This window comes from Pseudoduganella rivuli (genome assembly GCF_009674485.1).
Taxonomy (GTDB): domain Bacteria; phylum Pseudomonadota; class Gammaproteobacteria; order Burkholderiales; family Burkholderiaceae_D; genus Rugamonas; species Rugamonas rivuli_B.
This window is the reverse complement of sequence record NZ_WKJJ01000014.1, coordinates 55,945-113,615: the sequence shown is the minus strand read 5'-3', so window position 1 is coordinate 113,615 and position 57,671 is coordinate 55,945. Positions and strand designations below refer to the sequence as shown.

Here is a 57,671-nt window from a genome sequence, read left to right as displayed (position 1 = left end):
CAGTATCGGGGTGCGTTAATCCGACCAGCATGCGTAACGTGGTGGTTTTCCCGGCACCATTCGGGCCGAGTAGAACGTAAAGACAGCCTTGTGGAATATCCAGTGAAAGATCTTCAACGACCGGGATTCCGGCGAAGATCTTCGTCACATTTCTAATCCTGACGGCATCAGTTGAGGGATCGATCAATGTTGACAAGTGAATTCGTTTCGAACGGTTAACAATGCCCCTCGCTTGTTTGGAGCGAGGGGAAAGCGCTAAAGCGCGGTCAAATCTATTACTGGTAGTAGCCAACCACCAGCATTGCGCCACCTACGAGCAGGCCGAAGGCCGCAGTTGCAGGACCGCCAGCAAAGCCGATGCTGATAACAGCGATACCACCGGTCGTAAAGTCACTCATGGCACCACTTACCTGTTCAACTTCGGATGGGCTCAACACTTCCATATGTTTCCTCTTGTTTAAGTTATGGATTTTATTGGCGGAAAATCCGTTCCGCATCTGTCAACTCCGGCGCAAAGCGTGCCGGGTTTCCGGATTCAGTTCAGCCAAATTGCGCGTAAATGGCTTCGCATCTCTCAAGGCTCGTGGACAGCGCTTAAAGGAGCCTCTTTAGCCCAATTAACAGTAACTGTCGACTTCAGTAAAAGCACGCCACCAAGTATTGCCTAATTTAATAGTTGTAGCGAGCAGCCGGAACAAAAAATATTTATTAAGTGATATTGAATATGTTGCCAAATTTTAATCGGATTTTCTGCACGGTTATACTTTTTATTGATGAATTTTTTTTCATATTTGATATCGTTTTGGTTATCGCAAAGCTCAAACATAAATAAGTCGTCGCAGGAACCGGTCGAGGAGTGCAAACCACATCTGGCGCCCGTTCTTACAGTGGGTGATCGCCGGCACAAGGTCCGTCCTGCAATGGACGCCTTGCTCGCCGCCTTTTTCCTGGCGGGCGTGGGTATTGGGGGGAGGGCAGCAGGCATGGTGGCTGACGCCGTTTGCTGCCGGGGGGAGCGAGGATGTGGTTTTCTATGGCACGGCGACCATGGTGGCCGGCGCGGTCACGGGGGCGGGTTGACTGTCATCGCCAATGTGCCCAACCCGGCGGGCAGGCCGGGTATCAAGGCAGCGTAATGGTCAGCGTTGCCGTGCGCGGCGCCATCTTGACCACGTCGTGGTACGCCTGCAATCGCTGTTCCGTATGGCGTCCCAGCGACGTGCGCAGGCCGATGTAACCCAGCACGCATACCAGCGCAAACACGGACGCCAGCACCCACGGCGGCAAGTCGCTGCGCAGCTTGTGCGCGATCTGGTCGGGCCGTTCCGCGTGCGGCGCAAAGCCGCCGCGGCGGCCCTTCATGTGGGCGATGTCTTCGCCCAGGCGGCCCGTCAGGTACGCCAGTTTTTCCGATCCCTCCAGCAGGTAGCGGCCCTGGAATCCCAGCAGCAGGCACATATGGAACACTTCCAGCGCCTGCAGGTGCGCAGCGCCCCGCGTGCGCAGCGCTTCCAGCCGCACGAAGAAGTTTTCGCCGGCCAGCTGGTCGCCGAACAGTTGCAGCTGTAGCGGCCGCACTTCCCACGCTTCGCGGATGGCGAATGGCGAACGCAGGATGATTTCATCGACGGTGGCGCAAAACGCATATTTCGCCGCGTCGATGTCGTCGCTGGACGCGCCCTGTTTGCGGGCGTTGCGGCCGAATTCATCGAGGAATTGCGTCATGCGGGCGGCAAAGGCCGCGTCATCCTGCGGACTGCTGCCGTTTTTCAGCATGAACAGCGCATAAAAGCCGTCATACATCAAATCCTGCAGCGATTGCGGGCGGTTCGCACCGGGCGCCGGCGCCGGGCCGGCCATCAGCGACGGGGCGGGTGCGGGCGCCAGCGATGGCGCCAGGGCGGGAGTAGCCATGTCATTCATTGGTCAGTCTCAGTCTAAGGTGGATGGTCAGGCCGCAATGGCCAGCAATTCCAGCTTCAGGCCGCGCAGGCCGGACGGCGCGTAAATACACGCCGATTGCGCCTGCAGCATGCGTTCATACATTTGCCCCTTGCCGTCGACCAGGAAATAGCTGGCGTCCGGCCGCACGGGGATGGCCGCCGGCACTTGCGGCGCATGCTGCAGCCGCACGCCCGGCATGGCCGACAACACGAATTTCTCCACGTCGTCCGGCGCCCCGACCTTCAACCGCAGCGGCACCACGTCCACCAGTTCCACGGCCGGCATGTCGGCGGAAACGGCCAGGTAAAACACGGTCTTGTCGTCGATTTTTCCCGAGTCGAGCATGCCGTGGTGGTACGACGGCTTCACTTCGCGCAGCGCGATGGCGAAATATTTCGACGAAATCACGGTGTCCAGCAATTCGCGGATGATCTGGTGCAGCTTCGCAAACGCGGGGCCGGGGTCGTTGTGCTGGTAAGGCGGCAAATCCGCCAGCGTCCAGCTGGTGGAAAACGTCATCAGGCCGCCGGCCAGCGACAGCAATTGTTCATACAGCCGTTCCGGGTGCAGCGCCGGGTGGTGGAAGTAATGCGTCAGGGCGGCCAGCGCGGTATTGGCCGTGTGCAGCAGCCAGAACGACGACATGTCGCCGGAACGGAATTCAATCACGTGGCGGCTCGGTTCGCGGTGGTGCCCTTGCAGCGCGGCGGCCTTGGCTTGCAGCGCATCGACCAGGCGGCGCAATTGCAGGAACAGTTGCGGCGCGCTGCGCACCGTCAGGCTGGGCGCCATGAACGCGGGATCCATTTCGAAGCCGCCGCCGGCCGCGCGGCGCAGCCGCAGCAACGGGAAGTGCGTGGTCGAATCGCGCGGTTCGTGTTCGGCCACCAGCCGCACGGTTTTTTTCAGGTAGCTGAGGCGGGCCGGCGCCGCCTGCGTGTACAGGTCGGGCGTATCGTCGTCGGCTTGCGTATAGCGCACGCCGTTGCCCGGCTGGCCCGGCATCGCGAAATTCGCGCCAAACGGCTTGAGCGCGGGCAGGGCGGCGTAATACGTGACGGTTTGCTGGCCCTGCGGCAGCTGGCTCAAGTCCACCGCGTCCGGCAGCGCATCCTGGCCGGGCGCGTCCAGCAATTCGCCGTCGGGGAAGCGCAGCGACAGGTCCAGCACGCGCAGCGCATGGTTGGCCAGGGCTTCCTGGTCGATGTCGAGGCGGACCACGCCCCACGCATACGGGTGCAGCGCTTTCACGCTCTCGTGCAGGCGGTGCTCGTGGTACCGGTCTTGCTGCTGGAAGTGCTGGGGACGGAGGAACAAGCCCTCTCCCCACAGGATTTTGCTGGCCATCTTATCAAAATAGAAATTTTCGAACGGGCGAACACTAACATTTCCCCGGGAAATTTGTCGCAGCCATGGATGCCTATCGTGCGCTATGCGTTGCATCAAGAAAGTTGCCTGACGGATTTCAATTGAACGCAGTAAAAAATAAATTTCTGATAACGTTGCGTTCCGTTGAAAGTTATCAATAAATTATTATCAAATGAGCATTGCCGAGGGTTCCATGAAATCAATTCAGCATATTGGCCGCCTGGTTGCCGCCGCTTCTGTCACCGCCATCCTGAGTGCGTGCAGTACGCCGCCGAAGATTGCCGACATCCCCAAACCATCGATGAGCGACTTGATGGCGCAAGCCACGTCGGCCGCATCGTCCGGCCAGAAAGAGCAGGCCGTCACCTTGTGGAAACAGACGGCCGCCGCGTTCCCCGCTGAAAAAACACCGTGGGTCAGCATTGCCCAGGCCCGCTATGACGCGGGCCAGTATGGCGAAGCCATCGTCAGCGCCCAGGAAGCGCTGGTGCGCGACCCGAACGACCAGGTGGCCAACAGCATCATCGCGGTGGCGGGCCTGCGCCTGTCGACCCGCGCGCTGTCGGACCTGAGCCGCCAGAACAATCTGACCGGCCCGCTGCGCACCGAGTCGCAAGACCTGGCCAAGCTGCTGCGTGAAAGCCTGGGCGAAACGGTCCTGGTGCCGCCACCGGCCCAGCCGGCCGCCGCGCCGCAGCGCGCGCCCGCGCGCACGGCAAAAAAAGCGCCCGCCAAGCGGGAAACGTCCAGCGCCGATCCATTCAGCGCCCTGAAGTAACCCAACCAGCAGAGGAATGCCATGTCCAGGAATGAAAGTGTCCAGAAACGCCTGCAAAAAGTGCGCGCGCCGCGCGTGCAGATGAGCTATGACGTCGAGATCGGCGATGCCGTCGAAAGCAAGGAATTGCCGTTCGTGATGGGCGTGGTCGGCGACTTCGCCGGCGCATCGCAGGTCGAACAAAAGAAACTCAAGGAACGCAAATTCGTCGGCGTCGACCGCGACAGCTTCGACGACGTCATGCAGGCGATGGCGCCGCGCGCGGCCTTCCGCGTGGCCAACGAACTGACGCCGGAAGGCGGCGAATTCGCCGTCGACCTGACGTTCCAGGCGATGGACGACTTCCGCCCGGAATCCGTGGTGGAACAGGTGGAGCCGCTGCGCAAGCTGCTGGAAGCGCGCACCCGCCTGGCCGACTTGCGCAACAAGCTGGCCGGCAACGACAAGCTGGAAGACATCCTCAGCGATGTGCTGACCAACACTGAAAAGCTGGCGGAGCTGAGCCGCGCCAGCCAGCCTTTATCCGACAAGGAGTAACCATGTCCGCCGTACTGACCCCGGAAGCCCAAGCCACCCCGCTGCAAGCGGACCACCAGCCGGCGTTGCTGGACCAGATCGTCGAGGAAAGCCGCGTCGCGCGTTCCAGCACGGAACACGCCCGCGCCAAGGATTTGATTTCCGAACTGGTGCGCGAAGTCATGGAAGGCACCGTTGTCGTCTCCGACAACCTGGGCGCCACCATCGATGCCCGCGTGGCGGAACTGGACCGCCTGATTTCCAGCCAGTTGTCGGCCATCATGCATGCGCCGGAATTCCAGAAGTTAGAGAGCAGCTGGACCGGCTTGCATTACCTGGTGAAGAACAGCGCCACCGGCCAGCACCTGAAAATCAAGATGCTGAACGCCACCAAGCGCGAACTGGTCAAGGATTTCCAGGGTGCGCTGGAATTCGACCAGAGCACCATGTTCCGCAAGGTGTACGAAGAGGAATTCGGCACCTTTGGCGGCGCGCCGTTCGGTGCGCTCTTGGGCGACTTCGATATCACGCGCCAGCCGGAAGACATGTACTTCATCGAGCAGATGTCGCACGTGGCCGCCGCCGCCCACGCGCCGTTCATCAGCGCCGCGTCGCCTGAACTGTTTGGGCTGGAATGCTACGGCGACCTGGGCAAACCGCGCGACCTGGCCAAGGTGTTCGACACGGTGGAATACGCGAAGTGGAAGTCGTTCCGCGAATCGGAAGATGCGCGCTACGTGGGCCTGACCCTGCCGCGTTTCCTGGGCCGTCTGCCATACAACCCGGCCGACGGCGCCACCACGGAAACCTTCAACTTCGTGGAAGACGTGGACGGTACCGACCACCACAAATACCTGTGGTGCAACGCGGCCTATGCGTTCGGCGCCAAGCTGACGTCGGCCTTCGACGACTTCGGCTGGTGCGCCGCGATCCGCGGTGTGGAAGGCGGCGGCCTGGTGGAAAACCTGCCGACCCACACGTTCAAGACGGATGAGGGCGAAGTGGCGCTGAAGTGCCCGACCGAGATCGCCATCACGGACCGCCGTGAAAAGGAATTGAGCGACCTCGGATTCATCTCGCTGGTGCACTGCAAGAACACGGATTACGCGGCGTTCTTTGGCGCGCAATCCGTGCAAAAGGCGAAGAAATACAACAGCGAGGCGGCCAACGCCAACGCGGTGCTGTCGTCGCAGCTGCAATACATCTTTGCCGTGTCCCGTATCGCGCATTACATGAAAGCCATGATGCGCGACAAGATCGGCAGCTTTGCCGCCGCCTCCGGCGTCGAAGATTACCTGAACCGCTGGCTGACCCAGTACGTGCTGCTGGACGATAACGCCAGCCAGGAACAGAAAGCGCAATTCCCGTTGCGCGAAGCTTCGGTGCAAGTAGCCGAAGTGCCAGGGCGTCCCGGCGTCTATCGCGCCGTGTCGTTCCTGCGCCCGCATTTCCAGCTCGATGAGCTGTCCGTATCGCTCCGATTGGTCGCGGAGCTTCCTGCATCGACCAAGAACTAACTTCAAAGTCCATAACCCACTGAAAGGAATCACATGGCAATCGACGTATATCTGCAAATCGACGGTATCAAAGGCGAGTCCACCGACACCACCCACAAAGACTGGATCGAAGTGAAATCGGTCGACTTCGGCGTCTTGCAGCCGAAATCGGCGACCGCTTCCACCGGCGGCGGCCACACGGCGGAACGCACGGAACACAAGGACGTGCTGATTTCCAAACTGGCCGACCTGTCGACGCCGATCCTGCTGCAAACCTGCTCGCAAGGCAAAACCATCCCGAAGGCCAAGCTGGAATTCCTGCGCGCTGACGGCCAGGGCGAGCGCGTCAAGTACTTCGAGATCGAACTGGAAAACGTGCTGATCTCCAGCGTGGCGCCATCCGTGCGTCCGGGCGACATCCTGTCGGAAGACGTGTCGCTGAAATATTCGCGCGTGAAGTGGAAGTACACGCAGCAGAAAGTCACCGGCGGCACCGGCGGTAACACGTCCGGCGGCTGGGACCTGTCGTCGAACCGTATCGTGTAATTGACGTTGGGCGGGTTCGCTTGCGCGAATCCGCCCTACAGGTTTTACGTCCATGGAGACATCATGCCGATCAAAGGCTATACCCCGGGTCTGTTCGACCGCCTGTTGTTTGAACAGGGTAATGACACCGGCGCCATCACGCGCCTGTCCGTGGAAGAAATGAAAGACGCCGTCGCCCGTGACCTGGAAGCGCTGCTCAATACGCGCACGGTGGTGCGCGAAGACTTGCTCAAGCGGTTTCCCGAATGCGGCCGTTCGATCGCCAGTTATGGCCTGGCCGACTTTGCCGGCCTGTCGCTGTCCAGCACCGACGACCGCACCGCGATCTGCCGCGCGCTGGAGCGCGCCATCGTGCGCCATGAGCCGCGCCTGCGCAACGTGCAGGCCTCGCTGGAAGTGCGCGAAGGGGCGATCAACCGCCTCGGCTTCAATATCTCCGCATTGCTGGTCGCCAGCGCCACGCAGGAACCCGTGAATTTCGACGCCGTGCTGCAGCCGTCGAGCCAGCATTACACCATCAGCAAGGGCCGCCGCCAGGCGCTTGCGGGAGCCTGAACTTGGAACAGCTGTTACCGTATTACGAAAGGGAGCTCGGCTTCCTGCGCCGCTATTCGCGCGAATTCGCCGAGCGCTACCCGAAAATCGCCGGCCGCCTGCAAGTGGGCGGCGAAGTGTGCGAAGACCCGCACATCGAACGCATGATCGAATCGTTCGCGCTGATGAATTCCCGCATCGCCAAGCGCCTCGACGACGATTACCCCGAATTCACCGAAGCCATGTTCGAGGCGATGTACCCGCATTACCTGCGGCCATTCCCGTCATGCTCGATTGCCCGCATGGATACCGGCGCCGCCGCCGCGCAACTGTCCGGTGCATCGCAGATTCCCCGCGGCACGCAGCTGACTTCGCGGCCCGTGCGGGGCGCCACGTGCACGTTCCGCACCGCGTATGCCGTTACTGTGGCGCCGGTGGCGGTCACGCAAGCCCGGTTTTCCCCCGTGTTGACGATGCCCGAAGCGCTGCGCGCGCCGGCCGGCGCCACGTCCGCCGTCAGCATCACGCTGTCCGCCACCGCCGCGCAGGCGGGGCCGCTGCAACTGGGGCTGAATAAACTGCGCCTGTTCATCGATGGCGAACCGTCGTTCTGCGCGGCGCTGCGCGACGCGCTGTTCATGCGCACAGTGGCGGCGTATGCGGAAAGCGATGGCGATGGCCGCTGGCGCGCGCTGCCGGTCTCGCCGCTGGCGCAAGCCGGGTTCGACGAAGACGATGCGCTGATCGACTTTTCCGCCCGCTCCCACGCAGCCTACCGGCTGCTGACGGAATACTTCTGTTTCCCCGAGAAGTTCAATTTCTTCGACATCGACGTGGCAGCGCTGGCCGCCGTGCTGCCCGCCGGCGGCCGCCACGTGACGATCCACCTGGCCTTGTCCGGCCTGCGCACGGATTCCAACGTGGCGCGCATCCTGGCGCCGCTGTCGGTCAACCACGTGCTGACCGGATGCACGCCCGTGGTCAACCTGTTCCGCCAGCGGGGAGAGCCGATCCGCATGACGCACCAGACGGCCAGCTACCCGGTGCTGGCCGATGCGCGCCGCGCCTTCGCTTATGAAGTGCAGGCGATCGAATCGGTCAAGCTGGTGCGGCAAACGCCGCAAGGCGAATCCGTCACGGCATTCCGCCCGTTTTATTCGCTGCGGCACGGCCAGGCGCCGGAAAAGCATGGCCACTACTGGGTGGCGCGCCGCAATGAGTCGGTGGCGGAAAGCAGCCCTGGCTATGAAACGGAAATTTCCATCGTCGACATCGATTTCGACCCGGCCGAAGTGGAAACCGACACACTGAGCCTGGAGCTGAGCTGCACCAACCGCGACTTGCCGCTGCTGCTGTCGTACGGCGCGCACGGGGGCGACCTGTTCATGGAAGGTGGTTCGGCCGTGCGCGCCATCAGCCTGCTGCGCAAGCCCACGCCGTCCTACCGTTTCGAGCGGGGCGGCGGCGCGCAGTGGCGCCTGATTTCGCACCTGTCGCTGAATCACCTGTCACTGGACGAAGACGGCCTCGATGCGTTCCGCGAAATGCTGGCGCTGTATGACCTGCCCCGTTCGCCTTCCACGCAGCGCCTGATCGGCGGGGTGCGCGGCATAGCGCACAAAGCCGCCAACGCGTGGCTGCCGGGTAACCCGTTCGCGTGCCTGGTGCGCGGTGTCGAAGTGCGGCTGGCCATCGACGAGGAAGCGTTTGTCGGCAGCGGCATCCACGCGTTCGCCCACCTGGTCGAGCGCTTCCTGGGCCTGTACGTCCACGCCAACAGCTTCGCGCAGCTGGTCGTGGTATCCCATCAAACCGGAGAGGAATTGCTGCGATGCCAGCCCCGAAGCGGCGATTTGAGCCTGCTGTAATCGAGCGCCTGTTCGCCGAACCGTACCGCTTCGAGTACTTCCAGGCGATGCGCATGCTGGAATTGTGGCTGCGCCGCCATGGCAGTGCCGGGGACGACGTGCTGGCGAACTATGTGCGCTTTCACAATTCCACGTCGCTGTCGTTCCCCGCCAGTGAAATCGAAGCGTTGCAGCCGGAACCCGCCGCGACGCCGCGCGATGCGCGCGGCCTGGGCGCGGCGCTCCAAGGCGCGCAACTGAAATATGTGCGCGTCACGCCCACGTTCATGGGATTGCTCGGCGCGAACGGCGCCTTGCCCGCCCATTACACGGAGCGTGTCGCGTCGCATGCGCTGTACCAGCGCGACGATGGTCCCCGCGCGTTTCTCGACGCTTTTTCCGGCCGCTCGCTGGCGCTGTTTTATGAAGCGTGGCGCAAGTACCGGCTGGAGCTGAAATACCGGGGCGGCGGCAAGGACGCGAAGGATGGGTTCATGCCGCTGCTGCTGTCGCTGGGCGGCCTGGGGCAGGGCGCGTTGCGGCGTCGCCTGGGCGGCGACGGCCATGGCGTGCGCGACGAATCGCTGGCGTATTTCGCCGCCATGGTGCGCCAGAAGCCCGCGTCCGCGACGCAGGTCGCGCGCGTGCTGTCCGAATACTTTGGCCAGCCGGTGGCGATCGAACAATTCATCGGCTGCTGGTACGACGTGCCGGCAGCGCAGCAGACCGCGCTGGGCGGCGCCAACGCCGTGCTGGGCGCCAGCGCGCTGGCCGGCGCCCGCGTCTGGCAGCGCGACTTGCGCCTGCGCCTCGTGATCGGCCCGCTGGACCATGCCAGCTACGTGTCGTTCCTGCCCGGCGGCGCCGCGGCCGGCGCGCTGCGGCAATTGCTGGCCATGTTTACCGGCGTGACCCTGGAATACGAAGTGCAGCTGGTGCTGCGCCGAGACGACGTGCGTGGCGCATGCCTGGACGGCGGCGGCGCGCGCCTGGGCTGGGACAGCTTTTTGCCGCACGCCGGCGCGCCGCGCGACCGCGCCGACGTGCGCTATGAACTCCACACCATTTAAGGAACCAACGCATCATGAGCATCAACCTGAAAACGCTGATCGGCAAACTGAACGCCACGTGCCGCGATGCCGCCACCCGCGCTGCCGGCATCTGTGTGTCACTGGGCCAGTACCAGGTCGACATCGAACACCTGTTGCTGGCGCTGCTGGAACAGCCGGCCAGCGACGTCTCCGCGATTGCGCGCCGCTGCGGCATCGCGGCCGGGGCGCTGGAAGCGGACTTGCAGGCGGAAATCGATGGTTTCAAGGCCGGCAATACCCGCACGCCCGTGTTTTCGGAGCGGTTGCCGAAATTGCTGGAACATGCGTGGCTGATCGCCTCGCTGGACATCACGCCGGAACATACGGCATCCATCCGCAGCGCACACATCCTTCAGGCGCTGCTGACGGATGCGGAACTGTCGCAACTGGCGCAGCGCACGTCGAAACAGTTTGCCCGCTTCGACGTGGAACAGATCCGCCACAAGCTGGACGCGATTGCGGCCGGTTCGCAGGAAGCCGTGGCGCCGGTGCAAGCGGTTGGCGGTACGCCGCCAGCGGAAGGCGATACCGTGGCGCCGCCGCAGAAAACGCCGGCGCTGGACCAGTACACCAGCAACCTGACGCAGCGCGCGCTGGACGGCAAGCTCGATCCCGTCATCGGCCGCGACGATGAAATCCGCCAGGCTATCGATATCCTGATGCGCCGCCGCCAGAACAATCCCATCCTGACGGGCGAAGCCGGGGTCGGCAAGACCGCCGTGGTGGAAGGGCTGGCGCTGCGCATCGCACAAGGCGACGTGCCGGACGTGCTGCAAGGCGTGCAATTGCACGTGCTGGACATGGGCTTGCTGCAGGCGGGCGCCAGCGTGAAAGGCGAATTTGAAAACCGCCTGAAAAACGTCATCGATGAAGTGCGCAAGAGCCCAAGGCCGATCGTGCTGTTCATCGACGAAGCCCACACGATGATCGGCGCGGGCGGCCAGGCGGGCCAGAATGACGCGGCCAATCTGCTGAAGCCCGCGCTGGCCCGGGGCGAGTTGCGCACGATCGCCGCGACCACGTGGGCCGAATATAAAAAGTATTTTGAAAAGGATGCTGCGCTGGCGCGTCGCTTCCAGGTGGTCAAGGTGGAAGAGCCCAGCGAAGAACTCGCGTGCGCGATGTTGCGCGGCATGGCGCCGCTGATGGAAAAGCATTTCAACGTGCGCATCGCCGACGAAGCCATCACCGAGGCGGTACGGCTGTCGCACCGCTACATCACGGGTCGGCAATTGCCGGACAAGGCCATCGGCGTGCTCGATACGGCATGCGCCCGCGTGGCGCTGGGGCAGAACGCGACGCCGGCGCAACTGGAACGGCTGGCGCGCAAGATCGAGCGCAATGGCGTGGAAGCGGCCGCGCTGGAGCGCGAAGTGCAGTCGGGCGGGGCCGACCATGGCGCGCGGCTGGCGCAACTGAAGGCGGAACGCGAAGCGGCCGCCAACGAGCACGAAGCGCTGGCGGCGCGGTGGGAACAGGAAAAGCAGCTGGCCACGCAAATCACGGCGGCGCGCGTGGTGCTGGAAGCGGGCGGGCCGGCGGACGCCAGCCAGGGCAGGGACGTGAAGGCGCTGCAAGACCAGTTGCACGCATTGCAGGGCGAAGCGCCGCTGGTGCCGGTGCAGGTCGATGGCGCGGTGGTGGCGGGCATCGTGTCCGGCTGGACCGGTATCCCGCTGGGCAAGATGGTCAAGGATGAAATCAAGACCGTGTTGAACCTGCACGGCTTGCTGGGTGAACGCGTGCTGGGCCAGCCGCACGCGCTGGCCGCCATTGCACAGCGGGTGCGCACGGCGCGCGCGGCGCTGGACGATCCGAACAAGCCGAAGGGCGTGTTCCTGTTCGTCGGTCCATCCGGCGTGGGCAAGACGGAAACCGCGCTGGCGCTGGCCGACGTTCTGTATGGCGGTGAACGCAAGCTCATTACAATCAACATGAGCGAGTACCAGGAAGCGCACAGCGTGTCCGGCCTGAAAGGCTCGCCGCCCGGTTACGTGGGCTATGGCGAAGGCGGCGTGCTGACGGAAGCCGTGCGGCGCAACCCGTACAGCGTGGTGCTGCTCGATGAAGTGGAAAAAGCCCATCCGGACGTGCTGGAAATGTTTTACCAGGTGTTCGACAAGGGCGTCATGGACGATGCGGAAGGGCGGGAAATCGACTTCCGCAACACCATCATCATCCTGACGTCGAACGTGGCGTCCGCCACCGTGATGCAGGCTTGCCTGAACAAGGGCGCGGACGAATTGCCGACGGTGGACGAACTGGAAGCGCTGCTGCGCCCGCACCTGATGAAGCAATTCAAGCCGGCCTTCCTGGGCCGCCTGAAAACCGTGCCGTTCTATCCGATCCCGGACGACGTGCTGGCCGAGATCATTGCGTTGAAACTGGGCCGCATCGGCCGCCGCATCGCGGCCAACCACCAGGCGGAATTCAGCTGGGACAAGGCGCTGGTGGAGGCGGTGCTGGCGCGCTGCACGGAAATCGATTCGGGGGCGCGCAATGTCGACCATATCCTCAATGGCACGTTGTTGCCGGAGATCGGCGAGGCGGTGCTGGCGCGGATGGCGGAAGGGGCGGCGATTGCCAGGGTCAAGGTGGGGGCGGACCGGCAGGGGCGGTTCAAGTACACGATCCGGTGATTCCGTTATTTTGTTCTGGCGCGGCCTGCACGCATCAGCTCTATGTAGCGCCGCGCGCCCAAGCCCAGCGGGCGCTCGCGCGACCACACCACGTCGACCCACAGCCGCAATTTGTTGCTGATATTGTCGAAATCGATTTCCACCAGGGTGCCCGCCGCCGTCAGCGGCTGCACCAGCGCGCGGGGCAGGTAAGCCCAGCCCAGGCCCGCCTGCACCATGCTGAGGGTGGCGTGCTGGCTGTCGGTGCGCCAGACCTGGCGTGAAATCACGTAGCGGGGATCGCGGCTGCCGTCGCGGCTGGCCACGACGATTTGCCGCATGTCGAGCAAATCCTCCAGCCGCAAACGGCGCGCGCCATCAGCGGCCAGTGGATGGTGCGCGGCCAGCGCCGCCACCAGCAATTCGCTGTCGACTTCCTCGAATGCTTCGCGCTCGTCGACCCGTTCCCGCTCGTAGACCAGCGCCAGGTGCACGTCGCCTTCATGCAGCATGCGCAGCGCGTCGGCTTGTGGCGCGGACAGCACGTCCACTTCCAGCGCCGGGTATTCCGCCGCCAGCACCGCCAGCGGCGCGCTCCATGGCGCCGCCATCAAGTCCGGTGCGATGGCGATGGTCAGCCGCCGTTCCAGCCCCGCGTGCAAGGCCAGCGCATGCGCATCCAGTTGCCGCAACTGGTTGGCCAGCTGGCGTGCGCGCGGCTCCAGTGCGCGCGCCGCATCCGTGGGGCGGGGTTCGCGGCCGACGCGGTCGAACAACGGTAAATCCAGTTCCGCTTCCAGCTGGGCGATGGCCATGCTGACGGCGGACGGCACCTTGCCCAGTGCGCGCGCGGCGGCTGAAAACGAACCGTGATCGAGCACGGCGAGGAAGATTCGAACGGTATCGCTGGTGAATGCCATGGTCTATCAAATATTTTGAAAGAATCTGACTTTTTATATCAGGAATTCACACATATAGTCCAGTCATTCCATTCGCTCCAGGAGGTTGGCCATGCAAGGACCACTGCGTAAAGTCGTCTACGTCACGTTTTTTGAATTGATCGCCATCGGCTGCACGACGGCCGGCCTGACCATGTTTTCCAATCACGACGCGGGCCATGCCGGCGTGGCGGCCGTGGCGTCGTCGACGATTGCCGTGCTGTGGAACCTGGCGTACAACTCGCTGTTCGAAGCGTGGGAAGCGCGCCAGGCGAAGCGGGGCCGCAGCGTGGCGCGGCGGGTGGCGCATGCGGTGGGGTTCGAAACGGGGATGCTGGCCATGCTGGTGCCGCTGTTCGCGTGGTGGCTGGACATCTCGCTGTGGCACGCCTTCCTGCTGGATTTCGGGCTGGTGCTGTTCTTCCTCGCCTATACATTCCTGTTCAGCTGGGCGTTTGATGCGGTGTTTGGCTTGCCGGCGTCGGCACAGGCATGAACAATCGATGCCCAATGTGCTGGGCAATTCGTCGTGGGGAAACCGAAGTAAGCGTTAATCGCCGGGGGAACTCCGCACCCCCAGCAATTCTTCAATATGCGCCATCGAAGCGGGATCCTTGATCACGGAGCGCAGCCACGTGTGCAGGTCCTGCTCGGCGGCATCGGCGGCCTTGTCCGCGAAATACGACACGGGGCTGTGCGGTTCCGTCTTGCGGAAAAATTGCGCGACGGAGCGCAGCAGCGCCACGGCTTGCGTGCGGTTGGCGATGCCGCCGGGCTGCACGGCGGCGGCAGGCTGGTCCCAGCCGCCGACTGCCCCCACGGCCAGCGCGCCGGCGCCGGCGAACCCCGCCAGGCCTGCAAAGCCCGGCATGCCGTGCCCTTCCTGCTGGCCAGGCAGGACGGCGATACCGTTGCCGGCGGCTTCCGCAGTGGCAGTGGAAGACGCGGAGCACGGCGGCAGCGCACGGATCAGCGCCTGCAGCGCTTCGCGGGCCGGCGTAAAACTCGGGCTGTCCGCCCCCAGCCGCGCATCGGCCGCCTGCTCAAAGGCCCGCAGCGCGTCCATGCACGCGGCGGCATCGGCCGCCAGCGCTTCCCGGAACGGCTGCGAACTGTTGCGCTTTGCCGTTTCCATGTCGGCCAGCTTCGGGCCGTCCACGTGGGCCGGATCGCCGGCGGCCTTGCGGGCCGCGTCGAAATCGGCCATCGAATACGCGCTGCCCCGGCCTTCGGTCAGCGGGATGACGCGCAGCAGGGCGGGCGTGCGGCCCAGTATCCACGCCAGGTTGCCGATGCGCTGCTCGTGGTCGCCATCGGCTTCGGGGAACAGGCCGTTATCCCAATAGCGTTCGCACAGGCCCGCCAGCACCTGCCAGCTTTCGGCCAGCCCGCGCAACCCGTGCCGGTACGACGCCGCCTCGGCCAGCCACACCGCCAGCCGCAAATCCTTGCTGCGCGTGGCCAGCAGCGCGGCGCTGCGCTCCACCACGAAACCCCAGTCGGCTTCCTTCAAATCCGTGACCCATTCGCCCTGGTCCAGCGACGGATCATCGAATTTGCGGGCGTGGGCAATGGCGTCCAGTTCCGGCGAAAACGCCAGGTCGCTGCCGCCGGGGAGGGCGTCGCTGATCGGTTCAAGCAGCTGTTGTGCGGAAAACATGGGGCTCCTTATTGGTTCAGGCGGAATTCAATGCGGCGGTTGCGCGCACGGCCTTCCGGGGTATCGTTGCCGGCCACGGGACGGTCGGGTCCCTGGCCGCTGGCGGCCAGCAGGTTGCCGTCGATGCCGTGGCTGGCCAGGTAGGTTTTCACGGCGTCGGCGCGGGCCTGGCTCAGGCCCAGGTTCGTTGCGCGCAAGCCCAGGCTGTCCGTATGGCCGATGATGTCGACCTTGCGGCCCTTGAGCTTTTGCAGCGCCTGCACCATTTCATCGAGGATGGCGCGGCCGGCCGGCGTCAGCGTGGCCTGGCCGCTCTCGAATTCAACGATGCGGTTGGCCAGCGCATTGTCGAGGATGCGCTGTTCGCCGGCCGGCACGCGCAGCGCATTGTTGACGGTGTACGTGGGATTGAGGCTGGTGGCCACGGTGCTGGCCATTTTCTGGCGCAGCGCTTCGTTGGCCACTTCGCCCCGCAACGTGACGGTGCTGCCGTCGATTTTCAGCTGGCCGCGGCTGATCTGCTTGAGTTCCGGCGTGATCAGCTTTTGCACGTAGGCGTTCCAGTTGGCGGGTGTCACCACCTGGTCGACGTTGATCTGGTCGACCACTTTATCTGCGCCATAGACGTCGCGCAATTTCGCCAGCACGGCGGCCTTGCTGGCTTCATCCGGCAAAGTGCCGCTGGCCAGTACCTGGCCCGGTTGCGGCGCCGCCGGCGCCGGCGCCTGCGCATGGGCCGCCTGCGCCAGCAGCGCGGACATCAACAATGGGAGGAAAACACGCATGGTTCAAGTTCCTATGTACGCCGCGTGCAGCATGGCGAGCGCGGACTTGAGGGATAAATTCGGTTGCGACAGGTATGCGGACGTCTTCTTGCCCGCGTAATCGGCATTGGCCTGGTCTTCCACCCAGTCGAGCTGGTCGAACGTGATGTGGTGTTCCTGGCCCACCTGCGGGTCCATGATGGCTTGCAGCGTGTGGGCGGATGCGCCGGAAAAGCCCAGCACCAGCACCGGCTGGCGCGCCATGTGCGTGACGAACAGCGCCAGTTCGAAGTCGGCCCGCGCCAGGAACGGTGTGATCACGTGCATCCAGTACGCCGCCACCAGGCTGCGGTACAGCGGATCGTGCGGCAATGGCAGCAGCAGACTTTTATCGAGGCGGCTGGAACTGCTGGCCAGCACGGGTTGCAGCAGCATGCCCAGCGCCAGCAGTAACTGGCGCACGGTGCCGTTGAATCCCGCGTGCGCCAGCATGGCTTGCAGCGAACCAATGGTCTGCATGTCCATGAAGTCGCTGAACGCGGCGTCGTAAGCCGACGGGCGCAAGTCCAGTTCCACCATTTGCGCGGTGGCCGCTTGCAGCGCGCTGGTAGCTTCGTTGGCGCTGACCACGCCGTCGGCCAGCAATTCCAGCCGCATCCACAGGCGGTTCAGCACCAGCGGCGCATTGGGCACGAAGCCGCCCGGTTCCGGCGCTTCCATGCTGCTGGCCATCAGGAACGGATAGCGGCGGCTGGACTGGTCGCTGCTGGCCACGATATGGCCGCCGATCGCATGGCGGCGGCGCGGACCGACAAAGGCGAAGTGTAATGGCGCCAGCGCATCGTAGGTCAGCTTCCAGCGCGCGTCCGTGCTGAGCAAATCCATTGCGCGCGCCAGCCAGTCGTCCAGCACTTTCAGCAGCGCGGGATTGTCGCTGGCCTTGACGAAGTCGCCCCGGCTGGGGATTTTGCCAAAGTAGCCAATGCTGGCGGGAGTCATGCCGCGGCTCATGGCTGCACCTCCGCGGCCGCCACCGTGTTGGTTGGCGCGGCAGGCGCCACGATGCTGTCCGGCAGGCGCAGGCGCTTGAAGCCGGACGCCTGTTGCGGCACGGGGGCGGGCGGCGGCGCTGGCGGCGCCTCCACTTTCAGGTTGGCGGTCACGGATACGCCGCCGTTATTCCACGTCAGTTCAAACATGCCATCCTTGCGTTTGCGCGTCGATGCATCGACCATTTGTTTCAGGCCGAAGTGGCCCTGTTCGTTCAGCACCACGACGGAGCGGCCTTCCGGCGTGATGGCCGTGATGCGCGCGCCCGGCACGCCTTGCGGGTTCGGCCACACCATGCGCACCCACGGCTGCGGCTGGCCGCGCCAGCGCAGCGCCTGGCCATCGATTTCAATCGTGAATTCCGTGGCGCCGGTGGCGCCCAGCGCCTGCAATTCAAAGCGGGTTTGCGCTTCGCCGGCGGTGGAGGCGGCCGCGTTGGCGACGCCGCCGGCAGTCAGTGGCGCCACCCACGCGGGGAAGCTGGTGGCGACGGCGGGCACCAGGTTGATACCCATGTTGGCCCACGTGCGGCTGCTCAGCGTGTCGCCACGGCGCACCACCAGCGGGCCGACGGTGGCGTCGAAGAATTTCGCGATGGCGCCGGACGGGCCGAAGATTTCGCCGATTTCCGCATTGCTGGCTTCCAGCTTCGATTCCGTGGCAAACGGGTATTTCAGCGCCAGGCTGCGGCGGAACGGCGTCAGCACCTGCGCGCTCCACACCTTGTTGATCTCCTCCTCGGTGGGACGCACGATCACGGCGAAGGTTTGCATCAACGGCCGCACCAGCAGCGGACGCAGTGCCTGCTTTTGCGCGTCGCTCATCCCGACCAGCATTTGTTCATCGACGTAGCGCAGCGCTTCCGCCAGTTCCGAACCGTTGCCGTCCAGGGTTTGCTGCATCAATTGCTTGGCGCCTGGACCGGCGTCGCCCTGGTTGTGGATCTGGTTGATGCGGCCGCGCAGTTTCGACAACAAGTCCATGTAGCCGCGCATCAGCGACGCATCCTTGTCCTTCGGCGCCACCAGGCGCGCCACGCCGGCAAATTCGCGGCCCACGGGGCCCAGCGGCAATGCCTGAATCTGCGCCTGATTCTGCGCCGCATTCTGGCCCTGCGCGGCGGGCAGGGCGGCCTGCACCGATGACGGCGTCTGGCGCAGGATGGTTTCGCGGAACCACGCGGCCACACCGCGCTGCGCCTGCTGGATACCGCTGTCGACCAGGGTCGGGTTGTCCCACGACGTCTGTTGGTACACGGCCGCCACGACCTTGTTCAGCGGCGAAATCTGCGGATCGCCCAGGCGGTTCATGGCGGCCGCCGCCTGCTGGAAGCCGTCGAGGTCGCGGATCGTCACGCCCTGCATGAATTTCTGCCACTCCTTCGCATAATCGGTCTTGTACAGTTCCACCAGCGATTTCTGGATTTGTTCCGGGCTGCCTTCCAGGGTCAAATCATCCTTCGACGACGATTTCAGCACCCAGTCCGCGCTCTGCATGGCGCCATTGGCCGCTTCGCGGAAGGCATCCTTGACATAGCCTTCCCACGCCTCGCGGGTAAAGCTGCCGGGCACCGCGTGGCTGCCCAGCAGCAGGTCCTTGTCCTGGTCGCCGACGATGCGGGCCACCGTCATCGACGGGAAGCGGGTGGCGGCGCGGGCCTTGACGTCCGCGTACACGCGTTCGCGGGCTGGCAAGCCGCGCACCACGCGGCGCAGCTTGTCGCGGCTCTGGTCGACCAGCGCCAGCTTGTTGTCGATGGTGGGCCACGACGTGTCGTTCACCTGTGCCAGGTAAAACGAAATCATGCGCTCGGCGCTGCGGATCAACTGTTCGCGCGGCATGGCGCCACGGTTGGCGTCCAGCCATGCGCGCCAGTAGCGGGTCAGCTGGTCGTTCAAATGGCCCGCCTCGGCGCGGGTGCGGTCGCCCAGCATCAGGTAGGTTTTCAGCGCGTTGTACGCGTCTTCCGCGTTGCCGGGGACCGCATCCTTGAATAGCTGCGCGGCGGCCGGGGGGCTTTGAGGCTGCATGTCCGCGTTGTTGGCTTCGGCCAGGAATGTTTCCAGCGCCTGCGCCACGGGGGCCAGCATCACGGCGCGCACGCCATTGAAATATTCTTCGCGCAGCTTGCGGTCCAGCGTCTGCCCCTGGTACAAGCCCAGGCTCAGCGCCAGCGGACGGTCTTTCTTGTATTGTTCGAGCTGCTCGATGCGGTCTTGCAGCACCTCCAGCGCCTGCAGGCGCGATTGCAGGTCGATGCGCTTGTCCTGCAGGCGCGCGGCCTGCTGCAAATCCGCTTCGACATTGGCCACCAGCTGGCGGTTGTTCATGTACGACCAGCTCCAGCCGCCCAGCGCCAGGCCCGCCACCGCCATCGCGGCAATGAAGGCCGCATAGCGCATGCGGGTGCGGGCGGGACTGGCGTATTGCGCCACCAGTTGCTTGTCGGCGAAGATCACATGGCGGAACAGGTTGAGCAGGAAGTAGCCTTGCTGCTGGTGCGCGGCGCCATGGTCCGGCGCTTTCAGTTGCAGGTCGAAGCGCTGCGCCACGCGCTGCGACGAGGCCGACACGGTCTCTCCCTCCTGCAGCGCGCTGGTGAAATAGAAGCCCCGGAACACGGGCTTGAACTGGAACGGGTTTTCCTCGAACAGCGTGGCGACGAAGGTGCGCAGCGGGCCCTTGATGGACGCGAATTCCAGCGGGAACGTGAACACGCCGGCCGGCATGCGTTCGCGCCATTGCAGCGCCATGCTGGCGCGGCTCATGTCCTTCAAGCCTTCGTGCAATTCATCGAAGCGGGCGTCGAACAAGTCCAGCAACTGCGCGCTGGTGGCTTGGTGGTGCACCGGCGTGTAGGGCAGGGTGGCGCCCCACACGCGGTCGCGTTCACCGAGTTCGCAATCCTGGAAAAATTCATTGAAGCCGTTGATCAGGTCGGCTTTGGTGAACACGATGTACACGGGCGCATGCACGGCCAGGCGTTCCGTGACTTCCTGCACGCGCTGGCGCAGGTTCTTGGCCAGGTTGATGGCGAAATCGGGGCGGCTGTTCGCCAGTTCGGCCACGCTGACGGCGATGATGACGCCATTGATGGGGGCCTTGCTGCGGTGTTTTTTCAGCAGGTCGAGGAAGCCGAACCATTCCGCGCGGTCTTCGTCGGCCACCGCGTAGCGGCCCGCCGTGTCGAGCAGGATGCCGTCCGTGGTGAAGAACCAGTCGCAATTGCGGGTGCCGCCCACGCCTTGCACCACCTTGCTGTCGGCCAGCGGGAATTGCAGGCCGGAGCTGGCAATCGCCGTGCTTTTGCCGGCGGCCGGATTGCCGATCACCATATACCACGGCAATTCGTACAGCGCGTCGTTGCCGGAGTACTGGCCCAGCTTGGACTGGCGGATGGTGGTGATGGCGGCCAGCATGCGCTGGCGCAGCGCGTCGGTTTCCTGGCGTTGCAGCGCATCGGCGCGGGGAGCGGCCTGCTTTTCCAGCATGTCGCCCAGGCTGCGCGATGCGCGGCGGCGGCGCATGCGCCGGCCCAGCCAGAATGCCGCCGCGATGGCGAACAGCGCGCCGAAGATGGCCCACGGCAGCCATGCCGGCAAGTGCAGCAGGGACGCGCCCACCAGCAGGACGGCGGCCAGCGCGAGCCAGCCGGCCAGCAGCAGGCCGTTGCGCAAGGTGAGGTGGGACCGCAGAGAGTCGATAGTCATAATTCAGTTCCTGGTGTTGCGGGGGTGTTGATGTGTTTAATTGCGTTTAATTCCGTTTGACACACGCCATTCCGCATGGCCGAAGTCGCGCATCTTCCAGCGGCCGCCCCACGTGAGGCCGAGCGATTCCGCCACCTCGCCATACAGCTGGTAGCCGCGCATGGCCCACGGGTCCTGTTCGCTGATCACCAGCTTGCCGTCGCGGATGAAGGCGCTGTCGGCCGCCAGTCCGTATTGGTGCCAGCTCTGGAAAGCCGCCGCGCCGGTGACGCCCGCGCCCAGCGCGGCCAGCGCATCCTGCCGCTGCGGGCTGCGGTAGCCTTCCAGCAGCGCCATGTCGTAGCCATGCTTTTCCTTCATGATGCGGAACGCCAGCAACAGGCGCTGCGCAAATTCCTTGTCCAGCAAGGCCCAGTCGCGGCTGGCGCTGGCCGTCATCGGGCGTAACTGCTCCACTTCGGCGCTGGTAAACACCAGCGGCGGCAGCGGGGGCGGCGGCGCCAGTTGTTCGCCTTCCAGCAATGCGGCCACTTGCGGGTTGATTTCCCGTACTGGCGTCTCATAGGCGCTCAGCAAGGGGCGGCTGCCCGCCAGCAGCGCCACCAGCAGCGGGATGCACAGCAAGGCGACGCCGGCGGCGCACAGCAGCGCGTGGTGGCGGACCGTATCCACGGCCGCGCGCCAATGCGACTGGCAGGTGTGGCGGCCTTGCGACGCGGCGCGCCGCAGGAAGCTCGCGGCGCCGGACCACAGGCCGCGCCAGCGCATGCCGGTGCGGTGCAGCGCGCCGGCCACCACGGCCCGCCCGGCCGGGAACAGCGCCAGCCACGTGGCCACGCAGGCGAGCAGGAAGTACATTGCGACCACCAGCAAAACCAATCCGCCCTCCGCGTGCCGTTAAAAGTTATTCAAAAAACATTGCTTGGAGTATATATTGCCGTCCTGATAATGCTGCGCACGATTGAACGCGGGCATCGCCATTGATCCGTTTCAGGTAAAGTCGCGAAAATTATCAAGGAGTTAATCTTGCAAAACAAAGAACCGCAGCGGCCTGCGACAGCGCGGCCCAGCCTGTTGTCTGCCGGGTCAGGCGCGGGCGAGACACCCAGTATCCTCAGCGAACTCGATGGCGTTTCCGGCAAGGGGGCGCCGCCTGGGCCTGCCCCCCGTGGACGCAAGGGCGTGGTGGTGGCGACCGTGCTGGCGCTGGCGGCGCTGGGCAGTACGGCGGCGCTGGTGATGCGCGATGTGAACAGCGTTGCACAGGTAGCGATGGCAACGCAGGGGGAAGCCATGCCGGAGGCTGCCGCGCTGGCGGCGCCTTCGCCGGATAAGACGCCTGCGGCCGCGACCATCGTCGATACGGCCCCCGCGCATGCCGAACCTGCGGTGGTCCGGCAAGCCGTGGTGAAAGAACGCAAGGCGGCGCCAGCCAAGGAGCGCCATGCCCGTGCCGCCAAGGCCAAGGGCAGGGCGGCGGCAGACAAGGGCGGCAAAACCCTGAAGGCGCAGAAGGCGCAGAAGAAACCCGTGCAGACCCGGCAGGTTCAGCAGGCGAAGCCGCCGCGGCAGCCCGGCCATGCCAAGCCGGACAATGACGTGGAATTGCTGGCGGCGCTGGTGGCCCATACGCGGCCCCGGCAGGGGAGCAGCGCCGCGCCGTGCCAGCCGGCTGATGACAAGTCATCCGCCACGGCGTGCGGCGCGGGGCAGAAACGCTAGGCCCCCCAGGCGCCGATGGCGCGCGCCACCTCCGGGCTGGCGCTCAGCACCAGTTGCCGGCATGGCGCGTTGCCTTCCAGCGTCACCATATATATGGGATGCGCCGACACCGCGCAAAATGTCAGGCCCCCCCGCGTGTCCCAGAACCAGCCGGAATAGTAGCCAAACAGCGCCGTGCCATTTTTCCGTGTCGACAGGCGGGCATCGGCTATCGCCGGGATTTCCTGCACGGTGACCGACGTGACGTCGGCGCGGTTGACCGTCAATGTATACATACTGTGTTTGACCACCAGCGCACCGGGCGTGATGTCGATGGCATGGCGCATGGCGGAAACCGCCAGAATGGCGGCAAACAACAACACCACGCCCGCCACGACGCCGGCGGCGACCAGCGTGTCGGCCTGCGTCTGGCCCGGCTTGGCCGGCGCCCAACAAATCAGCGCCACCGTCAGCAACAATGGTGCAAACAAGGTCAGCGCCATATACACTAGCTGGCGGGGCGACGTCGGGATGTTTTTCAAGGCAGCCTCCGATTTGTTGGTAATACGTCATCATACCGTTTTCGATATCGTTAGTGCGAAAAATTGAATTGGATTGATATTTAGCTTTCTCCTACCATAGCCAAAGCACCAAGATCAACTATGGAGACAAGCATGCATCCAACCCGCAGGACTATCCTGGCTGGCGCCGCCCTGGCACTCGCTTCCGCCGTTATCCCTCAAGCCATGGCTGCCAAGCCGCTGGTGATTGGTTTCTCGCAGGTCGGCGCCGAAAGCGAATGGCGCACCGCGAACACTGCCTCCATCAAGGATTCAGCCAAGAAGGAAGGCGTCACCCTGAAATTCGCCGACGCCCAGCAGCGCCAGGAAAACCAGGTCAAGGCGATCCGTTCGTTCATCGCCCAGCGCGTCGACCTGATCGCATTCTCGCCCGTGGTGGAATCGGGCTGGGATACCGTGCTGCGCGAAGCGAAAGCCGCGAAAATTCCCGTGATCCTGACCGACCGTTCCGTCAACGTCAGCGATCCATCGCTGTACGCCACCCTGATCGGTTCCGACTTCGTGGAAGAGGGCCGCAAGGCCGGCCGCTGGCTGCTGGACTATGCGAAGAAAAACGGCGACAAGCCGCTCAACATCGTGGAGCTGCAAGGCACCGTGGGCTCCGCGCCCGCCATCGACCGCAAGGCCGGCTTCGAGGAAATCATCAAGGCCAATCCCAAGCTGAAAGTGGTGCGCACGCAGACCGGCGATTTCACGCGCACCAAGGGCAAGGAAGTCATGGAAGCGTTCCTGAAGTCGATGGGCAAGTCCATCAACGTGCTGTACGCGCACAACGACGACATGGCCATCGGCGCGATCCAGGCCATCGAGGAAGCGGGCCTGAAACCGGGCAAGGACATCATCATCGTGTCGATCGACGGCGTGAAGGGCGCGTTCCAGGCCATGATTGCCGGCAAGCTGAACGTGACGGTGGAATGCAGCCCGCTGCTGGGACCGCAGTTGATGGAAGCGGCGCGCAAAGTGGTGGAAGGCAAACCGGTTGACAAGCGCATCGTCGTCAACGAAAGCGTCTTCCCCGCCGACGTGGCGGCCAAAGAACTGCCGAACCGTAAATACTAAGGCGAAGGCTTTCACGTGGCGGACAACAAGCAGCCGGTCCTGGAACTGACCGGCATACATAAAGAGTTCCCGGGCGTGAAAGCGCTCACCGATGCCGGCCTGCGCCTGTTTCCGGGTGAAGTGCACACGCTGATGGGGCAGAACGGCGCCGGTAAATCCACGCTGATCAAGGTGCTGACCGGCGTGTACACGCCGGAGCAGGGCCGCATCCTGCTGGACGGCCAGCCGATCGCCCCGCGCTCCACGTTGGAAGCGCAGGATCTGGGCATCAGCACCGTGTACCAGGAAGTCAACCTGTGCCCGAATCTGTCGGTGGCGGAAAACATTTTCATTGGCCGCTATCCGCGCCGCTTCGGCGCCATCCAGTGGAAGAAGATGCGCGACGATGCCGCGCGCATGCTCAAGCAGCTGCAAGTCGATATCGACGTGTCGCAGCCGCTGTCGCACTATCCGCTGGCGATCCAGCAAATGGTGGCGATTTCCCGTGCGCTGAACGTGCAGGCGAAAGTGCTGATCCTGGACGAACCCACGTCGAGCCTCGATGAAGCCGAAGTGCAGCTGCTGTTCTCCGTGCTGCGCTCGCTGCGCGCGCAGGGCATGGCGATCCTCTTCGTCACGCACTTCCTGGACCAGACTTACGCGATTTCCGACCGCATCACCGTGATGCGCAACGGCCAGCTGGAAGGGGAATACCTGTGCAGCGAATTGTCGCGCCTTGCGCTGGTCAACAAGATGATTGGCGCGGCGGACAACGCGGCGCCGCTGCGTGACGAAAACGCCGCCGCCGTGGCGGCGCCTGAGGTGGCGCAGGCGGGCGAACCGTTGCTGGAGATCCGCGACCTGGGCCGCCGTGGCGCGTTGTCCGCCACCAGCCTGGCGATCCGCAAGGGCGAAGTGCTCGGCTTGTGCGGTTTGCTGGGTTCCGGCCGCACGGAGCTGGCGCGCCTGCTGTTTGGCGCCGACAAGGCCGACAGCGGCTCCATCACCATCAGCGGCCGCGACTCGGCCGCTGTCTTCGCGAATCCGCGCGAAGCGATCCAGGCCGGCATCGGCTTCTGTTCGGAAGACCGCAAGCTGGAAGGCGCGATCCTGTCGCTGTCGGTGCGGGAAAACCTGATCCTGGCGATGCAGGCGCGGGCCGGCATGTGGCGCGCGATTCCCATGAAACGCCAGCAGGAGCTGGCCAGCGACTACGTGCGCTGGCTGGGCATCAAGACCGCCAGCATCGAGACGCCGATCGGGACACTGTCCGGCGGCAACCAGCAGAAAGTCTTGCTGGCGCGCTGGCTGGCCACGCAGCCGAAACTGATGATCCTCGACGAACCGACGCGCGGCATCGATATCCGCGCCAAGGAGGAAATCATGGATTACGTGACGTCGCTGTGCAAGGATGGCATGTCGGTGCTGTTCATTTCGTCGGAATTGCCGGAAGTGGTGCGCACCAGCGACCGCATGGTCGTCATGCGCGACCGCAAGGCGTGCGGCGAATACCTGCGCGGCGAACTCGATGACAGCACGGTGCTGCAAGCCATCGCGGGAGAGACCGTATGAGCGTTCCTATTACTGCGGCGCCACCGGCGCCGGCCCTGAACATGCAACAGCTACTGAAACATCCTCTGGTAAAACCTGCCGCCGCGCTGCTGGCGCTGCTGCTGATCGACCTGATTTTCATCCCCGGCTTTTTCCGCCTGGAGTGGAAGGAAGGACACTTGTACGGTTCCGTGATCGACATCGTCAACCGCGCGGCGCCGCTGATGCTGGCGGCGCTGGGCATGACGCTGGTGATCGCCACGCGCGGCATCGATATTTCCGTCGGCGCCGTGGTGGCGTTGTCCGGCACGGTCGCGGCCATGCTGGTGGGCGGCGACATGGTGCCGTCCAATACGCTGATGTATGCGCTGGGCGCCGCCATGGGCGCCGCGCTGCTGTGCGGCCTGTGGAACGGCATCCTGGTGTCGGCGTTGGGCTTGCAGCCGATCGTCGCCACCCTGATCCTGATGGTGGCGGGGCGCGGCCTGGCGCAGTTGCTGACGGACGGCCAGATCGTCACCGTGTATTACCAGCCGTACTTCTTCCTGGGCGGCGGCTACCTGGCCGGCTTGCCGTTCTCGGTCTTCGTGGTGGCGGCCGTGCTGGGCGTGCTGGCCTTCCTGATGCGCAAAACCGCGCTGGGCCTGTTCATCCAGTCGGTCGGCATCAATCCCGTGGCGGCGCGCCTGGCGGGCGTGCGGACCGCGACATTGATCCTGTTCGTCTACGTCTTCTGCGCCGCCTGCGCGGGGCTGGCCGGCCTGATGATCAGTTCCAACATCAAGAGCGCCGACGCCAACAACGCGGGCCTGCTGCTGGAACTGGACGCGATCCTCGCCGTCACGCTGGGCGGCACGTCGCTGGCCGGCGGCAAATTCAGCCTGGCGGGCAGTATTCTCGGGGCGCTGATCATCCAGACGCTGACCTATACCATTTATTCGCTGGGCGTTCCGCCTGAAGTCAACATGGTCGTGAAATCCATCGTGGTATTCCTGGTGTGCCTGTCGCAGTCCGCCGAATTCAAACAACTGATCACGCGGAGGGGCGTATGAACGCGGCGAAAATCATGGCGGCGCCATCGTTCACGCCGCTGGTCACCGTGGTGTTGCTGGTCGTGCTGTTCGGCGCCGGCGCGGCGGCCTACCCGGGCTTCCTGTCGCTGCAGGTGGTGCTGAACCTGTTGATCGACAATGCCTTCCTGCTGGTGCTGGCCATCGGCATGAGTTTTGTGATCCTGTCCGGCGGCATCGACCTGTCGGTCGGCTCCGTGCTGGCGCTGACGACGATGATCAGCGCGGCGCTGCTGCGCGCCGGCTATGCGCCGGTGGTGGTGATCGTTGCCGTGCTGGCGCTGGGCGCGCTGTTCGGCGCGGCGCAGGGTGCGCTGATCCATTACTTCAAGCTGCAGGCGTTCATCGTCACGCTGGCCGGCATGTTCCTGGCGCGCGGGCTGTGCTACCTGATCAGCATTGAATCGATCACCATCGACAACCCGCTGTTCGTCGCCATGTCGCAGACGCAGTTGCCGTTCTTTGGCGGCTTCCTGTCGCCGGGCGCCATGATCGCGCTGGTGCTGCTGGCGATTGCCATCTATGTATGCCACTGCACGCCGTTTGGCCGCGCCGTGTATGCGATTGGCGGCAATGAACAGTCGGCCCACATGATGGGGCTGGCCGTGGGCCGCACCCGCGTGGCGATCTATGCGCTGTCCGGCTTTTGCGCGGCGCTGGGCGGCGTGCTGTTTGCCTTCTACATGTTGTCCGGCTACGGCTTGCATGCGCAGGGCACGGAACTGGACGCCATTGCGGCGGTGGTCATTGGCGGCACCTTGCTGGCCGGCGGTTATGGCTATGTGGCGGGCGCGCTGTCCGGTGTGCTGATCCTCGGCGTGATCCAGACGCTGATCGCGTTCGACGGCACGCTCAGCTCGTGGTGGACCAAGATCGTCATCGGCGGCCTGCTGTTCGTCTTCTGCGTGGTGCAACGCCTGCTGTCCTTCAGCGCAAAAAAATAATTTAGGAGACTCCATGTTAAAAAAATCCGTGCTGGCTACTGCTGTAGCCGGCCTGGCGCTGTGCGCCCCTGCAATGGCGGGCAACCCGCTGTTTTCCGATATCTTCACGGCGGATCCGGCAGCCCTGGTCGACAACAACCGCGTCTACCTGTACGTCGGCCGCGACGAGGCGAAAGCTGAAGACAAGGATTACCTGATGAAGGAGTGGCGCGTCTATTCGTCGTGCGACATGAAGAACTGGAAGGCGCACGGCGTGCCGCTGAACGTGCAGACGTTCGCCTGGGCCAAGGCCGATGCATGGGCGGCCGACATCGCTAAACGCAACGGCAAGTATTACTTCTACGCGACGGTGGAGCACAAGGACAAGCCGGGCAAGGCGATCGGCGTGGCGGTCTCGGACAGCCCGACCGGCCCGTTCAAGGATGCGCGCGGCTCGGCCATCATCACCAACGACATGACCAAGCAAACGGACATTTCGTGGGATGACATCGACCCGGCCGTGTTCATCGACAAGAATGGCCAGGCGTACCTGTACTGGGGCAACCAGGTCATGAAATACGTGAAGCTGAAACCGAACATGATCGACGTCGACGGGCCGATCCACACGGTGGCGGTACCGCACTTCACGGAAGCGACGTACCTGCACCGCCACGGGAACACATATTATTTATCGTGGTCGCGGGAATTTCCGGAGCTCACAGCCTATTCGACGGGTCCTAGTGCAACAGGTCCGTGGACCTATCGTGGCGTGATCATGGAAAAGAATGAAAAGGTGAAAACCATTCACCATGCGATCGTGGACTTCAACGGCAAGTCGTACATCTTCTACCATAACGACAAACTGCCCGGCGGCGGCGAATTCCGGCGCTCTGTCGCGGCCGAGGAACTGCATTACAATCCCGACGGCACGATCCGCTTTATCCCGCAAACCGCGGAAGGACCCGCCGCAAATCCCGCGCCTGGCTGTCAAGGGTGATATCAACATTGCCGATATTGTGCAGGATTGATATCGGCAATGATATTATGTCCTAATGGATACCCTGAACCCGAACTGGTTCCTGCGCGCCAGGCTCAAGACCCGCCAGCTGCTGCTGTTGATCGCGCTGGACGAACACCGCAATATCCACCGTGCCGCGGAAGCGCTGCACATGACGCAGCCCGCGGCCTCCAAGCAAATCAAGGACCTCGAGGAAATGCTGGATGTGCGGCTGTTCGACCGGCTGCCGCGCGGCATGGAACCGACCATTTACGGCGAGACGATGATCCGCCATGCGCGCATGGCGCTGACCAGCCTGTCGCTGGCGCACGACGACGTGCTGGCGCTGAAGGCCGGCTTGGTCGGCCAGGTGGAAGTGGGGGTCATCATGACGCCGGCCATGGCCTTGCTGCCGCAAGCGATCGCCAAGGTCAAGCAGCAGGCGCCGCTGTTGCGCATCGGCGTGCACGTGCAGCCGTCGAACGTGCTGATGGGGATGCTGCAGCACGGCAACCTGGATTTCATGATCGGCCGCATTCTTGAAAAAGAAGGCTCGGAAGGGCTGATCTACGAGGAATTGACGGAAGAACCGGCCTGCGCCGTGGCCCGTCCCGCCCATCCGCTGCAAGAGCGCAGCGATTTGACGCTGTCCGATGTTGCCAGCCAGCCGTGGATCCTGCCGCCGCCCGGTTCCATCATGCGCCACCGTTTCGACATGATGTTCCGCCGCGCCAGCCTGGAACCGCCCAGCAACGTGGTCGACACCACGGACATGCTGATCGTGACCCCGCTGCTGCACCAGACCGATTCGCTGCACGTGATGCCGCTGGAAGTGGCGCGTTACTATGAATCGCTGAATATATTGCGTATCCTGCCGCTCGAACTGCCATTTAAAATGGATGCGTTCGGCCTGATCCGCCAGCAAGAACATTTATTGTCGCCCGGCGCCGACCTGCTTTTGCGCGCCGTCCGCAACGCCGCCAAGGATATCTACTAGTCCCCGCCGTCCCATGACCATTGTTTATTCCAGCCTGAACCACGCGATGCGCGTGCCGCTTGCCGCGGAAATCCACTCGCGTCCCTTCATGAAGCTCGAAGCGCCGGAGCTGATTTCCCATTTCGCCATCTACCGCAACCCGGACCTGGGCGCCGGAGCGCCCACGGGCCACAGCCACCACAGGACACTGAATGCGCTGTGCAAGCATTTCGGCGTGTCCGCGCCGGCCGACGAAGCCAAGTATTTTTATCACGACTTTGGCCGCTTCCGCCTGAAGTGGGAGTGCCACACGGAGTTTTCCACGTACACGTTCGCGCTGCGGCCGGACCAGGAATACACGATGGAAGAGGCGTTCGACCACATGCCGGTCACGCACTTGCCGCAGGAGTGGCTGCTGACGCTGAAAGGCCGCCTGATGGTGGCGGCGCACGTGGCGCTGGCGCACGGCAGCGCCGACGTGGAATCGGTGCAGCGTATCTTTGAAGGCAATACCGTGGCGGGCAGCCAGGTCATGCAAGGCGGCGAAGTGTACAGCGACTTCGCGATCCAGTCGGACGGCTTTTCGCGCTTCGTGATCCGCGACGTCGGCATGCGCGCGCAGCAGGCGGGCCGCCTGGTGCAGCGCGTGCTGGAAATCGAAACCTACCGCATGTTTGCGTTACTGGGCTTGCCGCAGGCGCAGCAGGCCGCGCCGGTGCTGAACGCGATCGAAGGTGAACTGGTGACCCTGGCGGCCGACATGGTGCAAACCGATGCCGCCCAGACGGAAGACGGCATGGGCGACGGCGTGGTCGAACAAAAGCTGCTGGGGGAAATCACCCGGCTGGCGGCCCGCATCGAAAAGCTGTCACTGGAGACCAGCTACCGCTTCTCGGCATCGAAGGCGTATTTCCGCCTGGTGCACGCGCGCATCGACGAATTGCGCGAAATCCGTATCGAAGGCATCCCGAACGTGGCGGAATTCATGGACCGCCGCCTGACGCCGGCCATGAATACCTGCGAAGCGGTGTCGGCGCGGCAGGAAGCGCTGGCGCGCCGGGTGGCCAACACCAACGACTTGCTGCGCACCCGCGTGGGCATCATCCAGGAACAGCAAAACCGCAAGATCCTGCAATCGATGAACCGCCGCGCGGCCCAGCAGCTGCGGCTGCAACAGGCGGTGGAAGGCTTGTCGGTGGCGGCGATTTCGTATTACGTGGTGGGGCTGATCGGCTATTCGACCAAGGCCGTCAAGGCGACGGGCTTTATCGCCAATCCGGATGTGGTGATCGGGCTGGCGGTGCCGCTGGTGCTGGCGGGTGTGTGGATGTCGCTGCGGAATATGCATAAGCGGTTGCATACGGCATAGCGCTTGTCGGCGTATCGCCGACTTGTGATGGGCACCGGGCGGGCATCTCATCGGGATGCCCGTTTTACCCTTGCTGACGAACCTGCCGCCTGCTACGTGGCCAAGGATCCGTCCGGAGAGTTCACTCCGGGAAAAGTGAAGTCGTTCGACGACTATCCCGATATCAGTCCGCAAATCAGGCATTTATTAAACCAAACCAATCGCGCAAAAGCCAAATGCTACCAGCGTCATGTGGAGCGGGAAGGCTGGCCGGGCGATGGCGCCGCCCTGACGTATGGTTTGCGGATTGGCGCCAATGGAAAAGTGACCCAGGTGTCCGTGCTGTCGGCCAGCGGCATCAATGACGCGATGCTGATGGCCTGCGTGGGCCGCATGTATTGTTCGTGGGAGTTGACTGCTGATGCCGGAGGGGGAGAACGGTTGGTATGGCTGCGGGAATATATGTCCAAGGTAGTTGATATGCCGAGAAATCCGACTAGGAACTGAGCAGGAGCGGGCCTTCGCAAGTTTGTTCGTCCCTGCTGCACTCGTGTACTCGAATATCGGGCAAAGCATCACTGAACTAGCTTGACGGCTGAGGCTGCTTACGGCCAGCAGCGTACATTGAACATTCTCTTCGAGGTGCCATGAATTCTAAGCAGGGCGAAGTCGAAGCCTACGCAAAAACTAGCGACACGGACCCTGTGATTTCGCTCTTATCGAGCACTATCGGAACGCTGACTACGGATTGCCCTTCAGGCGAACATCCTAGGATGTACGCATTTGAGGGTACCACGGTGGTATTGGGAGCCAGTGAAGATGGCTTCCTTAGTGTTTGGATTCGCGGAGCAACTATGTGGCCAACATCTTCGGCGTTTGGCAGATATCTTGCTGCGGAACTGGACTGCGTCGTTAGGTGTGATCCGGGTCGCGAATTCCCAGCGGTCAGCCCATATTCAAATGTCTTCCTTCAAATCGAACGTGGTGCAGAGAGTTTTGTTGCCTGGGGATGAGCTCATTCTCGCGGCTTATGTCCGCCTCAGGGCGGCACCGTTACACTGTCGAGGTACAATCGACAGCGACCGGCCAACAACAGACATTTCCCTGCTGCATGCGGCTCTGCCATGATGAAGATTTCTCCAATCCATATCCATGAAAACTATTTCCTACACACTCCTACTTTCCATCTCTTTGGCGAGCAACATTGCTCACGCGGGACATAAAGAAGACTGTGACCGGCCAGAATACGCACAGCAGTACGCTACGGGCTTTAATGGCGAATTAAATGGCGCACTTGACAAATTCAAAGATCAGGATAAGCGTTATCGCACCAAACTGGATGGAATAAAAGCTGCGCTGATTAAGGCGGGTGCTTGGACAGATGCTGAGGCTTCAGTCTTTATGGTTAAAGCAAGCATGACTGACGACGATGCCAAAGCGCTGGAGGCCGAACGCAAGAAAGCTGCCAGTGAATTCAAGGTACAACTGTTATCGCTGGATGGTATTCCCATGATCGCCGGAGGCAATAAGGCTGCAGAATTGCGTGCCACTTGTTTGCTTGGGCCATCGGCCATCAGCAAAGCAGATGTTTTATATGTTGCTGCGGAGCGAGCATGGAGGCTGCTTGAGTCCAAGGTCGCAGCGGAGGCGCAAGTGAAGAATGTCAGCTTGCCATAGGCTTTATTAAGTGAGACGTGGTTAGGCCGCCTACGGCCAGAAACGGCCGTTCGCCAGCCAAGGTCGATTAACTAAGAATAGGGCTTTTCATGACCGGTGACGTCGTTTGTACTAACGGCACATTCAAGCTTGTGATTGACTTCCTTCGCTTTAGTCAGGGGCTGGAGGGATTTGCCGACGAGCGTGGGTAAGCATGGTTCGACAGCATTCAGCCAGGAGTCAATCTTCAGAATTACCTGGAATCAGGACACTATGCGGAAAACAATTCTCTGTCTCAGCCTTGCAGGCACGCTGTTGTTCGGTACCGCGTTTATCCTGTCCTGGCTCAATCCCATCTGGATCGAGCGCATGGCAAGCACAGCTGTACGCGTCGAGGTTGAGCGCGCAGCGGGAGAACGTGTCGATGCATTGTCCGGAGCACCCATCGTCGGACTCGCACAGCGGGCGTTAGGGCGCACAGATGCCGAAATTGAACGCACGCGCGAAGCGATGCGCAGCGAGATACCCGCAAATGTGGCGCGTGTGGCAACGGCCATGCTTGATCCCGACTGCGCATGCCGCGCTCGGCTGAAATCTGCCGCTGATGCCAGCCGGCGGCAACACCTGCATTCGCTGTCGCAACTGCGTGTTCGGCTAACGTCGCTGATCGAGTCCGCCTATGCGGACGTCAGGGCGAAGCTGCTGCGCGAATTCCGCATCTTTACGGCGTCGAATGCTGCCGCGTTAGCGATGCTCGGCGCCGTTACGCTGGTTCGACCCAAGGCGCGGCTACAGTTGATGCTCCCGGCAGCCGCACTTGCTGGGGGAGTTGTGGTAACGACAGGTCTTTACCTGTTCGCACAAGACTGGCTGCACACTATCCTCTTTAACGACTATGTGGGACTCGGCTATGTCATCTGGCTCAGCGTCGTAATACTGCTGCTAACGGATATCTTAGGCAACCGGGCACGGGTTTCCACCCGCATGGCCAATGGTGTTTTGCAGATAGTAGGGGCTGCAGTAGTAGCGGTGCCATGCTAGTGGGGGCAAATCGACATCGCCTGATCGTTCGCTCCGGGGCGTTTCCTGCCTGCGTGACAGTCTGCGATTCTTTGGCCCTGGCGACCTGCTATGCTGAGCTGAACGGCCAGTTTCGGCCAAAACCGGACGTTGATATAAGTCTCACACTCCAAGAACGTAGTGCATCAAGCGGGCTTGGCGTTGAGCCTGCGGCCAGCTTCAAGACATGCGTATAGATCATGGTGGTGCTGACATCACTATGGCCGAGTAGTTCCTGAATTTTCTCGACTGACATATTTTGAGTGTCAATTCATGTGATTGCCGTTTTTTGACCAAGTCCGTCGAGTACGTCCCGCAGAAGCGTCTCGTTGCGAACATGCGTATTTCACCGCAACTGGACGGACTGTTCGGCGACGTGGACACCTTGTGTTCGGCAACGTGAGCACTCGTTCACACATTAGAGGCTAGGCCGGCTGCTGACGCCCCGAAGCGGGCAGTGACAGCGCCAAAGAAAACGCCGTCACGAGGACGGCGTTTGGTGAGGTTTAGTGGAGGCGGCGGGAGCCTCTGTCATTTCTCATCTGCTCTAGCCGGATGTCAGTTACAAGGTGACAACGGCACACCCTGGCTGTATTCTAGACGACGCAATACTGCTTGCAAATATTTCGTTTAAGAATTGAATGATCGGAACTCATGGATTACGAACGAGCTTTAATTTCGGCGGCGGATGGGAACGCCTTACTGTTTACCGGAGCAGGCTTCTCATTGGGGGCTACCTCTCTGAACGGCAACAAATTCCCAATGGGGAAGGACCTGGCTCGTGAGCTCTGTGGAAGAGCAGGCCTTCCCTTAACCGACGACCTTAAAACGGCTTCGAATCACTACCTAAAAGTCAGGGAGCCTGACGAATTAATCGAATTCCTTAAGAGCACTTTCACCGTGAGGAAATGCTCGGACGCTCATCGACTCGTGGCTCAGGTTCCGTGGAAAGCTGTCTACACTACCAATTACGACGATGTGATGGAAATTGCTGGTCGAGATAGCGGGCGAAAATACACTCCCATCACATTGGGTGACGAGCCTCGCTTGCATCGCGATTCTACAGCCAGCGTGGTGCATATAAATGGGTTCATCGACCGGTTAACACGAGTGACGTTGCTTACGGAATTTAAGCTTACCAACGTCAGCTATCTGACAGAACAGTTTCGTAAATCGGAGTGGTGCGACCTGTTTCTTCATCAGCTAAGGTCTGCGCAAGCAATATTTTTCGCAGGCTACTCACTTTACGACCTCGACATTCAGGAAATCCTGTTTGCGGACAGGTCGCTTCGCGAAAAGACTTTCTTTATTCAAAAAGAAGGAATGACCGAGCAGGAGCTTTTCTTCTCCGATCTGCGTGATTTTGGAACCATTCTCCCCATTGGGATCGAAAAGTTTGGTGCAGATCTGAACGGCGTCGATCCTGCTGCCATAAATTCCGATAAGTCGCTCGTCCTCGTCGGACTGGACGAAGTAAAATTGCCCGCCAGCCCAGAAGCCGCCACGGCAGAAGATGTCTACTCTTTACTTTTGCGTGGGGAGTCGAACCTTGATCTACTGTTTGCGCAGCAGGTCTCAGGAAAACACAATGCTTACCTTTTTGAGAGAGATGGTCAGGCTCGTTACGTAGCTAATGCCCGTAACTATATGGTCGTGGGGGATCTTGGAAACGGCAAAACGACACTTCTTCGTGCGCTCAGCGCAGCATTTTTGAAGGATGGTCGACGATGCTTTTGGGTTAAGGATGAAACCTACGACTGCCATAATGAAATCGATGCTGTCCTGAAGTTGCCAGAGCCGGTCGTAATCGTGTTCGACAACTACACACGTAAGCTTCCACTGATTGAGTATGTCAATTTCAAGCGGCGTGAAGATACGACTCTAGTATTTGCCGCTCGCACGCTACTACACAAGAATTTTCAGGAAGACCTCTACTACAAGAAGATCAGGATAGACGTTAGCCGCACAGTCGAGATTGATTGCAATAAGCTATCCAAAGCTGAACTCGATAATCTGAGTATCTACTTCTCAACATTTGGGTTGTGGGGGACCCGCGCAGCTGAGCCTCTCCGATCTAAACTTAACTACTTGCGTGGCCGGTGCAATTCAGAACTTCATGCAATTCTGCTCGACTTGCTGGCGTCGCCGGACATTCGAGCAAGATTCAGTAGTCTCTTCGGGGAATTTGACGGGTCCCGAGAGGTCTCAAAGACTCTAATCGCGACCTTTTGTTTAAACCTGCTTAACATAACTCAACCGTCCGCTCACACCATCGCCGCCATTACCGGCGACGGCACTGTATTTTCCCCAGCATTCAAGTTAAATAGTGTTCTAAAACAATTCTTTAACAGCGACCGCGACGTTATAACCCCGAAGTCGCCTGCGCTTGCGGAGTTCTGTCTAAAGAACTTTCCAAAGCCTTTGATCCTAGTGGACTGCCTGATAGAAATTTGCACAGCCACCCGGAAGAAGGCAGATACCGAACGAAGGTTTGAGATTTCCAAATATTATTGGGACATATATAGGGATATGGCGAGTTTTTCTACCGTCCGAAGGATGCTGCCAGACGACGGGAAACGTGAGCTTCTTATACGCTTCTACGAGGGGCTTAGGCCAATTGCTTTGGAGCGGGAGAATCCGCTATTTTGGTTGCAGTATGCGATGGCTCGAATGGACCAGCCGCAACAAGGGGATCTGGAGCAGGCCGCTAAGTATCTCGACACAGCGTTCGCGCTCGCAAAGGCGAAGAAGAACTTCACGACTGTGGATATCGAAACACAACAAGCGAGGCTATTCTTGGAGCATGCCCTACACACAGCGAACAGTGCCACAGAGGCATACGCTTATTTCATGCAGGCCAACGCCCGACTCGCAAAGATTACAAAAGAGGAGATATATAAATCGGAACCTTATCGACCCATGCACAACTTCGAACAGTTCTACGCCAAGTTCGGAGCTCATTTTGATGATACTCAGTGCAAAGGTCTTTATGACGCGTTTGATTACATAATGCAAAACATCAAGAAGCTCCCGCAGCGTGTCGCTGATGAACCGGTGATAATTACGGCCAGGCGGATTATCAGAGAAGTTCTTGCCAAGCTAGACATGCGATTGAGAAGAACGGTGTGACTAGCTTCATTGCGTGACCTCTTCGACGAAGGCTACTGCTCAGGCGGGAGGTTGCAAGTAAGCGCTTCTAGACTGCAATCGGTATGCGCGACTGGCAGCAAAGGGGCGTTTCCTGCCTGCAGACAGTCCGCGATTCTTCGTCCCTGGCGAGCTGCTATGCTGAGCTGCACGGCGAATTTCAGCCACTAGCGGAGACACGCATCCGCGCCCTTGATCTGAGGCGGATGCTAATTTTCGAGCTGGATTTCTCCGTCTAACTGGTCAGTAGAGATTTACAAAGCCGCTTCCAACTCGGCGAGCTTTTTCTCAAGCATTGGCCGCTCCATCGGGTTGCTGAGTTTTGGCAGCACCTGGCGCAAGGCCAATGCATTGGCTTTGGTCATTGCCTTATCCGAGGCGACGGCAACATCGGGTTTGACGCCGGTTCCTTCCCAATTGCCTTTTGTGATCAGGTTGATCGAGCGTCCCACCGGTATCACGGCAACCAGATTCGGGGCGATACGGAACGGCTGGACCGGATGCGCACCGCCTCCGGTTGTTTCACCAACGACCGTGATGCGCTTGATAGCCTGGAGGTTGTACGTAAAATCTTCGGCCGCGGAAAAAGTTTTGCCGCTGGTTAGCACATAGACGGGCTTGTCGGCGCCGAAGCGCACTCCTGGAACGGCGGGATCACTCCAGAACGAATTGGTTTCATTATCAGCGCGGAAGTAGATGTCCGACAGGTGAATCTTCTTATCGCCAAGCAAGTAACTTGCCACATGTGCGACCATTCGCGGGTCGCCGCCACCGTTTTCGCGCAGGTCTATGATCATCGCGTTGCCATTGGCTGCGAGATTCATTGCGGCTGTAGCGGCTGCCTTGCCGGTCTCCGCTTCAAAGAACCCGTTGAGCTTGAGGTACATGATATTGCCGGGTAGGCGCTCTACCTTTTCAATGGCGAAATTCAAGTATTGCCCCACTTCGGTCATACGCTGTCGCATCTCGGCAGGCACGCCTTGGTTGAGCGAGGGACGAGGCCGATCAGGTGGCGCGTTCAAGGCGTAGCGGATGCTCAAGTGTTTGTCCGGGTGGGCAGCTTGGAGATGGGTCGTCAGCAAATCCGCGAATTGAGCATCGGCCGCAACCTTCTCGTAGTCGCCCTTGAGCAAATGATCGCGGATGGCGGCGGCCATCTTCTTGCCTTCGTCAGCGAAAACATATTTGCTGGACAGGCGCTGGGCTAACACGTCGACGGCAGCGGCCTTGTCTGCCGCGCTCAACGACCGCGACTGTTGCGCGGTTGTTGCAGGCCCCCGTTCTTGTGCGCCGGCGGTGGGGAGGGCGATGATGCTGAGAACCATGGCTGCTGCGGGAAGGAGGTGTCGCATAAGAGGATTGAGTTCCATAAGAGAGAGAAAATCATCAGGCGCAAACGCGGTGCTGCTCTTGCGTGACCTGATGACGTCGGGGGTGATAAAGGTGCCATGCCGGCAGTAAAGCTCGGCTACATCTGGCGGAACTGCCTCGTAAACGCTTCGCTAATGGCCAGGCGCTCGGCCCGGTCTTTCAGGATCACCTCCAGGCCGACGCCGCCACGTCCTCCAGGTTCACTGCGTTCGATCCGGTCGACGGCCTGGAGGTTCACGATGGTGCTGCGGTGAATTTGCGCGAACAGCTGCGGGTCCAGTTGCTCGTGCAGGGACTTGAGGGGCAGCCGGATCAGCGCATCGCCTTTCTCCGTCACCACCCGCGTGTACTTTTCGTCCGACTGGAAGTACAGCACTTCGCTCACCATCACCAGCCGCACCGAATTGCCGCTCGACGCCTTGATCCATTTGAGGTACACCGGCGCGCTTTCCTGCTCGAACAGCTTTTCCCATACGGGCGGCGGCGGGCTTGCGGCCGCGCGCGACTTCAGGCGGCGGATCGTCTGCAGCAGGCGCGCGGTCGTCAAAGGCTTGACCAGGTAGTCGGACGCACCCGCATCGAAAGCGGCCAGGGCATAGTCCGCGTAAGCCGTCACGAACACCACCTGGCAGGACTCGGGAATATGGCGTGCCACCTCCATGCCGTTCAGGCCGGGCATCTGGATATCCAGGAACACGATGTCCGGTTTCAGTGCATCGATGGCCGCCACCGCGTCGATGCCGTTTTCGACCTGGCCGGCGATCCGCAGCTCGGGCCACAGGATGCGCAACTGGTCCGTCAGTTCTGCCCGCAGCAGAGGCTCGTCTTCAACGATCAGGGCGCTCGGCATCAGGCTTGGCCTCCTGCCACAGGCACCGTCAACACGGCGCGCACGCCTTGTCCGTCGCCGGGCTCTACGAAAAGGCTGGCCTCGCGTCCGTACAGCAGCTGCAGGCGTTCTGCGATATTCGCCAGCCCCGTGCCTTGCCCGGCCTGTTCGGTCAAGCCAACGCCGTCGTCGACCACGGACACGCTCAGCAGCTCGCGCTCTCCCTTGCGCTCACACGTCGCGCTGACGGTGATCAGGCCCGGTCGGCTGGCCCGCTCCAACCCGTGTTTGACGGCGTTTTCGACCAGCGAGATCAGCATCGCCGGCGGGAACGGCAGGCTGCGCATTGCCTCGTCCACGTCGACCGCGAAGCGCAGGCGCGCGCCCATGCGGATGCGCATCACCGCCAGGTAGTCGCTGACAAGGTCCATTTCCCGTCCCAGGGTCGAGGACACCGAGCGCATATCCGGCAGCGCGTTCTGCAGGTAGCCGACCAGGTGGTCGAGCATGTCCTGCGCGGCGTGCTGGTCGGTGCGGATCAGGTACTTCAGGTTGGCCAGGGTATTGAACAGGAAGTGCGGCTCGACCTGGGCCTGCAAGGCCGAGAGGCGCGCCTGCAGCGAGGTGCGTTCGAGCTCGCGTTCACGCCGAGCCGCATCCAGTGCGTTGGCATGGCGCGTGAGGTGCTGGCGCAGCTGGGTGCACACCATCTCGGCGGCCTTCAGCGACTCGCCCTGCTGGATCGCGAACCAGGCCAGGCCTGGGCGGCTGCGCAGCTCGATGTGGCAGCTGGGACCCAAATCGGACGATACCCTCAGCTCGACATGGCGCCCCAGCGCCAGCGGACGCCAGCGGCCCAGTACGATGCGGCCCTTGAAAGGGTCGTGGAAGAATGCCGGCGGGCCGGAGTAGCCGAGCGCCGTGCCGAGCGCCAATCCTGACAAGGACTCGGTGCACAGGTCAAAGGTGGTATAGGGATTGAATGGCGCATCGATGCGGCGCGTCACCGAGGAGGCAATCCCCTCGGCGCACAGCGCCTTGCCTTCCTCGCCCAGCCGGGCAAGAACGCTGCGGGCGATTCCGCTCGAGATCAGCGCGGACCAGACCATCACTGCCAGCACGATGCCGCCGACCAGGTACGGATTGAGTTTGCGGGCCTCGAATTCGCCCGGCGCAGCCGTGCCAAAGTTCAGCCAAAGCGGCAGCAGCGCGATCGCCAGCGACAGGAACAGCAGCGAACCGGCGTTGAAGCGCAGTGCCGATTGCAGCAGGTAGCGGCGCACCAGGCTGCGGTCGTGCTCGACTTCCAGTACGGGAGGAGCGTTGAATGGCTGAAATGCGGGAGAACTCATCAAATTCCTCGTGTTGAACTTGCCACGCCATTCTAGCGGCTCGGGGGCGCAGGTTTTTGCCCATGCGACGAATGGCTGCAAATCGGGGAGGAAACCGGCGTCGGTGGGATGAATGCCGCGGACCGCATTGCTGGCTGAGCCTGGCGGGGTAGATATAAGCGTGTGCCTCGGTTCGGCAGGGGGGGGCGCCACCGGCGCGCGCATGGGGTAACAGCACTAAGTGCAGGTGGTTCGTCTCGATGGCGCCGCTAACTAGGTTACGCTGGCTCGCAATGGAAGTCGCGTTTGCCTGCCGCTGGGCTTGCGCTATGCCCGTTCTTGCGTGACAGTCTGTGACTTTTTCGGTTTGGCAACATGCTATCCTTTGCTTAAGGGCCGGGTTCGGCCAACAGCAGACCTTCATTTTTCGTGGAAGAAGTAAATCGAACCTTTATTGGGCTATAAAGTAGAAACGACATGACTCAAGCACTGCACTACCCGACCATTGAATTCAATGATCTAGATGCCGTTAAACGCGCGCTGCTGGTATGGGATCGAATTCATCGAATCGTTCCCGCAGGCTATCAACCGAATGATCAACCGGAAATTCTGACTGCTATTCAATCCGGGGCAATTATGAATCTTTCTGTGGATGCGCATGAGAAATCTGCAGCTGCACAACGGTTCTTGGATTTTCACTACTTTAGAAATAGCGCAAAGACACTCCTCACTTGGCCGGCGGGATTCTCCACCGAGACATTTACTCGAATTAACCCCGAAAAAATTGATGCAAAACTCCTGCCTCTTTTTGAGCAATTGGCAAGACGTCTCACCGCTGATGGCTTTCTTGAGGTGCCGCATGAACTCGCCGGCGGTTATATGTTTTATCTGGCAACTTCTGTGGCTGAACGGCGCGCACTTAGTTTGACAACAGACTCCTCTGACTATTGGGCTGTTGGAACGTACTTTGCCAACGACGGATGTTTTACGGAGCAAGTTTATGATGAACACGCAAACACCTACCTCGCAAATTTAGCAATTGATGACCTATTGCCAAATGATCTTGCGTCAATCGACTTAGACCAACTGCTGCGCTTTAGGGAGGAAACAGCAGAACTTCGAAATGTTTTTCAGCATGAACTGGAATTATTGCGCGACGAAATATCCAGATGCAACAATAAGGAACATGCACATTACATTGTTCAGGACTTTGTCAAGCGCTTTGAAAAAGCCAAGGAAGAATACCGCAAGACAATGAGTTTTTTCAGGAAGACCGACGTTTGCAGTCTTTTTTCCGTAGGTTTGCCAGTATCAGCAACAATAGTTGCACTACCTACCATAGGTGGCGGCGACCCGTATGACCCGGTACGCATAGGTATTGGGCTGCTACTTGGGGCAGTTTCAGCACTTGCAACCCGCGAGATGAGTCACAAACCCAAATCAATTGCCTCCTATTTAGTGGATGCAGAGCGGCTAACAAAAACGCCAAGTTTTCTACTTCATCGGAAATTCGAAGAATTCATTAATGATTGAGAACGTTTTCTCGTGGCGTTGAGGACGGGCGTTACTCAAAGGTTCGTAGGGCAAGATAACCCTTGACGGCGATGGTCGGCAAAGGGACAAGAGGCACCGTTGGCCGCCGTTCCTCGACCGTCCGCTCCGACAACGTGGCGTTCATTCAAATTTTCGCATGATTGTCTTGGTCCGGGCGACAGGAGCTGATGGCGGCATAGCCGTGACCGCGTGCAATTGGCCAATAGCGGACGAAGACGTTTTACGATAGATTTTTATGCGGCGAGAAATTAGAAGACTAGTTGAGTTAGGTCGGCTTCCAAGCGAGGAAGATGCCGACATCGAAACGCTTCGTAAGTACGAAGTTGAGTATCGTGGAATTGCGCGCCCAATCTCTGACGAAGAGGCGATAGTGCTTATCGGGTTGTTTGGCGACGACGGCTGTTTTGGGCTCGCCTCATCATTGATGCACCTGATAGAAACAGCTCCGGGTTGGCCGATAAAGAGCTGCCTTACCCATACTGACAACCCATGGGTTCTCGAACTTAAGAATCGTGCCATCCGAGGTGGCGTTTTGTCAGATTAAGCATGAACTGCACACGGCCATGAACGGCCTATCGCATATTTGGAGCAAGAGAGATTGAAAGATTGAAGATGCTTGAAATGAACGAAGAAGAACAATATCTCGCTGATCAGATTAACACATGGGTTTGGTCTGGATTCTATGATCGCAAGGAGGTTAACGCATCTCTCGATGACGTGTTAGAAGGCGATGTCGACGAGTCGACGCTTCGAGCGCTCATCGAAGAAGAGTTCCAGCGAAAGGCCGTGGAAGAAAAAAGCTGGCCTCAATTTACCGACTGTAACCGGCTGGATGACGTATTTGGCGATTTGAACCGAGCCATGATCATCGCGTTGCAAAACGCTGGGTATACAACTTCAGACGGCCATGATGACGTGAGCGAGATACACGCGAAGCAACCACATGGTACCTACAAAGGATATTGCTTCTATCACGGGCAGGACCTTGAGCGAGCGGTAGCTGGTGAAGGACTGTGGCTCGCATTTGGCGATATGAAAGATACCGAAGCAGGAAAGACAGCAATCGCCGCCGCGATTATCGAAGCTCTGGAGCGTCATGGTTTTGCCGTCGAATGGAACGGCAATGTTCAGACAAGGATAAGGGTGCCGAAAATCCATTGGCAGAGAAGAGTTGATCGTTAACGGCCAAGAGCGGACAATTTGGTCTAAAACAGCCAGTGAACTGCCATTTATTGAGAAAATGCTTAAGGACAAATCGCCCCGTAGAGTTGTCGTGCATAAGACCAGATTGCACGATAGCAATGCATTTCGGATGCGAGCGTCGGCTACTTTTCACTAGCACGATCGACCATTTCAGGTCACGGGGCCAATGTTTTGAAAAATTTTAAGATGGCAATTCATATGTCTATAGTGATATTTCCTTATCTTGTAAATAGAGAGAGCAAGCTGGAATTCGTGACCGAGGAAGAATTTCAGGCTATCGATAATTTCAAGAGGCGTGTCGAGCAGCTTCATTCCACGAAATCGAAGGATAAAAACTTTCCATTATCTTATACGGCTTATGGTGAGGATGGGCAGGTTATATTGAGAATAGAAAAATGATTTCTCTGTGGTTTAATTCGGATTTTTTTCACTCTGATCCAGAGAAAAGGAAGGTTTTGAATGGTGTAAATGAGCATATCGGCGAAGCAGGCTCGCTTTTTCACTTATATGTGGCAATACGGCGGTGCCTTGTTGATGTTGATCGTCTTTATACCGTTCTTCATAAATTTTGCCGTGAGCACTCCTACATATATACGCCGAATCACCATTTTTACAGAAATTCCGCATAGTATATAACTTGCATCCTTAAGTCCAGAGGCGTCAACGGGGCAACCGGCCGCTTCGGAGCGTATTGCCAAGATGCCTCGTCGCCCGGTTTCGATCGCTTCTAGAATGAAATTGTAGCCTCGATATTTCTTGCACGTTCGAATGAATTTTTTCCTATTTTAATGATTTTTCCATGAGTGCGGCTATGAATCTTTGGGTAGTAATGATTTTACTAATCGCCATCTTGGTAGTTTCATGGGTAAATAAATCACATTTGAATATGGGTGAAATAGATAAGTACAATACTGATCAATTCGTCAAGCTTTCTACACAATTGACTTTCCGTCTTTCTATCAGCTTTTTCTTGATGCTAAGCATTGGGTTGTCACCGTTTTTTGCATACCATTACCCCCTAATTGTCTCGGTCGCACCGACATTTCCTTTTGGGGAGGTTTATGCAATAGCTGCTGTACTTGTCGCCACTATCGCGGCGTTCAACCTCATAATTTTCGAGGATGAGGCTGCGCATGGCAAATTTCGGAAATTTGGTTCGTTTCTAGAAAAATGTTTGATTGCGGGATTAAGTAGTCATAATCGAAGAATTTACGAATGCCACGGCCATTGGAGGTGGATAGTTCTAGAATTGCGTATCTCAAGGTGGTGCCAGCGTAAGGGTTCAATCTCAATCCACAATAGAAGAATCACATTGCTTCTAATTGCGGCATCGATTTCCATGGCTTTGTGCATTTGGCTATTCGGTGGATTAGCAACCCTGATTGATCGATCCTCCGGCTCTGTATTAGAGAGGTTGATTGCACAGCCCTCAGCATGGAATCCACTGCTAATAATTTTAGGGATGCCTATTGCATTCATGGTTTGGCTTTTCCGTGATCAGAACAATCGTGAACAAATAGAAAACCAACGAAAGGACATCAACCTTAAGGATTTCCAAAAAAATGCAGAGTGGGCCGCTGGAACACATTTCGTCGAAGATAAAATTGTCGAGACAAAAAAGGCTGTCAAGAGCATGAACTCGGACGCCTCGGTTAGCAGCACAGATGAAAGCGTTACTAGTAAAGAAAGCTACGGACTGCCTGAGGACGCGGTACTGCCCGCACCAGGACGAAGAGATGCAGCGGCTGCTTTACAGATTGCAGCAGTACATCAATTGGCGGCATTCCTTCGAGGAGATTTTGGAGTTCATTTTCAGAGGCCCGCATTTCAGCTTTTTAGGTCTATTTGGCTTGTACTGATGCAAGTGCATGTAAATAGATTTCCGAGATTTCCTTATCGTGATCAGGCAGACTTGCTTGCGCAACAGAAAGATTGGCTTGACGGAGCCCAACTGTCTATTGGCCGTGGCCTTGGCGAGGCGCTTACTTTGGTACTTGGTTCAGATCGGGGGCAAGTTCTACGAAATCATTCACACGACCTTTCAAATATTGTTCTAGCTGGGTTCGACACCCAATTGCCAGCGCTAGAAAATCAAAAAATCCGTCAAGGAATTGATCTAGAAGGATTACGTCTCCGCGGCGCACAGTTGCATGGATCCAATTTCTATCTCGCTAATTTACAACGAGTGGATTTCTTTCAAGCCCAACTTCAGGGAACGAATTTGCAAATGTCTAGTTTACAAGAGGCCGAGCTAGCACTTGCGCAGTTAGACGGTGCGGATATTTCTGGTGCAAGAATGCAAGGCGCCAAACTTGGTTCAGCTTCCTTATTTGGTACAAAAGCATTCGTGACCGATCTCCGACATGCGATCTTGCACGGCACTGATTTACGCTGCGCTCAACTAAACGGGGCAAAACTCGAAGGGGCATTACTTGTAAATATTCACATTAATGAGGCAACGTCATTTGCAGGAGCTACAATTGACGAAAATACGCAAATATGTGTAGCAACGCAAAAGTCTGGAACCTATGGATTGGACATTTCCACATTCCCGAAAAACTGCGTAATTGATGAGGTGGCGAGCAGAGATCTTAGGGATTCCCTTGCGTCTCGTGGCTTAGACATGACTTTATATCGTGGGGTTGTAAAATAGTAAAGAGCAAATACGGTCCGGCAGATGCATTAACGGTTGTAGACGTGGCTGGATATCCGAACGTCCGCTTTGGGGTGAAATCAGCCATTCAACGTACGTTCAGCAATAGGATGATATAGCGGAAAGCCAGCTTAGTAATACAGCAGGGCTGCCCCTTTTTCCCCCGCCAGTCTAATTTACCCGAAACGGTGCGAGTGCAGTCTAAAGGCATCCAGAATAGCCGAGGTGCCGGATTTCTTAGACCGAACTCGCCTCCGCCGGGAAACCCGTAGACCGGATTAGCCTATTGGCCACGGCCGGTTAGACCACCTTGGACATTTCAGCATCGTTATTAGACCGCTGTAGCTGCAAATTCTCAAAGCGCGCCCTGCAATCGGCGGCACGCATCCTGTAATCATCGCCAGGAAAGCGCAGCCATACAAAACGCCATTCGTTGCGGCCCTTGGCGTAGCGATTGGCAAACAGCGACGGCGTCAACGACGTACCGTCGTCGGAAACGATACGGTCACCCACCACCTTGGCGAATTCAACGTTGCCGCAGTGGCTGGTTCGCAGGCTGGTTCCGTCTGGCAGGAAAATATTCTTCCATTGAAAGCTGCGCATTGCCCGGCCGCTTCGGTTCGTATGTCATGAGCCGGTCCTTTCGAGAAGTGTCTAAAAGTTGAACCGGTGAAACGAAACAGCGTTCGCTTTAGACTTTCGCCCCCGTAGAACTGGATCAAATTAGACTTTCGCCCTGAATTCTTAGCCGGTTTTCGACAGTCGCCCATGGGTTTTAGCCCGGTCTGGACGCAGGTGGCCCAAAATATACCGTGTTAGACCATGGGTTGATTTGGCAGGTACCCCAGGAGACGCCGCAGGCACTTGCGAACCGCCGCCATGAAACGAAATTGGCCGCCCGACGCCTGGCGTCAGGACAACGCCAAAGCCGCGCAAGGGATTTTATATTGCATAATGCCGGCGTTGCGAATTCCGTCGCCATTCCCAGATTTCCCAAAATGACAATAACACCTGAAGCCTTTTCCGACGTCGAGCGCCACGGCCTGTACCGCGCCATCCGCGAACGCCGCGACGTCCGTTCGCAATTCCTGCCTGACCCGGTGCCGCCCGATGTGCTGGCGCGGCTGCTGCAGGCGGCGCACCATGCGCCGTCGGTCGGCTTCATGCAGCCGTGGGATTTTATCGTCATCGACAGCGTGGACGTGCGGCGCCAGGTGCATGCGATTTTTGAGCGGGAAAACGCGAAGGCGCTGGAAAACTATGCGGGCGACCAGGCCTCGCTATATAAACGCCTGAAACTGGAAGGCATCTTGGAAAGCCCGTTGAACCTGTGTATCACGTGCGACCGCAGCCGTGGCGGTCCGCACGTGCTGGGACGTAACTCCATCATGGAAATGGATATGTTCAGCGTGTGCCTGGCGGTGCAAAACCTGTGGTTGGCGGCGCGGGCCGAAGGCATCGGCGTGGGCTGGGTCAGCATTCTCGACCAGCAGGAACTGGCCGCCACGTTGAAACTGCCCGACAACGTCTATCCGGTGGCGTACCTGTGCATCGGCTACGTCAGCGAATTCCTGGCGCAGCCCGAGTTGCAGGCCAAGGGCTGGCGCTCGCGCTTGCCGTTGGAAGAACTGGTGCACGGCAACGGCTGGGGACAGCCGCTGGAAAACGATCCGCTGCAGGAAGCGCTGCGTAACTTGGCCGCAGCGGCCTAGTTTTATTCCAGTAGGCGGAATAGTGAATTGCCGCTGGCGGATATTCTCGGGCGAGGTGGAATAATTCACACTAGGGTCATTGTCCAACCACCAAGGAGTGCCCCATGAAACTGTACTACCACCCCCTGTCCGGCCACGTGCACCGCGCCCGCCTGTTCCTGTCGCTGCTGGGTTTGCAGCATGAACTGGTATCGGTGGATTTGCTCAAGGGCGAGCATAAGACCCCGGAATTCCTGCGTTTGAACTCTTTCGGCCAGTTGCCGGTGCTCGATGACGACGGCGTGATCGTGCCGGATTCGAACGCCATCCTCGTCTACCTGGCGCGCCGCGAAGGGCGCACGGACTGGCTGCCGCAGGGCGCGGTGGCCGAAGCCCGCGTGCAGCGCTGGCTGTCCGTGGCGGCAGGGGAAATCGCGTTTGGCCCGGCAGCGGCCCGCGTGGTGCAACTGTTCGGCCGCGATGTCGATCCCACCGACATGATCGCCCGCGCGCACCGCATCCTGGCGCTGATCGACGCGGAACTGGAAGGGCGAGACTGGGTGGCCGATGTGGGCGCGAGCACGCCGACCATTGCCGACGTGGCGCTGTACAGCTACATCGCCCGCGCGCCGGAAGGCAATGTGGATTTGTCCGCCTACACCAATGTGCTGGCGTGGCTGGCGCGGGTCGAAGCGCTGCCGGGCTTCGTGCCGATGGCGGTGTCGCCGGTCGGCCTGGCCGCGTAAGGAGACTGCCATGGACAGGACAGTCAGCAGCACCGTGCCGGCCGCCGTGGCTGTCCCGCCGGCAGTCCACGAGGAACCGCCTTCGCCGTGGCATGCGGGCGAAGTGGCGATGCAGCGCCTGGAAGGCGTGGCGGAGCGGATGGACAGCATCGGCCGCAAGGTCGTGCGGCCATACATGCCGGACCAGCACCGTGAATTCTTTGCCCAGTTGCCGTTTGCCGTGCTGGGCGCCGTCGATGGCAATGGCGACGTGTGGGCGACCTTGCGCAGCGGGGCGCCGGGATTCATGCAGTCGCCCGATCCCCGTGCGCTGGACGTGCGCTTGCCGCGCATACCGGACGATCCGGCCGACGCGGGCATGAACGATGGCGACAGCATCGCGCTGCTGGGTATCGAACTGCACACGCGCCGGCGCAACCGCATGAATGGCGTGGTGCGGCGCGGGCAGCATGAACACGCCCGCATCGACGTGCTGCAATCGTTCGGCAACTGCCCGCAATATATCCAGTTGCGCGATTTTCAATTAACGAACACGCCTCCCGATGCGCCGCAATGGCAGCCAGCGCTGGACGACGCCGCCAGGCGGTTGATCGCGCGGGCCGATTCGTTTTATGTGGCGTCGTACGCGGATGTGCCGGACGGCCCCCGGCAAGTGGACGTGTCGCACCGGGGCGGGCGGCCCGGGTTCGTGCGTGTCGATGACGATGGTGCGTTGACCGTGCCGGACTTTGCGGGCAACCTGTTTTTCAACACGCTTGGCAACTTCACGGTCAATCCCCGCGCGGGGCTGGTATTCGTGGATTTCGATGGCGGGCACCTGTTGCAGATGACGGGCGACGTGCAGATCCTGGCCCATGTACCGGACGGCGCGGTGGATGGGGCACAGCGTTACTGGCGCTTTATGCCGCGCCGCGTCGTGTGGCGGCGCCACGCGCTGGGCATCCGCTGGAATGCGCAGCAAGGAGGGATGTCGCCGGCATCCGCGCGGACCGGGACCTGGTGATCAGCCGGGCTTATGCTGCGCCAGCGACGCCAGCGCTTCCAATAAAATCCTGGCCCGGAACGGCTTGACGATGACGCGCGCCACTTGCCGTTCCTTCAGTTCGGCCAGCTGGTCGCCCGTGCAATTGTCCGCCATCACGGCAATCGGCATCCGTGGTGACGATGCCGTGTCGCCGCTCCGCACCTGGTCCAGCAGCGCCAGGTCATGCACGGCCCCGCCATCGTCGATGGCGATGATGGCGCCGTCGAATGGCCGCTGGCGCAGGATTTGCCGGGCCAGCGTCATGCTGGCCGCTTCATGGATTTGCGCCATGCCCAGCGAGCGTGCCGTCAGCGCCACGGTCCGGCGCAGCATGGCTTGCGGTTCGACCAGCAATACGTGGCTATCCTGCGGCTTGTGCCCGGACATCGGCGTCTCCTTTCGGTGACTGCAATTCCTGCATGACCAGGCCGCGCAAGGTCGACAGGATCGCCATTTCGATATCGTCCAGCTGGCGCGGCTTCGTGTCGATGATGCACAGCGTGCCCAGCGCATAGCCTTGTGGCGTGATCAGCGGGGCGCCCGCGTAAAAGCGGATGTGGGGACTACCCGTTACGAGCGGATTATCGGCGAAGCGCACGTCGGCCGCCGCGTCGGGCACTTCCATGATGTCGCCGCGCATGATGGCGTGGCCGCAGAACGACACGTCGCGGCCGGTTTCGCACGCGGTCAGGCCGACATTGGATTTGAACCACTGGCGTTCGCTGTCCAGCAGCGAAATCAGCGCGATCGGCACATCGAATTCCGCCGCCGCGAATTCAACGATACGGTCGAAGCGCTCTTCGCGCGGCGTATCGAGGATCAGCAGCGCATACAGGGCCGCGAGGCGTTCGGCTTCATTGTCCGGAGTAGGGGCAGCGATCATGGCGGGACTCACCAATGGCGATGTGGCCACTGTAGCAGGAAAGCGCCGCCAATTGAAACCCGTACCGCTGTCGCCTGTGGGGTGCTGGTTACAAATTTCCGGCCCCACTGGCGTTGGACTTCTGGCAATATTCCCGCTGTCATAACAATAATGAGGGACGGTATGCGCAAGGCGGGACTGGGAACGTGGATGAAACGCGTCGTCGTGGGATTGGCAGTGCTGGTGGCGCTCGTGGCGCTGGCAGTCTGGTTCTTCCTGCGCGGCAGCCTGGCGCAGCTGGACGGGCGCCGCACCGTGCCGGGCTTGTCGGCCGACGTGACGATCGCGCGCGACGGCCAGGGCGTGCCCACCATCACGGGCGCCAGCCGCCTCGATGTCGCTTACGCCACGGGTTTCGTCCATGCGCAGGACCGCTATTTCCAGATGGATTTGCTGCGCCGTTCCGCGGCCGGCGAATTGTCCGAATTGTTTGGTCCCAAAGCGCTGCCGCTGGACAAGGAGCATCGCTTGCACCGCTTCCGCGCCCGCGCCCAGCGCATGGTCGACACCATGCCGGCCGCCGAACGCGCGCTGCTGGACCGCTACGTGGCCGGCGTCAATGACGGCTTGAACAACCTGGGCGCCCGTCCCTTCGAATACGGCCTCGTCGGCATGTCACCCCGCCCGTGGAGCGCCGCCGATTCACTGCTGGTGGGCTGGGCCATGTTCTTCGACTTGCAGGGTGCGCAGGAAGCACGCGAACTGGCGCGCGGCTGGGTCAAGGACAACACGACGCCGGAACAACTGGCCGTGCTGTTGCCGGAAGCGACCAAATGGGATGCGCCGCTCGATGCGGCCGATATCCCGGCCGCGAACGCGCCATTCCCCGCCCAGGCGCCGGCCTGGTGGGGCAAGGCCGGTGCGGTGGAATCGAAACGGCTGGGACTGAACCGACCTGCCGCCAGCCTGGCGCAGGCGGGGACAGGAGAACTGTATGGCATGGCCCAGGCCGGTGGCGCCGACGTTACCGGCATGGTCGGCAGCAATAACTGGGCCGTGGCGGGCAGCCGCAGCAACGATGGCGGCGCCATCGTGTCCGACGACATGCACCTGGGATTCCAGTTGCCGCACATCTGGTACCGCGCGGTGCTGATGGTGCCGCACCAGGGCGAGTCGCGCCGCATCGTCGGCGTCACGTTGCCGGGCACGCCGATGGTCATCGTGGGCAGCAATGGCCACGTGGCATGGGGCTTTACCAACAGCTACGGCGACTACCTCGACCTGGTGGCTTTGGCAACCGATGCGTCCCGCCCGGGGCAAGTGAGGACGCCGGCCGGCTGGGAAAAACCGGTGGTCTACGATGAACCCATTCTCGTCAAGGGTGCGGCGGCCGAACCGTTCAAGGTCACAGAAACGTCGCTGGGCCCGGTGCGCGACATCGGCGCCGGCGACAACCAGCGCCGCTACGCGCTGCACTGGGTGGCGCACGTGCCGGGCGCCGTGAATTTCAACGGCATGCGGCTGGAAAGCGCCAATACGCTGGACGAGGCGCTGGCCATCGCCACCAGCATGGGGATTCCCGCGCAAAACTTCGTGGCCGGCGACAGCAAGGGCAACATCGGCTGGACCATTGCCGGCGCGCTGCCGAAACGCGCGCAGCCCGGCATTGCCGCCACCTTCCCGTTGACGGCGGACAGCGCGGCATCCGGCTGGAACGGCTTGCTGGCGCCTGGGGCCTATCCGCAGGTGCGCAACCCGGCCGGCGGCCAGCTCAGTACCGCCAACAGCCGCCAGCTGCTGGGTGCGGGCGCCGACCTGATTGGCGACGGCGGCTTCGACCTGGGCGCCCGTACGCGCCACGTGCGCGACAGTGTGGCGGCGCTGGGAGCGAAGACGGACGAGAAGGGTGTCTACAGCGTGGCGCTGGACGACCGCGCGATTTTCATGGGCACGTGGCGCGAGCGCGCGCTGGCGCTGCTCGACGAGCAAGCCATTGCCGGCAACCCGAAACGCCAGGAAGCCCGCGCGCTGCTGGAAAAAAGCTGGTCCGGACGGGCCAGCGTGGATTCGGTCGGCTACCGCATTGCCCGCACGTATATGTGGTCGCTGTACGAAACCCTGTATGGCGGTGCGAATACGGAACTGGCCAGGCTGAACGAAAAATCCGACATGATGGCGGCGTCGACCCGCTGGCCTGCCGTCATCGCGCGCGTGCTCGATGAACAGCCGGCCGGCTGGCTGCCGGCGCAATACGCCAGCTGGAAAGAGTTGCAGCTGGCCGCATTGGACCGTGCCGTGGCGGAGTTGACGAAAGACGGCAAAAAGCTGGCCGATGCCACGTGGGGCGCGCGCAACCGCCAAATCATCATGCATCCGATTGCCAATGCCGTGCCCGCGCTGCGCGGTTGGCTGTCGGCGCCGGCCGACCCGATGCCCGGCGATTCCAACATGCCGCGCGTCGCCGGGCCGAAATTCGGCCAGTCCGAGCGCATGGTGGTGAGCCCGGGCCATGAAGAGCGGGGCATCTTCAATATGCCGGGCGGGCAGAGCGGCCATCCGCTGTCGCCTTACTTCCTGGCCGGCCACGGCGACTGGGTCAGCGGCAAGGCCACGCCATTGTTGCCGGGTGACACCAAACATATGCTCACATTTGTGAAATAGCGGTGCATAATGACGAAATCATAAGATTGCCGGAGGAGGGACCGTCATGATTAATGATTTCGCCAGCGCGTCGAAAGCCTGCATGGAATTCCTGCACGCGCGCCTTGGATTCCAGCTGTGGATGGTGACGCGGACCGAAGGGGACGACTGGATCGTCCTGTCGGCCGATGACCATGGCTACGGCGTCAAGCCGGGCCAGGTGTTCCGCTGGAGCGATTCGTTCTGTTCGCGCATGGTGAAGGGAGAGGGGCCGAACCTGGCGCCGGATAGCCGCCTGGTGGAAGCCTACGCCGCGGCGCCCATCGGGCAGCAGGTCGAGATCGGCGCTTACGTCGGCTTGCCGCTGCTGCGCGCCGACGGTTCGCTGTTCGGCACCCTGTGCGCCCTCGATCCCCGCCCGCAACCTGCCGATATCGTCAATGAACAGCCGATGCTGGAATTGATGGTGGAACTGCTGGGCAGCCTGCTGAATGCCGAACTGGCCGCAGCCGATGCGCGCCGCCGCGCGGAACGCGCCGAACTGGAAGCCACCCGCGACGAGTTGACGGGCCTGTACAACCGGCGCGGCTGGAGCATGCTGCTGTCGCGCGAAGAGGAGCGCTGTGCACGCTACGGCCATCCGGCCTGCGTGGTGTCGATCGACCTCGATGAACTGAAACTCACCAACGATACGCAGGGTCATGGCGCGGGCGACGCGCTGCTGGTGCGCGCCGCGCAGGTACTGACGTCGGTGACGCGCGGCTCGGACGTGATCGCGCGGCTGGGCGGCGACGAATTCGCCATGCTGCTGGTGGAGTGCGATTACTACGATGCGCAAGTGCTGTTGCAGCGCCTGCAGGCCAAGTTTGCCCTGCACGACGTGAAGGCGTCGACCGGGATGGCGATGCGCAAGCCCGGCTACGATTTGCATGAAGCGTTCGCGCTGGCCGATGCGGAAATGTACCGGTCCAAGCGCTCGCGAAAATTGTTGAATTGATCCGTAGGGCGGCTTTTACAAAGCCGCCATGCCGGCAGAACCCCAGCCTTCAAAAGCGTCACGCGGCGGCGGCGGAGACGGGTGTGGCACGTAATCGCTTGGCATATTCCAAGCCAAACAACGGCCGTAACACCCCCACGCGCCGCACCACTTCAAAGATCCCGAAGCTGGCCGACAGCGTCAGCACCACCAGCATGAATCCTTCCAGCGCCGGCGCATGGTTGGCCGGTTTCAGCATCTGCGAAAACACCACAATCAAGGTCTGGTGCAGGATATACACGGGGAACACGGCTTGCGTCAGGTAGCGCCGCTTGGCGCTGTCGAATTGCAGGTGGCGGTGGCCGAAACCGCACACGGCCAGGATCGCGCTCCACTGCACCAGTGCATACAGCACGCGCTGCGCATCGCGCCACAGGCCAATCTGCTCCGGCTGCATGTGGTCGGTGATGGCGTAATACGACACCAGGATCGCCCAGCCGGCCAGCGCGGTGCCCAGCGCGGCAAAGCGGATGTCGTCCACCCGCTGCCAGAAGGCCGCATTGAAGGCCACCAGGGCGCCCAGCAGGAAGATGGGAACGTAAGTTGCATGGTTATGCCAGTCCACCACCAGGTTATGCGTATGCGGGTAGCGGGTCAGCAGCGCCAGGCGGCCGATGGCCAGCACGGCGACCGGCAACAGCACCAGTTTCCAGCCCGACAGCGCATTGGCTACCACCGTGCCCAGTTGTTGCCAGCGCGCGCGGCCCAGCACCGCCACCAGCGCGGCCAGCAGCAGGCAATACACCCACAGGTAGGGCAGGAACCACAGGTGGTTCCAGGTCGGCAGATCCAGGCAATCCGTGCCCCTGCAAAAACCGTGGTAAGCCTGCACGTACAGTTTCATGAAGTCCAGGTAGCTGCCCTGATAGGCGACTTTTTCCACCACTTCGAAATACGGCTGCGGCGGCACGATGACGAACATGCCGAACAGCAGCGGCACCAGCAGGCGGAAGCTGCGCTGGCGTACGAACGCGCCGGCGCCGGCCTTGTTGAGCAGGAAGGCGGCCGCCACGCCGGAAACCAGGAACAGCAAACTCATACGCCAGGGCGACGACAGCATCATCAGCGCTTCGATGGTATCGCTGGCATGGGGACTTTTCACGTGCCAGTCCCACGTCACGTAATACATGCCGGTGTGGTACAGCACCAGCAGGAAAAAGGCGGCGATGCGTATCCAGTCGAGGAAATACAGGCGTTGCTGCGATGGGTTCATGGCGGGTTCCGGTCGGGTTGCAATAAAACCAGCATACCGGGCCGGGGAAGCCATCGCGAGGCAAATGGGGCGAAGCGGGGGCGCGGCGGGGCGAACCGGAACGCAGGGCGATGCGATCAGGCCCTCGCGGCCAGCGCCGCCATGACGGCAGTACGGTGCTGCCGGCTCAACGGCGCCTTGCCACCGCTTGCCAGCAGCAATTCCCCATCCCCCTTGTCGTCGACGGCTACCTTGACTACCGCCGCCACGCGCACGGCGGCGCGGCGGTGGCAGCGGATAAAAGCGGGGCCCAGGCTGTCCAGCAATGCGGACAGGGTTTGCCGCAGCAACGGGCTGCCGGCGGAGGTATGCAGCGCCACGTAGTTGTCGGCGGTCTCCAGCCAGTCGATGTCGTCGGCCTTGACGATGCGCGTGACGCCCCGTTCCGTCACCAGCAATTGCCGTACCGGCTGGCCCGCCAGTGGCGGTGCGGCCGCATCGCTGGCGCGGCGCGCGGCCAGCCGTTCGCGCACACGCTGCACGGCGCGCTGCAAGCGTTCGGTATCGTAGGGTTTCAACAGGTAATCGACGGCGCAGGCGTCAAAGGCGCGCACCGCGTATTCGTCATACGCGGTGACAAACACCACCAGCGGCGCGGGGGCGGGCAGTGACGCCGCCACGTCGAACCCGTTCACTTCCGGCATCTGGATATCGAGGAACAGCACGTCGGGCGCGAAGGTGGCCGCCAGTTGCAGCGCTTCCACGCCGTCGCGCGCTTCGTCGATGGCGGCGATGTCCGCTTCGCGCGCCAGCAGGCGGCGCAGCTTGTCCCGGGCCGGGCGTTCGTCGTCGACGATCAGCACGCGCATGGCAGCCGCATTTCCGCCCGCACACCGGCAGGCTCCAGTTGCAGCAACTTCAGGCTGGCCGCCTCGCCGTGCAGGGCCGCCAGCCGCGCACGCAGGTTGCGCAGTCCGACGCCGCTGCAGGATGCCGTCGTATCAGCCAGCCGCCCGCAATCGTCTTCAATGCGCAGCACGAGTTCATTGCCGTCGCGCAGCGCCGCGACCGTGATGCGCACCGGCTGGCGGCGGCGCTCCACCGTGTGCTTGAAGACGTTTTCCAGCAACGGCTGCATGCTCATCGGCGGCACCAGGCACGCCAGCACGGCGTCATCGATGTGCCACGCCACTTGCACGCGGTCGGCAAAGCGCTCGCTCATCAGTTGCTCGTAGCCCCGTAACAGCTTCAATTCTTCCGCCAGCGGCGCCTGCTGGCGGTCGCCGTGGTCGAGCGAGGCGCGCAGCATGTCGGACAGCCGGACCAGCAGGGTGTCGGCGCGGTCGGCATCCGTATGGATCAGCGACGAAATCGTGTTGAGGGCGTTGAACAGGAAATGCGGCTGCATTTGCTGCGTCAGTTGCTGCAATTGCGCCTGGCGCAGCAAGGTGGCGGCCTGTTCGGCGCGCACTTTTTCTTCCATCAGCGCGCGGTACGACAGCAAGCCGAACTGGATGACGACAAAGATGCCGAAGAACACGCTGATCTTGATGTCTTCGTACAGGAAGGTTTCCGGCCAGCCGCTGTGCGTGTACGTGTCGCCCATCAGCGCATAGACGCCGTGGCGGATGGAAAACGCCATCGGCACGAAGGCCGCCCAGTACACGGGTGCCCACAGCAACTGGCGGCCGAACCAGCGCAGCGGCTGGCCCAATAAGTGGTCGTAGCGGCGGGTGGCGCGGCGCTGTAACAACAGCAAGGTGGTGGCCGTGATGGCCGACGAACCTTCCCACAGCACGGGTTTCCACAAGCCGGACTCGCCGTCGCGCAGCATGTCGAACACCGCCGTGACGATCATCAGCGCCCAGAACAGCAGCCAGGCGGCGATCACGGCAAGGAACGCGCGGCGGCTGGTCATGGCGTCAGCGGAAGCGGGCTTCGGACAGATCGACTTCGCGCACCAGCTTGCGGGAAATCTCGTCCGAGATGTGGCCGTGGCGGGCCAGGTTGTAGATGGCCTTGCGCTCGGCCGCCAGCGCCGCCATGCGCAAATCCTTTTCCGCGTTGTCCATCTTGCGGAAGCGGCGACCCTCGTCGTGTTCCGCGTGCTCGACCAGCCGGTGCCTGTACAGCGCAATCACGCGGCCGGCCGCCTGCGGATACAGGTCGGGTTCGGTGCTGGTGGACATCAGGTCGATCTGCGCCCGCTCGATGGCGGCAATGGCGGCATTGGCCGCCACTTCGCGGGCCCGGTCTTCTTCCTGCTGTTCGTGCGGCTCGTCCGGAAATTCCATGCCGTGCAGCAGGCGGGGCAGGCCGATGCTGGCGGCCACCAATGAAATCAAAATCACGGCGCTGGCCAGGAAAATGGTCAAGTCGCGGGCGGGAAATTCCCGGCCGTCAGGCAGCAACAATGGCAAGGTCATGACGCCGGCCAGCGTGATGGCGCCGCGCACGCCGGCCAGCGACATCGCCAGCAGCAAACGCCAGTGGGGCCGCTCCATTTCCTCGCCCATGCGGCTTTTCTTGTACAGGGTCAGGCGCAGGGTCGCCCACACCCAGATGAAGCGCAGCGCCATCAGGCCGAAACTGATGGCGAACGCATACAGCACCAGCCACCACGAATTCACGT

The 57,671-nt window shown here is 61.2% G+C and carries 51 protein-coding genes (2 of these 51 only partly in view); 29 read left to right on the top strand and 22 right to left on the bottom strand.

What is annotated here, in order from left to right:
* The 4 genes from GJ700_RS21845 to tssK all read right to left on the bottom strand — a co-directional run.
* Positions 1-148, bottom strand: partial view of an ABC transporter ATP-binding protein gene (locus tag GJ700_RS21845; protein WP_371868064.1) — the start only. It extends 554 nt beyond the left edge of the window; the window shows 148 of its 702 coding nt (coding positions 1-148); the start codon lies at positions 146-148; its stop codon lies off the left edge, out of view.
* A 127-nt stretch (positions 149-275) separates the two neighbouring features.
* Positions 276-497, bottom strand: a complete 222-nt coding sequence (locus tag GJ700_RS21840) for a hypothetical protein (protein ID WP_154377855.1) — start codon at positions 495-497, stop codon at positions 276-278.
* Positions 498-1,122: 625 nt separating this feature from the next.
* The gene (gene icmH, locus GJ700_RS21835) at positions 1,123-1,923 is read right to left on the bottom strand and encodes a type IVB secretion system protein IcmH/DotU (protein ID WP_154377853.1); all 801 of its coding nucleotides are present in this window, start codon (positions 1,921-1,923) and stop codon (positions 1,123-1,125) included.
* Between the two features lie 27 nt (positions 1,924-1,950).
* On the bottom strand, positions 1,951-3,291 hold the full coding sequence (tssK, locus tag GJ700_RS21830; protein WP_154377851.1) for a type VI secretion system baseplate subunit TssK: 1,341 nt from the start codon (positions 3,289-3,291) through the stop codon (positions 1,951-1,953).
* A 214-nt stretch (positions 3,292-3,505) separates the two neighbouring features.
* Here tssK and GJ700_RS21825 point away from each other — a divergent pair, with 214 nt between their 5' ends.
* The 8 genes from GJ700_RS21825 to tssH all read left to right on the top strand — a co-directional run bounded on the left by GJ700_RS21825 (position 3,506) and on the right by tssH (position 12,759).
* A complete protein-coding gene (locus GJ700_RS21825; protein WP_229507161.1) occupies positions 3,506-4,090 on the top strand; it encodes a tetratricopeptide repeat protein in 585 nt (194 codons plus the stop codon).
* A gap of 21 nt (positions 4,091-4,111) precedes the next feature.
* Complete coding sequence (tssB, locus tag GJ700_RS21820; RefSeq protein WP_154377849.1) at positions 4,112-4,627, top strand: type VI secretion system contractile sheath small subunit; 516 nt, start codon at positions 4,112-4,114, stop codon at positions 4,625-4,627.
* Positions 4,628-4,629: 2 nt separating this feature from the next.
* Positions 4,630-6,123, top strand: coding sequence for a type VI secretion system contractile sheath large subunit (gene tssC, locus GJ700_RS21815; protein ID WP_154377847.1), 1,494 nt, complete (start codon positions 4,630-4,632; stop codon positions 6,121-6,123).
* A 33-nt stretch (positions 6,124-6,156) separates the two neighbouring features.
* A complete protein-coding gene (locus GJ700_RS21810; protein ID WP_154377845.1) occupies positions 6,157-6,648 on the top strand; it encodes an Hcp family type VI secretion system effector in 492 nt (163 codons plus the stop codon).
* Between the two features lie 69 nt (positions 6,649-6,717).
* The gene (gene tssE, locus GJ700_RS21805) at positions 6,718-7,203 is read left to right on the top strand and encodes a type VI secretion system baseplate subunit TssE (protein ID WP_371868075.1); all 486 of its coding nucleotides are present in this window, start codon (positions 6,718-6,720) and stop codon (positions 7,201-7,203) included.
* Positions 7,204-7,205: 2 nt separating this feature from the next.
* Positions 7,206-9,050 carry a type VI secretion system baseplate subunit TssF gene (tssF, locus tag GJ700_RS21800; RefSeq protein WP_154377841.1) on the top strand — a complete coding sequence of 615 codons (1,845 nt, stop codon included), beginning with the start codon at positions 7,206-7,208 and terminating at the stop codon, positions 9,048-9,050.
* Positions 9,014-10,099, top strand: a complete 1,086-nt coding sequence (tssG, locus tag GJ700_RS21795; protein ID WP_154377839.1) for a type VI secretion system baseplate subunit TssG — start codon at positions 9,014-9,016, stop codon at positions 10,097-10,099. Before tssF ends, tssG begins: the two co-directional genes overlap by 37 nt.
* A gap of 14 nt (positions 10,100-10,113) precedes the next feature.
* Positions 10,114-12,759 carry a type VI secretion system ATPase TssH gene (gene tssH / locus GJ700_RS21790; protein ID WP_154377837.1) on the top strand — a complete coding sequence of 882 codons (2,646 nt, stop codon included), beginning with the start codon at positions 10,114-10,116 and terminating at the stop codon, positions 12,757-12,759.
* A gap of 5 nt (positions 12,760-12,764) precedes the next feature.
* Here the strand turns inward: tssH and GJ700_RS21785 are convergent, their stop codons facing one another.
* Positions 12,765-13,658: a LysR family transcriptional regulator gene (locus GJ700_RS21785; RefSeq protein WP_154377835.1), complete on the bottom strand. Its 894-nt coding sequence runs from the start codon at positions 13,656-13,658 to the stop codon at positions 12,765-12,767.
* Positions 13,659-13,749: 91 nt separating this feature from the next.
* Here GJ700_RS21785 and GJ700_RS21780 point away from each other — a divergent pair, with 91 nt between their 5' ends.
* Positions 13,750-14,172, top strand: coding sequence for a PACE efflux transporter (locus tag GJ700_RS21780; RefSeq protein ID WP_154377833.1), 423 nt, complete (start codon positions 13,750-13,752; stop codon positions 14,170-14,172).
* A 54-nt stretch (positions 14,173-14,226) separates the two neighbouring features.
* Here the strand turns inward: GJ700_RS21780 and tssA are convergent, their stop codons facing one another.
* The 5 genes from tssA to GJ700_RS21755 are packed head-to-tail and all read right to left on the bottom strand — an operon-like array spanning position 14,227 to position 21,718.
* Positions 14,227-15,336, bottom strand: a complete 1,110-nt coding sequence (gene tssA / locus GJ700_RS21775) for a type VI secretion system protein TssA (protein ID WP_154377831.1) — start codon at positions 15,334-15,336, stop codon at positions 14,227-14,229.
* Between the two features lie 8 nt (positions 15,337-15,344).
* The gene (locus GJ700_RS21770; RefSeq protein ID WP_154377830.1) at positions 15,345-16,121 is read right to left on the bottom strand and encodes an OmpA family protein; all 777 of its coding nucleotides are present in this window, start codon (positions 16,119-16,121) and stop codon (positions 15,345-15,347) included.
* Positions 16,122-16,124: 3 nt separating this feature from the next.
* On the bottom strand, positions 16,125-17,111 hold the full coding sequence (gene tagF, locus GJ700_RS21765; RefSeq protein WP_154377827.1) for a type VI secretion system-associated protein TagF: 987 nt from the start codon (positions 17,109-17,111) through the stop codon (positions 16,125-16,127).
* Positions 17,108-20,860: a type VI secretion system membrane subunit TssM gene (gene tssM / locus GJ700_RS21760; protein ID WP_154377823.1), complete on the bottom strand. Its 3,753-nt coding sequence runs from the start codon at positions 20,858-20,860 to the stop codon at positions 17,108-17,110. Before tssM ends, tagF begins: the two co-directional genes overlap by 4 nt.
* A gap of 36 nt (positions 20,861-20,896) precedes the next feature.
* Entirely contained in the window at positions 20,897-21,718 is an 822-nt protein-coding gene (locus tag GJ700_RS21755; protein ID WP_229507160.1) for a M15 family metallopeptidase, read from the bottom strand.
* Positions 21,719-21,886: 168 nt separating this feature from the next.
* Here GJ700_RS21755 and GJ700_RS21750 point away from each other — a divergent pair, with 168 nt between their 5' ends.
* Positions 21,887-22,582: a hypothetical protein gene (locus GJ700_RS21750; RefSeq protein ID WP_154377818.1), complete on the top strand. Its 696-nt coding sequence runs from the start codon at positions 21,887-21,889 to the stop codon at positions 22,580-22,582.
* Here GJ700_RS21750 and GJ700_RS21745 read toward each other — a convergent pair.
* Complete coding sequence (locus GJ700_RS21745; protein ID WP_154377815.1) at positions 22,579-23,103, bottom strand: hypothetical protein; 525 nt, start codon at positions 23,101-23,103, stop codon at positions 22,579-22,581. The two genes, GJ700_RS21750 and GJ700_RS21745, sit on opposite strands and share 4 nt — an antisense overlap.
* A 132-nt stretch (positions 23,104-23,235) precedes the next feature.
* Here GJ700_RS21745 and GJ700_RS21740 point away from each other — a divergent pair, with 132 nt between their 5' ends.
* From GJ700_RS21740 to GJ700_RS21695, 10 genes are all read left to right on the top strand, one after another.
* Entirely contained in the window at positions 23,236-24,201 is a 966-nt protein-coding gene (locus tag GJ700_RS21740; RefSeq protein ID WP_154377813.1) for an ABC transporter substrate-binding protein, read from the top strand.
* 15 nt (positions 24,202-24,216) lie between these two features.
* Positions 24,217-25,752, top strand: coding sequence for a sugar ABC transporter ATP-binding protein (locus GJ700_RS21735; RefSeq protein ID WP_371868062.1), 1,536 nt, complete (start codon positions 24,217-24,219; stop codon positions 25,750-25,752).
* The gene (locus tag GJ700_RS21730; protein WP_154377809.1) at positions 25,749-26,783 is read left to right on the top strand and encodes an ABC transporter permease; all 1,035 of its coding nucleotides are present in this window, start codon (positions 25,749-25,751) and stop codon (positions 26,781-26,783) included. Before GJ700_RS21735 ends, GJ700_RS21730 begins: the two co-directional genes overlap by 4 nt.
* Entirely contained in the window at positions 26,780-27,745 is a 966-nt protein-coding gene (yjfF, locus tag GJ700_RS21725; protein WP_229507159.1) for a galactofuranose ABC transporter, permease protein YjfF, read from the top strand. The genes GJ700_RS21730 and yjfF overlap by 4 nt, the downstream gene beginning before the upstream one ends.
* A gap of 13 nt (positions 27,746-27,758) precedes the next feature.
* Positions 27,759-28,721, top strand: coding sequence for a glycoside hydrolase family 43 protein (locus tag GJ700_RS21720; RefSeq protein ID WP_154377806.1), 963 nt, complete (start codon positions 27,759-27,761; stop codon positions 28,719-28,721).
* A gap of 55 nt (positions 28,722-28,776) precedes the next feature.
* Positions 28,777-29,718 carry a LysR family transcriptional regulator gene (locus tag GJ700_RS21715; protein ID WP_154377804.1) on the top strand — a complete coding sequence of 314 codons (942 nt, stop codon included), beginning with the start codon at positions 28,777-28,779 and terminating at the stop codon, positions 29,716-29,718.
* A 13-nt stretch (positions 29,719-29,731) separates the two neighbouring features.
* On the top strand, positions 29,732-31,066 hold the full coding sequence (locus GJ700_RS21710) for a DUF3422 family protein (RefSeq protein ID WP_154377803.1): 1,335 nt from the start codon (positions 29,732-29,734) through the stop codon (positions 31,064-31,066).
* Positions 31,067-31,093: 27 nt separating this feature from the next.
* On the top strand, positions 31,094-31,552 hold the full coding sequence (locus GJ700_RS21705; protein ID WP_154377801.1) for a hypothetical protein: 459 nt from the start codon (positions 31,094-31,096) through the stop codon (positions 31,550-31,552).
* Between the two features lie 645 nt (positions 31,553-32,197).
* The gene (locus GJ700_RS21700) at positions 32,198-32,722 is read left to right on the top strand and encodes a hypothetical protein (protein WP_154377799.1); all 525 of its coding nucleotides are present in this window, start codon (positions 32,198-32,200) and stop codon (positions 32,720-32,722) included.
* 252 nt (positions 32,723-32,974) lie between these two features.
* Positions 32,975-33,742, top strand: coding sequence for a hypothetical protein (locus tag GJ700_RS21695; protein ID WP_154377797.1), 768 nt, complete (start codon positions 32,975-32,977; stop codon positions 33,740-33,742).
* 88 nt (positions 33,743-33,830) lie between these two features.
* Here GJ700_RS21695 and GJ700_RS21690 read toward each other — a convergent pair whose 3' ends face one another.
* Complete coding sequence (locus GJ700_RS21690) at positions 33,831-34,016, bottom strand: tyrosine-type recombinase/integrase (RefSeq protein ID WP_154377795.1); 186 nt, start codon at positions 34,014-34,016, stop codon at positions 33,831-33,833.
* 398 nt (positions 34,017-34,414) lie between these two features.
* Here GJ700_RS21690 and GJ700_RS21685 point away from each other — a divergent pair, with 398 nt between their 5' ends.
* Positions 34,415-36,889 (top strand): SIR2 family protein, encoded by a 2,475-nt coding sequence (locus GJ700_RS21685; RefSeq protein WP_154377793.1) that lies wholly within the window; start codon positions 34,415-34,417, stop codon positions 36,887-36,889.
* Positions 36,890-37,161: 272 nt separating this feature from the next.
* Here GJ700_RS21685 and GJ700_RS21680 read toward each other — a convergent pair whose 3' ends face one another.
* The 3 genes from GJ700_RS21680 to GJ700_RS21670 all read right to left on the bottom strand — a co-directional run bounded on the left by GJ700_RS21680 (position 37,162) and on the right by GJ700_RS21670 (position 40,459).
* Positions 37,162-38,232: a S41 family peptidase gene (locus GJ700_RS21680; RefSeq protein ID WP_195763974.1), complete on the bottom strand. Its 1,071-nt coding sequence runs from the start codon at positions 38,230-38,232 to the stop codon at positions 37,162-37,164.
* Positions 38,233-38,375: 143 nt separating this feature from the next.
* The gene (locus GJ700_RS21675) at positions 38,376-39,128 is read right to left on the bottom strand and encodes a LytR/AlgR family response regulator transcription factor (RefSeq protein WP_154377789.1); all 753 of its coding nucleotides are present in this window, start codon (positions 39,126-39,128) and stop codon (positions 38,376-38,378) included.
* Entirely contained in the window at positions 39,128-40,459 is a 1,332-nt protein-coding gene (locus tag GJ700_RS21670) for a sensor histidine kinase (protein WP_195763973.1), read from the bottom strand. The genes GJ700_RS21675 and GJ700_RS21670 overlap by 1 nt, the downstream gene beginning before the upstream one ends.
* A 456-nt stretch (positions 40,460-40,915) precedes the next feature.
* Between GJ700_RS21670 and GJ700_RS21665 the strand changes: the two genes are divergently transcribed.
* From GJ700_RS21665 to GJ700_RS21655, 3 genes are all read left to right on the top strand, one after another.
* Positions 40,916-41,971: a hypothetical protein gene (locus GJ700_RS21665; RefSeq protein WP_154377783.1), complete on the top strand. Its 1,056-nt coding sequence runs from the start codon at positions 40,916-40,918 to the stop codon at positions 41,969-41,971.
* Positions 41,972-42,613: 642 nt separating this feature from the next.
* Entirely contained in the window at positions 42,614-43,174 is a 561-nt protein-coding gene (locus GJ700_RS21660) for a DUF6891 domain-containing protein (protein WP_154377781.1), read from the top strand.
* Between the two features lie 820 nt (positions 43,175-43,994).
* Positions 43,995-45,848 (top strand): pentapeptide repeat-containing protein, encoded by a 1,854-nt coding sequence (locus GJ700_RS21655; protein WP_154377779.1) that lies wholly within the window; start codon positions 43,995-43,997, stop codon positions 45,846-45,848.
* 300 nt (positions 45,849-46,148) lie between these two features.
* Here the strand turns inward: GJ700_RS21655 and GJ700_RS21650 are convergent, their stop codons facing one another.
* Entirely contained in the window at positions 46,149-46,451 is a 303-nt protein-coding gene (locus GJ700_RS21650; protein WP_154377777.1) for a hypothetical protein, read from the bottom strand.
* 395 nt (positions 46,452-46,846) lie between these two features.
* Between GJ700_RS21650 and bluB the strand changes: the two genes are divergently transcribed.
* The 3 genes from bluB to GJ700_RS21635 all read left to right on the top strand — a co-directional run bounded on the left by bluB (position 46,847) and on the right by GJ700_RS21635 (position 49,288).
* Positions 46,847-47,560, top strand: a complete 714-nt coding sequence (gene bluB / locus GJ700_RS21645) for a 5,6-dimethylbenzimidazole synthase (RefSeq protein WP_154377775.1) — start codon at positions 46,847-46,849, stop codon at positions 47,558-47,560.
* Between the two features lie 104 nt (positions 47,561-47,664).
* On the top strand, positions 47,665-48,285 hold the full coding sequence (locus GJ700_RS21640) for a glutathione S-transferase family protein (RefSeq protein WP_154377773.1): 621 nt from the start codon (positions 47,665-47,667) through the stop codon (positions 48,283-48,285).
* 10 nt (positions 48,286-48,295) lie between these two features.
* Positions 48,296-49,288 (top strand): pyridoxamine 5'-phosphate oxidase family protein, encoded by a 993-nt coding sequence (locus GJ700_RS21635; protein ID WP_154377771.1) that lies wholly within the window; start codon positions 48,296-48,298, stop codon positions 49,286-49,288.
* Here the strand turns inward: GJ700_RS21635 and GJ700_RS21630 are convergent, their stop codons facing one another.
* Both GJ700_RS21630 and GJ700_RS21625 read right to left on the bottom strand, forming a co-directional pair.
* On the bottom strand, positions 49,289-49,696 hold the full coding sequence (locus tag GJ700_RS21630; protein WP_154377769.1) for a DNA-binding transcriptional response regulator: 408 nt from the start codon (positions 49,694-49,696) through the stop codon (positions 49,289-49,291). It abuts the gene before it with no gap.
* A complete protein-coding gene (locus GJ700_RS21625) occupies positions 49,671-50,192 on the bottom strand; it encodes a GAF domain-containing protein (protein ID WP_154377767.1) in 522 nt (173 codons plus the stop codon). Before GJ700_RS21625 ends, GJ700_RS21630 begins: the two co-directional genes overlap by 26 nt.
* A gap of 189 nt (positions 50,193-50,381) precedes the next feature.
* On the opposite strand from GJ700_RS21625, the gene GJ700_RS21620 reads away from it, so the two are divergent.
* Both GJ700_RS21620 and GJ700_RS21615 read left to right on the top strand, forming a co-directional pair.
* On the top strand, positions 50,382-52,832 hold the full coding sequence (locus GJ700_RS21620; RefSeq protein ID WP_229507158.1) for a penicillin acylase family protein: 2,451 nt from the start codon (positions 50,382-50,384) through the stop codon (positions 52,830-52,832).
* Between the two features lie 46 nt (positions 52,833-52,878).
* Positions 52,879-53,808, top strand: a complete 930-nt coding sequence (locus tag GJ700_RS21615) for a sensor domain-containing diguanylate cyclase (RefSeq protein WP_154377763.1) — start codon at positions 52,879-52,881, stop codon at positions 53,806-53,808.
* A gap of 58 nt (positions 53,809-53,866) precedes the next feature.
* On the opposite strand, the gene GJ700_RS21610 is transcribed toward GJ700_RS21615, so the two are convergent.
* From GJ700_RS21610 to GJ700_RS21595, 4 genes are all read right to left on the bottom strand, one after another.
* Entirely contained in the window at positions 53,867-55,060 is a 1,194-nt protein-coding gene (locus GJ700_RS21610) for an acyltransferase family protein (protein WP_154377761.1), read from the bottom strand.
* A 116-nt stretch (positions 55,061-55,176) separates the two neighbouring features.
* Complete coding sequence (locus tag GJ700_RS21605) at positions 55,177-55,908, bottom strand: LytR/AlgR family response regulator transcription factor (RefSeq protein WP_154377759.1); 732 nt, start codon at positions 55,906-55,908, stop codon at positions 55,177-55,179.
* Positions 55,896-56,957 carry a sensor histidine kinase gene (locus GJ700_RS21600; protein WP_154377757.1) on the bottom strand — a complete coding sequence of 354 codons (1,062 nt, stop codon included), beginning with the start codon at positions 56,955-56,957 and terminating at the stop codon, positions 55,896-55,898. The genes GJ700_RS21605 and GJ700_RS21600 overlap by 13 nt, the downstream gene beginning before the upstream one ends.
* Positions 56,958-56,961: 4 nt before the next feature.
* Positions 56,962-57,671, bottom strand: partial view of a Na+/H+ antiporter gene (locus tag GJ700_RS21595; protein ID WP_154377755.1) — the 3' portion only. Its footprint extends 922 nt past the window's final position; 710 of the gene's 1,632 nt are visible here — the last part of the coding sequence; its start codon lies off the right edge, out of view — the gene reads right to left on this strand; its stop codon occupies positions 56,962-56,964.

Coding starts and splice junctions, on each gene's coding strand:
- GJ700_RS21600 (WP_154377757.1), bottom strand. CDS start 56,957: ATGACCAGCCGCCGCGCGTTCCTTGCCGTGATCGCCGCCTGGCTGCTG.
- bluB (WP_154377775.1), top strand. CDS start 46,847: ATGACAATAACACCTGAAGCCTTTTCCGACGTCGAGCGCCACGGCCTG.
- tssA (WP_154377831.1), bottom strand. CDS start 15,336: ATGTTTTCCGCACAACAGCTGCTTGAACCGATCAGCGACGCCCTCCCC.
- GJ700_RS21620 (WP_229507158.1), top strand. CDS start 50,382: ATGAAACGCGTCGTCGTGGGATTGGCAGTGCTGGTGGCGCTCGTGGCG.
- GJ700_RS21710 (WP_154377803.1), top strand. CDS start 29,732: ATGACCATTGTTTATTCCAGCCTGAACCACGCGATGCGCGTGCCGCTT.
- tssK (WP_154377851.1), bottom strand. CDS start 3,291: ATGGCCAGCAAAATCCTGTGGGGAGAGGGCTTGTTCCTCCGTCCCCAG.
- GJ700_RS21825 (WP_229507161.1), top strand. CDS start 3,506: ATGAAATCAATTCAGCATATTGGCCGCCTGGTTGCCGCCGCTTCTGTC.
- tssB (WP_154377849.1), top strand. CDS start 4,112: ATGTCCAGGAATGAAAGTGTCCAGAAACGCCTGCAAAAAGTGCGCGCG.
- GJ700_RS21605 (WP_154377759.1), bottom strand. CDS start 55,908: ATGCGCGTGCTGATCGTCGACGACGAACGCCCGGCCCGGGACAAGCTG.
- GJ700_RS21810 (WP_154377845.1), top strand. CDS start 6,157: ATGGCAATCGACGTATATCTGCAAATCGACGGTATCAAAGGCGAGTCC.
- GJ700_RS21670 (WP_195763973.1), bottom strand. CDS start 40,459: ATGAGTTCTCCCGCATTTCAGCCATTCAACGCTCCTCCCGTACTGGAA.
- GJ700_RS21630 (WP_154377769.1), bottom strand. CDS start 49,696: ATGTCCGGGCACAAGCCGCAGGATAGCCACGTATTGCTGGTCGAACCG.
- GJ700_RS21730 (WP_154377809.1), top strand. CDS start 25,749: ATGAGCGTTCCTATTACTGCGGCGCCACCGGCGCCGGCCCTGAACATG.
- GJ700_RS21740 (WP_154377813.1), top strand. CDS start 23,236: ATGCATCCAACCCGCAGGACTATCCTGGCTGGCGCCGCCCTGGCACTC.
- tagF (WP_154377827.1), bottom strand. CDS start 17,111: ATGAGCCGCGGCATGACTCCCGCCAGCATTGGCTACTTTGGCAAAATC.
- GJ700_RS21650 (WP_154377777.1), bottom strand. CDS start 46,451: ATGCGCAGCTTTCAATGGAAGAATATTTTCCTGCCAGACGGAACCAGC.
- GJ700_RS21705 (WP_154377801.1), top strand. CDS start 31,094: ATGGGCACCGGGCGGGCATCTCATCGGGATGCCCGTTTTACCCTTGCT.
- GJ700_RS21675 (WP_154377789.1), bottom strand. CDS start 39,128: ATGCCGAGCGCCCTGATCGTTGAAGACGAGCCTCTGCTGCGGGCAGAA.
- tssG (WP_154377839.1), top strand. CDS start 9,014: ATGCCAGCCCCGAAGCGGCGATTTGAGCCTGCTGTAATCGAGCGCCTG.
- tssH (WP_154377837.1), top strand. CDS start 10,114: ATGAGCATCAACCTGAAAACGCTGATCGGCAAACTGAACGCCACGTGC.
- GJ700_RS21720 (WP_154377806.1), top strand. CDS start 27,759: ATGTTAAAAAAATCCGTGCTGGCTACTGCTGTAGCCGGCCTGGCGCTG.
- GJ700_RS21695 (WP_154377797.1), top strand. CDS start 32,975: ATGCGGAAAACAATTCTCTGTCTCAGCCTTGCAGGCACGCTGTTGTTC.
- GJ700_RS21635 (WP_154377771.1), top strand. CDS start 48,296: ATGGACAGGACAGTCAGCAGCACCGTGCCGGCCGCCGTGGCTGTCCCG.
- GJ700_RS21780 (WP_154377833.1), top strand. CDS start 13,750: ATGCAAGGACCACTGCGTAAAGTCGTCTACGTCACGTTTTTTGAATTG.
- GJ700_RS21700 (WP_154377799.1), top strand. CDS start 32,198: ATGAAAACTATTTCCTACACACTCCTACTTTCCATCTCTTTGGCGAGC.
- GJ700_RS21680 (WP_195763974.1), bottom strand. CDS start 38,232: ATGGTTCTCAGCATCATCGCCCTCCCCACCGCCGGCGCACAAGAACGG.
- GJ700_RS21685 (WP_154377793.1), top strand. CDS start 34,415: ATGGATTACGAACGAGCTTTAATTTCGGCGGCGGATGGGAACGCCTTA.
- yjfF (WP_229507159.1), top strand. CDS start 26,780: ATGAACGCGGCGAAAATCATGGCGGCGCCATCGTTCACGCCGCTGGTC.
- GJ700_RS21785 (WP_154377835.1), bottom strand. CDS start 13,658: ATGGCATTCACCAGCGATACCGTTCGAATCTTCCTCGCCGTGCTCGAT.
- GJ700_RS21625 (WP_154377767.1), bottom strand. CDS start 50,192: ATGATCGCTGCCCCTACTCCGGACAATGAAGCCGAACGCCTCGCGGCC.
- GJ700_RS21660 (WP_154377781.1), top strand. CDS start 42,614: ATGAACGAAGAAGAACAATATCTCGCTGATCAGATTAACACATGGGTT.
- GJ700_RS21770 (WP_154377830.1), bottom strand. CDS start 16,121: ATGCGTGTTTTCCTCCCATTGTTGATGTCCGCGCTGCTGGCGCAGGCG.
- GJ700_RS21615 (WP_154377763.1), top strand. CDS start 52,879: ATGATTAATGATTTCGCCAGCGCGTCGAAAGCCTGCATGGAATTCCTG.
- icmH (WP_154377853.1), bottom strand. CDS start 1,923: ATGAATGACATGGCTACTCCCGCCCTGGCGCCATCGCTGGCGCCCGCA.
- GJ700_RS21690 (WP_154377795.1), bottom strand. CDS start 34,016: ATGTCAGTCGAGAAAATTCAGGAACTACTCGGCCATAGTGATGTCAGC.
- tssC (WP_154377847.1), top strand. CDS start 4,630: ATGTCCGCCGTACTGACCCCGGAAGCCCAAGCCACCCCGCTGCAAGCG.
- tssM (WP_154377823.1), bottom strand. CDS start 20,860: ATGACTATCGACTCTCTGCGGTCCCACCTCACCTTGCGCAACGGCCTG.
- GJ700_RS21755 (WP_229507160.1), bottom strand. CDS start 21,718: ATGTACTTCCTGCTCGCCTGCGTGGCCACGTGGCTGGCGCTGTTCCCG.
- GJ700_RS21610 (WP_154377761.1), bottom strand. CDS start 55,060: ATGAACCCATCGCAGCAACGCCTGTATTTCCTCGACTGGATACGCATC.
- GJ700_RS21640 (WP_154377773.1), top strand. CDS start 47,665: ATGAAACTGTACTACCACCCCCTGTCCGGCCACGTGCACCGCGCCCGC.
- GJ700_RS21655 (WP_154377779.1), top strand. CDS start 43,995: ATGAGTGCGGCTATGAATCTTTGGGTAGTAATGATTTTACTAATCGCC.
- GJ700_RS21840 (WP_154377855.1), bottom strand. CDS start 497: ATGCGGAACGGATTTTCCGCCAATAAAATCCATAACTTAAACAAGAGG.
- GJ700_RS21665 (WP_154377783.1), top strand. CDS start 40,916: ATGACTCAAGCACTGCACTACCCGACCATTGAATTCAATGATCTAGAT.
- GJ700_RS21715 (WP_154377804.1), top strand. CDS start 28,777: ATGGATACCCTGAACCCGAACTGGTTCCTGCGCGCCAGGCTCAAGACC.